This window comes from Acetonema longum DSM 6540 (assembly GCF_000219125.1).
GTDB classification, from domain to species: domain Bacteria; phylum Bacillota; class Negativicutes; order Sporomusales; family Acetonemataceae; genus Acetonema; species Acetonema longum.
Genome location: NZ_AFGF01000040.1, coordinates 1 through 57,671, shown reverse-complemented (window position 1 = coordinate 57,671; position 57,671 = coordinate 1). Strand labels below are relative to the sequence as shown.

Genomic DNA, 57,671 nt, shown 5'->3' with positions numbered 1-57,671 from the left:
GTATGACCCCGACTGCCTGAGCGGCTAGTTCCACCGTGGCGCTGGATTCGGCAAATTCCCGAATCTCTTTTTCTCTGCCGTATTGCCTAAAATATTCTTTCACTGCTTCAATGGCCATTTCTGATCTCCTTGTTTCGTTTAAATTCGAGCCACTTTTATTATAACGCATATTTCCCGGCAATATCTTCTATATTTTTCTATTGATCCCACGCAACTTATTCCGGCAGGCAAGAAAGACAGTTATGTTGAATATTACTAAAACCGGTATCTTAACCTTTGGAAGGAGGATCATAGTTGAATTTCAATCTACCGGAACTCACGGAATACTTTCAGACGCTTTTTAACCATGCCCATCTTGCGCGCCTGTCGGTATCACTCGGCATACTGGGCGCCTTTATCCTGCTGCAGAATCTTTTTGTCCGCTATATTTTCCGCTTTTTCTTCTCTATGCCCAGCATGGGCAACGCTTTCTTATTGCAGGCTTTGCAGAAGCCATTAAAGCATTTCTTTGTCTTTATGGGATTTTACCTGGGTTTGAAACACTATCTGCCCGCTGCATCTTATACTTTTTTAGATAATCTGGCGGCCACGGCTATTGTCGTTTTCACCGCCGACAGCGTCTATACCCTGATCGGTCTTTATGCCGCCGACGAGAAAGAAGTCTTTCGCCTGTTTAACAAAAAAATCGACAGCATTCTCATCCCCTTTTTCTCCAAAATACTCAGACTGCTGGTCATCGCCATGGCGTTTGTGGTCGTAGCCAGCAGATGGGGGTACGACATCAATGGGTTTATCGCCGGCCTGGGGCTGGGCGGTCTGGCCTTCGCCCTGGCTGCCAAGGATTTGCTGGCCAATATTTTCTCGGGCGTTGTGATCATCACCGATAAACCGTTTAGCATCGGCGATTGGGTTAAAACCGGCGATGTGGAAGGGACCGTGGAAGACATCAGCTTTCGCAGCATCAGAATCAGGCAGTTCGATGCATCTGTCGTCACAATTCCCAATGCCGGACTGATTAATTCGCCGATTATCAACTTCAGCCGGAGAACCTTACGCCGGATCTCTTTTAATTTGGAAGTAAGGTATGACACTTCCAGCGACAAACTAAAAAATTGTATAACCCGCATCGAAAAGATGCTTTTAGACCACAAGGGCATTGATAATAAAACGATTTTTGTGAGATTGAATTCTTTCGGGCAACATGGACTGACCATTCTTATCTATTGCTTTACAGCCACCGCCGTATGGGGAGAATACCTGAAGATTAATGAAGAGGTTCATTTCGAGATTATGAAGATATTGGAAGACGAAGGAGTAAAAATTGCTTTGCCCAGTCAAAGCGTCTATCTTGAAACCCGGAATCCCTCCGGCTCCGACCCGAATTGATTGTTAAGCCGGGCAAGAACCGGTCTGGCTCACCGGGCAAAAGTCCCCTTAGCAATCACCCGCCCCTGATCCATCATCTTCCTGCCTTTAGCCAAAACCACCTGCAGCTTGAGATCCCGGTCCATAACCAGCAGGTCCGCGTCGCTGTCCTGACGGATGCAGCCTTTCCGGGGATAGATGCCTAAGACTTTGGCCACATGGGCGGTAAAAAAAGGAATCGCCTGACCGATATCCAATTTTTCCTGTTGCACCAGATTTTTCAACACCATGAGGGATGCATCCAGACTGCCTATGCCTATGCCGATGATGTTTCCCGCTGAGTCGTATTGGGGGACGCTGCCGTTGCCGTCGGAACTGACGGTGATATTTGCCGCCGGAACGCCGTCCTTGATACACTCTGAGATCGCCCGACTGGGCTTAATTTTGTCAGCAGCCGTAAGTTCACCGAAGGATGTGATGTCAATGTGTCCCCCCAGTTTGGCAAATTCTTTGGCCTGCTCAAACAATTCTCTGGTACGGGTAACGTGGGTCGGCATAAATTGGGTAACTGGGATATCGGTTTCAGCTGCGGCCTTCATGATCATATCCAGCCGGCCTTTGCCTTCGCCCATGTGAATATGGACAATACCAGGCTTGCCGCTCAGCATGCCTGCCACCCGGGCGTCAGATGCCAGCCGGACCAGCTCGTCAAAAGTAAAATGTGACGAACGGTGATCCGACAAGGCCATCTTCACGCCGATGATCTTATCGATAAACATGATATCCCGGGCCACGCTGCCGGTAATGGTTACGCTGGGCGTCGTATAAGAGCCGGTATAAATGTAAGTAGTAATTCCTTCGGTTTCAAGCCCCTTGGCCTTGGCCAGAAGCGGCTCCACAGACCGGGCAATGCCATCGGTTCCCAATAAACCGACCGCCGTGGTCACACCGGCTTCAATGATCTTTTCCAGAGAGACTTCCGGCGTGCGGGTAGCAAATCCCATCTCACCGCCGCCGCCAATTAAATGGACATGGGGATCTATCAGCCCGGGCAGAACGACGCTCCCCCGGGCATCCAGGATCTCCATATCCGGCAAGCAGGCCGCCACGCCGCCAGGTTCAATGTTCCGGTCCAGGCGGAGAATTTTTTCGCCGGCAATCAAAATATCCTGCCGGCCAAGGTTTTCCGGAGCGTATACATTAGCGTTTTTAATCAATACCGTCAATCATACAACCTTCTTTCTCTGATTTTCCGGCTAGGCAGGCCGGTCTTTTTTAACCCATAAAGGAGTTTATTGTCGTTTGCCATAACTATTACATAATCTATGATAAAAGTGCGCCGTTTATTTGCGCATTCTTTGCGGAGGCTCCGCACTCACCCTGTTGTGCCGGCAAGCGCCGGGGAAAAACCGTGAAAATGGGAGGGGTTACCTTGTCAGCGCGCAAACCAATCATTGGGATCACCTGCAGCACCATACCTATGGAAGGAGCCGTCACGTCGGGAATAGCCAGGGCTTGTGTCAATATGGATTATATCACCGCCGTGACCCTGGCCGGCGGCGTACCTCTGCTGCTGCCGCCGATAACCGACGAGACTATTGTCCGGGAGCAGATCCTGGCCATAGATGGACTTATTCTGTCCGGCGGTCCTGATGTGGATCCTCTGCTGTTCGGAGAGGAGCCGCTGGAAAAACTGGGTACCGTCAATCATTACCGGGATCGCCATGAATTGCTGGCCATCCAGGCAGCGGAGGATTCGCGCAAACCCATGCTGGGAATCTGCCGGGGGATCCAAATGCTCAATATCGCTTATGGCGGCACGCTGTATCAGGATCTGTCGCAAATAGAAGGCTGCAGCATCAAACACTCTCAGACCACTGCCCAGCGGGACGCCTTGTGGCATACGGCGGATTTGGAACCGGCGTCGGCTCTGGCCGGCATCCTGGGACAGACGCAGCTCCCGGTGAACAGCTATCACCATCAGGCGCTGAAGGCGGTTGCTCCGGGCTTTAACGTGACTGCCCGCTCCAAAGATGGTGTCATCGAAGCCATAGAACGCCCGGGGGAGCTTTTTGTATTGGGAGTCCAGTGGCATCCGGAAATATTAGCGGCAACCAATCCGGCCATGCTGGCACTGTTCCGGGCGTTCATTCATGCCGCAAGCAACTAGGGAACCCTTGAAAAAGGCCCAGCTGCGTCACTTCAGCCTCCTGCGGGCGGACTCATTCATAAAGGGTTTCTTTTCGGCTTCATAGGCAACAGATAGTTTTTCTGTATCATATGAAAAAAGGACCCACGTCAGAGACGCGAGCCCTAGTGTTCTGTCACCTTAAAAGTTCAGAGCACTATTTATATCTCAGCCACTTTATCCGGCAGCACCAGGAATTGTCAAAATATACGGATCATAGCCCAATGCCATAATGTATGTAAACTGATGCTGCCGGACAAATGTACTGCTTTCTTGCCTCTATCATATCGGGTAAGTATGACAAAAATATGACAAATCTACCAAACGTGACTAAAAATAACTATGCAAATTCAGATGGCCAATTCCCTGACTCAGAATACGAAATAGCGGCTCATAAGACCGAAAAACAGCGCCGGGATTACTCCCGGCGCTACGTTTGTGCTATATTGGGTTGCAGATGGGCCTTTTTCAACAGTGCCTACCGCCTGTCCGGCAATCCGGTGAAAAGTCGTACCACCCAGAGAAATAATACCGCCCCAACGGTGCTAGTCACAATAGAACCGAGTGTCCCGTAAGACTGCAGGCCAAGTAAGCCAAACAGGAAATTCCCCACAACCGCTCCTATGATACCCACAACTATATTTCCTAAAACACCAAAGCCTTGCCCTCTTGATACCTGTCCGGCCAACCATCCGGCCACCATTCCAATCAATATCGACCATAGCATGCGCTCTACCTCCCAGGAAACATGTTTGTTTCTAGTTTTTCCTGGCAGATTTATTTTATCCGGAAACTCAGTATGGATATATCTATTATAAATAGGATCGAAAATGGCTCATAGGCCGCTCAACGGATGTTATCCGGTCAGTGGGAATTTTCGCTGAAAAAAGAAGTAATTTTCTCCATGGCCTGCACTTCATCAGCACCGTCGGCACATACGGTAATAATCGCGCCGTTACCGGCTCCCAGGGTCATCAGGCTGAGGATGCTCTTTGCATCAGCCTGCTTTTCCCCGAGCTTTACTGTTACCTTGCATTGAAATGATTTGCACAACTGGACAAAAAGGGCGGCCGGCCTGGCGTGAAGGCCGCCTGCATCGGTTAAGGTAATTTTTTGTTCAATCATTGTTTTATCTCCTCTCAGTTTAAAAGATCGAAGGATGCCGGCATTGTGCCGTCCTTTATTGGGTTAGGCATTGATATGTTCGCTATCAATTATCCAATAGCTTCAAATATGTGTCAAGTTCATGCTTCAATTCTGCTTCTACCAAAACGATAAAGTCCCGGCAGTCGCCAGTAGTATGAGCCTGATCCAAAGAATCATAGTACTCCGTCCGTAATTCCCGATGAATCACAACCGGCGGATAGCCATGCTTCATGAGTTCCAGATTCAAAAGCAGCCGGGAGGTCCTGCCGTTGCCGCCTGCAAAAGGATGTATCCCGACAAACCGGATATGAAGCTGAGCCGCCCGTTCTACAGGGTGCAATACTCTGCCGTCACCTTCATACCATTGTATCAGCCTTTCCATTTCCCCCGGCAGTTCGTAAAAAGGCGGCGGAATGTATTTGGCGCCGGCAATCCGCACATTCTCCCGGCGATATGCCCCTGCGTTTTCATCATCAATTTTGCTTACTATCAGATGGTGGATGTTCTTAATCTGCCACTCGGACAAAGATTCGTCTTTTTTAACAATCTCTTCAATGTAAAGAATCGCTTCCCGATGATTGATGACCTCCAGGTGTTCCCGCAGCGTCTTGCCGCCCACAGTGATCCCTTCCAGGACTACTTGGGTTTCGGCTAAGGTTAAGGTATTGCCCTCAATGGCATTGGAATGATAGGTCCACTCGATTAAAAGATGTTCCTGCAGGCTTTGGACGGTATGAACCGGCAATGGACGCTTGGCGTCAAGCAATTTCTTCCTTGCGTCGATCTCGGTAAACAATCCCACCGCCTCCTTTCAGTTCCATGCACTTCAATTGATGATCGCTGCAATCAGTATCCCCGTTAAAAGCGCAATGCTGATACTGGTAAATGTACCGACTAAAAAATACTCGGCAAAATTCTTTTCTTCCAGCCGCTTGTGCCGCGCCAGGGCTTTTCCCGCCACTACCAGGCCGATAGGCGCATAATGTTGCTGCAATACCAGAGTGAGAATCAACAGCCGCTCTAAATTGCCTATTGCTTCACCGGCGTTCTTTTTCCTCTGGTCCTTATTCATAGTATCTTCATTGATTCCACTCATTTTTAAATGAAGGTATTTGTCGAGCACTTTCTGAATAAGGATCGTTGCCCCTTTAAAATTGAATATGTACCCCGTCAAAACAACAATGAATTGAAATGCATCCTGGTTGGTTGCGTTCAAAAATACCGGGTAGCAGTCTGACAAAAAGCCGCCGAAACTCAGCGCAAATTGATTCAACTGAATATCTTTTATAAAAGAACAGGACAGTCCGATTAAAACCAGATGAAGCGCCTGGTCAGCCATAAACGACTCAAAGCCTTTGTCCTGCTCCCCATTCCGTTCATCATATGCGGTCTTACCTTTGTCTATAGCCCCATGGAGCAGGGCAAGCACTATGATGATCCCCAATAGACGACTGTTAAGATAAGGCAGAAGGAGTATGCCGCTTATCAGCAGATGATGCCCTACGTGTTGAAACATTCTTTGAAAGCCGGTTTTCTTTCCCACCGCGATTCCATCGCCCTGAAAAACAAAATCGGCTATGACGTGGCTCAGCACCAATAAAGCCAGAATCATGTTTATATCCACCACTGCCTCCCCATCCCTCTTATTTTACAGGATTCCCATCCTGTATTTTAAAAAACAGGGCGAGAATCCTGTTTTCACTATACAAGATCTAATGCCTATAATGGTCAATCCATTCTAAATAACTTGCTATTGCTTTTTGCGCACCGGTTATTTCCGGCATATAGGACCAGTTTACAATATTGGATACGCTTTGCTGTTTAATATCGAGATGTTCTGCAATTTCTTCCTGAGTGGAACCTTTTTCCAACAGTTCCAGGACTTGCTTCTGGCGCTTTGTCCTTTTTTTGCTGCAAGATTCAATAAAATATTGTAGGGAATTAATCATATCCGTCCCTGCCCCAACCTCTGGGAGAGCCGTACGATAAATAACGCCGGGTTTCTTCCGTTTGGCTTGCTCCACCGCCTTCCTGGCGGCATGGAACGCCGGTCCGTCCATGCCAATGGCCATTTCCCGATTAATGTCAGTGGAAATATCCCCGATGCCAACCCCGAAAACAAGATCAATGGGCGCCATTTCTCTGATTACAGTCTTAATCACTTCAGGCGCAGTCTGTACTCTTTTTAACAGCACCTGAAACTCATCTCCGATTGTCACTGTAAACGGTGATGCAATATCCGCCTGATATTGCCGGCAGGCTCTTTCTGCCACCGCCTGGAACTTTTTCTGAACTTCGCTTCTATCCGCTAATTTCCGTGAACCGACAATATCACCGATAATAGCGCAGTACAGCATATCGGAATCCCTCCCTCAGCATGATTACGGCAGGGGAAAAGCAAGACAAACCCTTACATTCATTCACTTCTAATTTTATTCGCTTATGGGAAGAAGTTCAATGTTTTAATATAAAAAACGAGAGCAGACTGAACGTCACTGCCCTGCTGTCACCCCAACCGGACAGGACTTCACACAATTAAAGCACATATATTGGTTGCCTATATGGGCGGCCTGGTGCAGCCGACCGTACCGTTCGCTGCGCAGCAATTCTTTCTGTTCTTCGGGGGAAGCAGCGCCGAATTCTGTCCAAAAGGCTATGTCCGTTCCCAGGCTGTAGGGCAGAGCATTTTTCAGGCATTTTGCCACATTGGTTTTGCCTTCCTGCTCTAGGGCTTTGACCGGGCAATTGTTTACGCAGAGATTGCAGTGGATGCAGAGATCTTGTTCAATCTTGGGCGATGGTTCCAATTCCAGGTCGGTTATAATGCTGACAAAGTTAACCCGTGTGCCGAAGCGGGGATGAACCACCAGATTATGACGGCCGAAAGTACCTAGTCCGGCAGCGATCGCCGCGTGCCTCTGGGAAAAATCAGCAATGCCCCTGCGGTCATGGCGGACTTCAAAAGGATAAGACAGAGGTACAGTAGCCACCTTGGCGTTAAACCTATTTTCCAGGAACCGTGCTGTCTTATAAGAAGCTTCCCGGGCATAAGCTCCCAGATCCATATATCCGTTTAAGGCAACGCTCCAACTGGGGCTTTCACAACTGGACAGCACCTTGAATGCCAAGACAATGAAAGATTCGGCCTCCGGCAAAAACTGGCGGATTTCGTAAGATTTGGGGTTCTGATAATCCCCCGCCCGCGCAAAGCCCACATCATCCACACCCAGGTTCAAAACAAACTCCCGGATCGCTTGCTGCATCAATCTTCACTCCTCATTCTTAATAAACGTGTATATGCACATAAATTCAGGCATAAATAATTTTACTGATTACTGCTGACAGCTCTGCGGAAATCATCCGCCCATCAGGGTACAAGAGCCTCCAGTTTGGATGATAATTCGATTAGCTTAATCAGCTCCTCTTGCCCCAGATATTCTTTCAGCGATACCTGCGCCTCTCCCCACAGCTCCCAGGCTGTTGCCATCGTCGCCTGGCCGGCCGCGGTGATCATAACCTGCCGGGTACGCGAGTCTTCGCCCGGCCGGATGACAATCAGCCCGGCATCCGTCAGTGGCTTCATATTGCGGTTCAAGGTCGTCCGGTCAATGCGCATCAGCTTGGCCAGGTTACTGATACTGGCCTGTTGGGCCACTTCAATATGCTGTAGCAGCGACAGTTGAACAACACTAAGCCCGCTGGGTTTTAACACCTCATCATAAAACTGGGTAACAGCCCGTGAGGCCCGTCGGACATTCATGCAGAGGCAAATGCTGGGGTATTTGGGGTAAACCTGAGAGATATGATTCATTGCTATGCCTTTCTATGGTGGTTGCAACCATTAAGTGTATATGCACATTTTATGTTTTATTATAGATCGTTCAGCGTAATACGTCAAGCAACTAAAGCTCCCGGGGCAAAACCCCAAGAGCTTAATTTCTTGCTGGCGAGGGCGTGTAGGAATCGAACCCACCAAGGACAGGAATACTGCCCCACAAACAGTTTTGAAGACTGCAGAAACCACCAGGTTCCATCCACCCCCAAGATTCTGTAAAATTATTGTAACATGCTTTTCAAGAAAGTGCCAGAGGGCAGAAGATTACAGCTTGAACTTGCCTATGGCTGTCTGCAGGTCTGCTGCCATGAGGGAGAGGGCCTGGCTGGAAGAAGAGATTTCTTCCATGGAGGCGGATTGTTCTTCGGCAGCGGCTGAAATGGTCTGGGTGTTGCCAGCCGTATCAGTGGCGATGCTTTTTACGCCATTAACGGATTTGACCACCTCGTCGCTGGAAGCGGAAAGTTGCTGGGCAGCGGCGCTGATCTCCTGAATCTGGCGATTCAATCCCTGGACTAGAATGACGATATGGTTAAATGTATCACCGGTAGCGGTGATGGACTTAGTGCCCTGTTCCACCTCGGCCGCTCCCTCATTCATAACCCTGACAGCTACGCCGGTTTCAGTCTGGATAGACCTGACGATATCAGCGATCTTCTGAGCGGCTTCCTGGGACTGTTCGGCCAGTGTACGCACCTCATCGGCAACTACCGCGAAACCTCTGCCGGCTTCACCGGCCCGGGCCGCTTCAATAGCGGCATTGAGCGCCAATAGATTAGTCTGCCCGGCAATACCGGTAATCACATCGACAATTTCGCCGATTTGCTGTGAACTGGCACCCAGCTTCTGTACTGCCTGAGCTGACTTATTCACCGTCTCGGTGATAGTCCGGATCTGACCGGTGGCCTGAGACACAGTTTCACTGCCGGCAACGGCCGCTTTGGCGGCATCATCCGAATAAATCGACACTTTTCCGGCAGTGGCTGCGATGTGGTGAATCGCTTTATACATATCTCCTACTATTGCTACGGAGCGTTCTGCCGCCGATACCTGATTAGCCGCACCGCCGGCCACCTGGGCTACGTTTCCGGCTACCTGGCTCGCCGCCTGGGCCGACTGTTCGGCAATCGCAGTCAGTTGCTGACTGGATGAAGCCACCTGTTCCACCGATCTGCGCACCTGTGACATCAAGTTTCTAAGGTGCTCTGTCATAGTTTGAAAGGATTTCACCAAATCCCCGATTTCGTCATCACCTTTATAATTCAAAGAGCGATACGTTAGATCCCCGTCCGCAATCCGGTCAGCAACGATGACCACACCCGCCAGAGATCTGGCGATCCGACGGGAAATCCAGAATGAAAAACCAACCACCAAAAGAAAAATAAGAGCATTTAAACCCATCACCGTATTCTCAACAATAATCACCGAAGCATGATTTTCTTCCTTTTTTACGGCAACTTCATTATCAATAAATGCAAGAAACATCCTGGTAATGGCATCAATCCCTTCAGCCCGTTCGGCAATCGTGGCGAAATACTTAACTGTATCTTCTTGTCCTATTTTATCCCGGACCGAAATCCCATTGTCTAAGATCCGGACATAGTCTCGGATAGCCAGCTGCCAGACACTAAACTCACGTTCAGCCTCAGGTGACTGCATCCGTGTCCCCAGCGTTGCCAGCAGAGCCTGCATCCGCTGCTGTGAATCCCAGTATTGCTGCAGGTTACGTTTATCCGCAGACATCACATAGGACCTCACCTGTGTGCTTTGATTCCAAAGCTCGATATTGACTCCTTTAACATCTTTGATCAATGAAATCGAATATGATAGCAATTGTTCATAGCTGCGTTCAATCTGTATGACTTTGTAATAAGCAAAAGCATTAACCGCCGTAAACGCCACTGCCACGGCAATCGAACACGCCAAAATCTGGGCACCTATGCTGAGCCTGATTTTCAATCTCATTTCATCCTCTCCTTGGTTCTGATTTGATTCCCTCCACTCCCGATTGCAGATATCCGGCAGAAAACTTTGACATTATTTTAACACAGTATTCATAAAATTTCGATAAAGATTTCTTTTCATAATAAAACCACGAAAGCAAGTCCAATAGCAGTGGACTTGCTTTCGTGGTTATGTTCAAATTATATTCATGGACTAGAGGAGGGCCGTTACTCTTGCATCACTGGTACGAATCCGCATAGCATTGTCCAATGGATAGATCAAGATCTTGCCGTCACCAATCTGCCCGGTGCGCGCTTCGATAGACACGATTCTCACAACCTGCCCCACCCTGTCATCCGGTGCGACGATTTCGATTTTTACTTTTGGCAATAAATGAATGGCATATTCACTGCCGCGGTATACTTCCACATGGCCCCGCTGCAGGCCACAGCCAACGACCTGGGTTACAGTCATGCCGCTGATTCCCATTTTACCGAGTGCCTCTTTCACATTCTCCAACTTATCCGGTCGGATGATGCACTCTATTTTTTGCATACTCTCACCCTAGCCTTTCTTAGATTCCTGGATCATCCGAAGCCACCCGCCCAGACCGGGTCATCGCATCAAAATGCAAAAAAGCTTACAGACACTCTGTCCCGTAAGCTTCACTGCTTTACCGATCAGTATTTAACTGTTACTAATATACCATATCGTTGCATTGATTGCAATATCAAAATGACGCGCGGAATAGACTATCCATTTATATCCCTGCCCCATGCCGGCTGCTTAGTGACATTCAGCGGTTTTGTTTAACGGGGTATTGATGGACTTTCGCACAGGCCGGATTACATTTGCCGCAATTGCATTCTGTTTTGCCATGGCTGGCATTCCAGGCCAGTTTGCCAACATAACCGACTGCGGCCAAACCCACCCCATAAAGAATGAGTTGTTCCATGATCATATTCCCTCCCGTTCCTGTTTTTATTATTGGGCAGCTATCATCGATAACTGCTAATCAGCTTATATGGAATCAGCGACCTCGACTTCAATAAAATCAGCCTCGGCTTTACGCAAAGACAGATTAAAACCTTTGAGTTTGATTTCCATCGGATCTCCCAGGGGAGCATACCGTTGCACCGCAATCTTGGTCCCAGTCACAACTCCCATATCGACAATCCGCCGCTGAATAGCACCGCCGCCCCGTACCTTTTTTACCTGGCCGATTTGCCCCGGAAGCAATTGACTTAATGCCTTGACCATTTTTTCTTCCCCCTGTCTCTCGAGATATTGAATTTCATTCTCAATCCATCCTCATCATACCCCTTACCCGCTCCTTTGTCAACGGACCGTTCATGAACCCTTTCGGCATCTCTACCGGTAAAACCGGCTGCAATCAAACTCGGCTCGTTTCGTTTATACCTGCTTCATTCGCCATTTATCACCGGGTTTCTTACTCGATGCAGTGACAAAAATCAGGTTTCGGTTCATATCATATAGCAGAGAAAACATCCCGGAGGTACATAATGGATATAAATCCCCAGCCCATTCCACTGTCCAATCTGGCTGTGGGCGCAGCCTGCAAAGTAGCTTCGATCGAAGTAAGCGGATTGCTGCGCCGCCGGGTGCTGGATCTGGGTATTGTCCCGGGCACTGCTATCATCTGCATCCGCACCAGCCCTGCCGGCAATCCGACAGCTTATCTGGTCCGTGAAACCTTAATTGCCCTGCGTAATGAGGACGCGGCGCAAATTTTAGTCTATCCTGCCTAGAGATCCTCGATAAAGGAGGGTCTTTCTGAGATAGCATAAAAAAGATCCCGCCAAAAAGCGGGCGGGATTAAAATGGAGTAATCGTAATTTTGTAAGTTATCGGATGACATCCACTCCCATAAAGGGACGAAGCGCTTCCGGCACGATGACGGAACCGTCCGGCTGCTGGTAATTTTCCAGGATAGCCGACACGGTACGGCCGATGGCCACACCGGACCCGTTCAGGGTATGCACGTATTCCGGCTTGGCTTTAGGCTCCCGGCGGAACTTGATGTCAGCCCGGCGGGCCTGGAAGTCTTCGAAATTCGAGCAGGAAGAAATCTCCCGGTAGGCGTTAAAGCTGGGCAGCCAAACTTCCAGATCATAGGTTTTCGCCGAGGAAAAACCCATGTCGCCGGTGGAAAGCAGCATGACCCGGTAAGGCAGGCCCAAAAGCTGCAGCACCTGCTCGGCGTTATTCGTCAATTTTTCCAGTTCATCATAGGACTGCTCCGGCAAGCTGAACTTCACCAGTTCCACTTTGTTAAACTGGTGCTGGCGGATCAGCCCCCGGGTGTCCCGTCCGGCTGCTCCGGCTTCGGCCCGGAAACAGGCGCTGTAGGCCGTATAGTATAGAGGCAGATCCTTAGCCTCCAAAATCTCCTGACGGTGGTAGTTGGTCACCGGTACTTCGGCGGTCGGAATCAGGTAATAATCCAGTCCTTCCAGCTTAAACATGTCTTCGGCGAATTTAGGCAGCTGGCCGGTGCCGAACATGCTGTCCTTATTGACGATAAACGGCGGGAGGAATTCGATGTAGCCATGCTTGCCGGTATGAAGGTCCAGCATGAAATTAATCAGCGCGCGCTCCAGTTTTGCTCCCAGACCCCGATAGAAGGTAAAGCGGGCCCCGGTAACTTTGCCGCCCCGCTCAAAATCCAGAATTCCCAGGCTTTCACCGATATCCCAGTGAGCTTTGGGTGTAAACTCGAAATTTTGGGGATTGCCCCAGCGGCGTATCTCCTTGTTGCTGTGCTCATTCGGCCCCACCGGCACAGAATCATGGGGCACGTTAGGAATATTCAGCAGGATATTCTCCAAGGCTGCTTCCGTCTCTTTTACTTTATTGTCCAGTTCCCCGATCCGGTCACCCACCTGACGCATTTCTAAAATCTTTGCGTCGGCATTTTCCCCGGCCTTTTTCATCCGACTGATCTCCTGGGAGACAGTGTTGCGGTTATTTTTCAACGTTTCCACTGCCAATAAAAGTTCGCGCCGTTCTTTCTCCAGTGCCTTGAATTGGTCCAGGCTGACGGCTGCACCCCGATTTTTAAGTGCTGTCTCAACTTTGTCGGTATGGTCTCTGACAAATTTCATGTCCAACATTAATGATTCCCCCTGATATATAGTAGATTGGTTGACGTTCAATAAATAAAAAACTCCCGTCCACTATAGGGACGAGAATTGATTCCCGCGTTGCCACCCCGGTTGACCCGACCAGTCCGCTCATCCACGCTGTAACGGGCGCCTTCCCGTACGGCTCACCGCCGTCCGCTCCAAGGTGGATAACCGGTAGTATTACCGGCTTGCACCAGCCGCCGGTTCTCTGAAAAACACTTGCCGATCTTGCCTTTTCACCGCATTTAACCATGATCTATAGCCATAGTATATTTTCTTTTATTTTACCTTATTCACGCTGGGATGTAAATACTGGCAAGCTTTTTGGGCTCTAAAAAAGACTGCTAGCAGCGGTCTCTCTTTCATATAATTTAGGAGTTGTTGCAAACCTAGCCGTAGTCTCGAATCTGGGATCGTTCAAAAAAAGTTCAGATGCCAGGCGCACCCACAGGAGGCTGAAGTGACGCAGATGAGCCTTTTCAACGGTCCACAGCGATTTGGGGGTTCCCGTAGAGAATCGAGGTGATGGAATGAGCCGATCCCAACTGCTGGCGAGCATACAGATCGCCTTTACCTATGTAAGCACCGTCATTGGGGCGGGATTTGCCTCAGGCCAGGAATTACTGCAATTTTTCGCCGCTTACGGATTGTATGGTCTCATTGGACTGGCAATTGCCAGTTACGGATTCTTCCGCTTAGGCCCTTATATTATCGAGTTGGGGCACCGTCTCCAGGCCACAGGGTATCATCAGATCCTGTATTATGTCTGCGGCCCCAAACTGGGGGCTATCCTGGATGCTTGCACCGCTGTCTTTTTGTTCAGCGGACTGAGCATCATGCTGGCTGCGGCAGCCACCATCGGACGGGACTTCTTTAACCTGCCCTATGCCGCCGGCCTGGCCGTCATGACCGTCGCCCTTTTGATCACCATGATGGGCGGCATCCGGGGCATCGCCTCGGTCAATATGCTGCTGATGCCGGTTATGATCTGCTGTTCGGTGGGAATCAGCTTTTATTCTCTGGTGCATCACGGGGTCGAAGCCGTACCTTTGCTCTTCATCGAAGCGGAACCGCTTTCCTGGCGGTTTATTCTGTCCGGGCTGCTTTATCTTTCTTATAATATGGTGCTGGGCGCCAGCATTTTGGCTCCTTTGGGCAAAGCCGCGCCGGAAAAAACAGTCCGCCAACGAGGCGGACAATTGGGCGGTTTAATATTGACTTTGCTGGCGTTTTGGCTGACGGCGGTCATCTTAATCCACTACCCTCAGGTAGTGACCTCGGAAGTGCCTATGTTATCCATCGCCCAGTCTCAGCATTGGGCCAGTTACCTGCTGTATGCGGCGGTACTGCTGATGGCGATTTACACCACTACCATCGTCAACCTGTACGGCGCGGCGGATAAGTTGGCCGGGGTCGGACGCTGGCCCTTAAACCGCTGCGTGCTCATCGTTACTGCCGCCGGTCTGGCTTTCAGCGGTCTTGGCTTCACCGCCCTGCTCCGGACTATTTATCCTTTTTTCGGGCTCCTGTCCCTTTATTTTACCTTCAGGCTCATGTGGCTGTCATATCGAGATAGTTAATGGCGCTCAATACCGCCACCAGCCCTTGGCCGGTGGCCCGGGATATCTGCAAAGGCTTGCCGGTGCAGTCGCCGGCGGCGAAAACGCCGGGAATGCTGGTTGACATGTCGGGATTGACCTTGATGACTTCACCGTTGAGTTCGATGCCGGCGAGAATATTCTCCACCGGATCAGACTGGCGCAGTATGAAGATGCCGGCTACATCCAAGCTCTCTTTGTCGGTAATAAGCTGCCCTACCGTATCCTTGCCGGTAATTTTCTGAGGCCGCTGCTGCCTGACAACAATATTGGACCGCTCCGGCTTAAGTTCCTGCTCCGGTTTATACTGAGGCAGATAGTATACATTGCGGCAGATTTCCCCCAAAAATTCAGCCTCATGCTCGCCTTCCGCCGTATAGGATATCACGGCCACATCCCGGTTCCGGTACAGCATGCCGTCACAGGTAGCGCAGTAGCTGACGCCCCGTCCCAGATATTCCCGTTCCCCGGCAAACAAGGCGGTGCTGACTACCCCGGTAGCCAGGATGACAGTTTTTGCCTGATAGGCATCGGTAGGAGTAAGCAGGTTGAAACCTTCGCCGGCAGGAAAGACGTTTACCACTTTTTGTTTGACCAGATGGGGTTCAAAATGCAGGACATGATCGACAAACTGTTGCATCAGATCTTTCCCGGAGATCTCGGGTATGCCCAAATAATTATGCACTTTATGGGCTTTTTGCAGTTTCAGGCTAAAATCCAGATGTTCGAACAACAGAATATTTTTGTTGCGGATCCGTCCGGTTAAAGCTGCTGAAAGTCCGGCCGGCCCACCGCCGACAACCGCGATATCGTAAATTGTTTCTGACATACAATCCCCCCTTGAAAAGTTTAATGGGAATGAGGTGGCCTCAATGGCTTCTTATCGGATTACCCGTGTGCCGTGCCCGATGATTTTTCGCTTATTTTTTGCCGCCGGCGTCTGTTTCGGCGGTGGGTTGGGAATCTTCATCGGATTGGTGGAAAGAAATGTACTGGGAATCGTCGGCGGGATGTTTCTCGGTTTGTTCTTCGGTTTATGTTCGGCTGCAGCCGCCACGTTTTATGCATTTGTTTTTAACACATTTTCGCCCTATACCGGCGGCCTGGAGCTAGAGATGACGGCCAGCCCCTCCGACTTCCCTTTGGCACCGGCTCCGCTTCAGCCTGAATGCCAGCCTGAAACAGAGCAACCGCCAAAGCTGTGGGAGCAAACGGCCTTATTTGACCCGCCGCAAGAGGAAACGCCCCAACAGCCTGAGGAGGAAAATTAACCGAGATCGGCGGCTACCTTCTTCATCCTCTCCCGAATCGGCAAGTCATAGGGGCAGCGGCTCTCACAAACGCCGCATTCAATGCAGGCCGAGGCTTTGGCCGGCAGGGAGGCGTAACGCTGGGGAATGGCATCGGTCATGCCGTAGCGGACATACTGCAGGTGATAAATAAAAGTGGTGGGTATATCGATATTCACGGCGCAGGGCATACAATAACCGCAGCGGCGGCAGAAATTGGAGCCGATCGTTTTGGCTTCCTCCGCCAGTTCCCGCTGTTCAACCGCAGTGAGCGGGCGAAAATGCTTTGCCGGCGCCAAATTTTCTTCGATATGCTTCACTTCGTCCATGCCGGGGATGGCCACCACATTATGGGCCAGGATAAACCGGAGAGCCAGTTCGGTTTTGGTAATCTGACCGCCGCCCAGCGGTTTCATGGCAATCTTGCCAATATCCAGGGAGTCGGCCAATGGGAACAGTTCTTCCAGCGCCCCTGTTTCAATACAGTTGAACGGCACCTGTACCGTACTGAATTCATTAGTTCTTAAAGCCTGAATCAGCAGCGGAATGCTGTGACCGGTTACGCCGATAAAGCGAATCTTACCGGCGGCCTGGGCCGCTTTCAGGCCTTCCAGCGCTCCATCGGGAGCCAGTACGGCGTCTAAGTCTTTCTGCTCTTTAATATTATGGATCTGATACAGATCAATAGTATCCGTCTTCATATTGCCTAAGCTGATGTCAATATCCTTGAGTATGCCTGCTTTTGTCCGGGCCATGCTCTTATCAGCCAGGTAGTACTCCTTGCGGCGGGATGAAATGTACCGGCCGATTTTGGCCTCACTGTCAGTATAAGCCCGGGCTGTATCAAAAAAATTAATGCCTGCGTCCAGCGCAGCATGGAGCACCGGTCCCGCCTCATCCATGCTGCAGCGCTGTATAGGCAGTGCTCCAAAGCTAATGGCGGTTACCTTCATATCGGTACGCCCCAATCGCCTCATTTCCAACGGTCATTCCTCCTTTTATTTTACCCATCTATTCGCGAACTGCAGCCCAAATCCTGCCGCAGCTATGATATCTTTTCCGTACAAAGAAAAAATATCCGATGACATTCCGCCACCGGATACTAAAACCGTTTCCTTATTATACGATTTTTTCCCCATGATACCGTTCGCCGCCCGCATCCGGCAGGATGCGATAGCGTTCGGTCCAGAGGGTCTTATATTTGACCGCCTGGGCGTGGAGTTTGTCCCATTCCTCAGGAATGGATTTTATGACCTTGGCCGGGAGACCGACAACCAATGAATAGGGCGGGATAACCTGATTTTCCCGGACCACCGCACCGGCGGCGACAATACTGCCTTTGCCAATGACCGCGCCATTCAGAATCACAGCTCCCATGCCGATCAGGCAATGATCCTCGATGGTGCAGCCATGAACGACCACATTATGCCCAACCGTCACAAAATCGCCGATCTTAGTGGCAAGAGAGTCAGCCACATGCACCACACTGTTATCCTGGACGTTGGAGTAGCGTCCGATCTCAATCTTGTTCACATCGCCCCGGACAGTGGTATTAAACCAGACACTGCTGAATTCTTTCATAGTCACGGCGCCGATCACCATGGCTCCGTCAGCAATAAACGTCTTAGGGTCCAAAGTAGGCAAAATGCCTTCAAATTCTTGAATCATATGTTCACCTTCCGTTTCCATATCCGTATCTGATATCGGATGAAGGAGGACCTGGAAGGCCTTTCCTTCATCATATTCTACGATACCACAAATTACGACAAATGTTAACTATGTTGTAATTATGATTATATTAAGTGGATTACCATGGCGTCCCTCAGCTTCGGCTCAAACCAGGTGGATTTGGGAGGCATGATTTCTCCGGCATCGGCAATGGCCATCAGTTCCTGAATCGAGGTGGGATAGAGGGAAAAGGCTACGGCATAGCGGCCGCTGTCCACCAGGCGTTCCAGTTCCTTCATGCCCCGAATGCCGCCTACGAAGTGGATTCGCTTGTCGGTGCGGGGATCTTTGATGGCGAGAAGCGGCGCCAACAGGTTCCTTTGCAGGATGCTTACATCCAGGGCTCCCACCGGATCGTCCGGATCAAAGGAGTTGGGTTTCGCCGTCAGCTTGTACCAGCAGCCCCCCAGATACATGCCGAGAGTATGGGCAGCCGAGGGTTTATATGCGCCACCGCCGGCCTTTAGTTCCACGATAAACTTCCGGGAAATTTCCGTCAAAAAACCTTCCGGGCTCCTTCCGGCCAGATCGGTCACTGCCCGGTTATAGTCCATGATCTGCATCATATCGTGAGGGAAAATAACCGCCAGGAACCGATTATATTCCTCCTGACCGTTATGTCCCGGATTGCTTTTCCGCAGGCTCTCCCGAACCCGGGCGGCGGCAGCCGAGCGGTGATGGCCGTCGGCAATGTACAAAACGTCAACCTGCTGAAAGGCGGCTTCAATGCGGCTGCACAAGGCCCGGTCCGCTACCAGGTAAAGAGTGTGGCTGATGCCGTCTTCCGTCATAAAATCATAAGCCGGCGGTTCGGCCATGGCTTGGTCAATCAACCCGCTGACTGTATCTGTGGCTTTATAGGTCAAAAAAACCGGTCCGGTCTGAGCACCGGTGGCCCGGATATGATCCACCCGGTCCTGCTCCTTGTCTGGCCGGGTCAGTTCATGTTTCCTGATAATATTATGCTCATATTCTTCCGCCGAAACCGCTGCCACCAAACCAATCTGCACATGGTGCCCCATTTTTTGCTTATACACATAAAAACAAGGCTCTGAATCCTGGCGCAGGATTCCTTGGGCGATAAATTCCGCAAGGTTGTCCTTGGCTTTCTCATAAACCCGGGGGGAATGAATATCGATCTCCGGCGGCAGATCCACCTCGGATTTTGTCACCCGCAGGAAACTGTAAGGGTTCGTTTTGACCAAGGCCCGAGCCTCATCCGAGTCCATTACGTCATAGGGCAGGGAAGCCACGCGAGACGCCAGTTCCGGCGCCGGCCGCAAGCCGCAGAAGGGTTTCACAACCGCCATTTTCTTCTCTCCTCCGTCATTTGTCATTTGCCATGTCATATTTATGATTTTTAATATATATGTTCTTTCCGGTCAAGTCAAGTGCGCTGCCGCAAAAGATACAGACCTGCCCAGAAACAGACTGCCTGCCGGATTCCCGGCAGGCAGTCTGTTTGCAAAAGGAAAGGGGAAAAGATTATAAGAAAATCTTGGCGCCAGGGCCCAGCGGCAGGTCCAACACAATAAACAGGATCAACCAAGCTGTCCAGCATACCAGGAAAGCAAGCGCATAGGGCAGTTGGGTGGCCATCAGGGTCCCCATGCCGGCGGTCTTTTCCTCGCTCTTCAGGTAGCGGGACATAATGCCCAGCATAACCGGCACGTAGTAGTTGAGCGGAGTCACAGTGTTGACCGAGCTTTCGCCGATCCGGTAGGCTGCCTGGGTTAAGGCAGGCTCATAACCAATCAGGCCAAACATCGGCACAAAGACCGGCGCCAGAACCAGCCACTTGGCCGAGCCGCTGATTACAAACAAGTCAACAAATGCCGCCAGCAGGACGAAAGAGATAATCAGCGGGATTCCGGTAAAATCCAACGCTTTCAATACCTCGGCGCCTTTAACCGCCATAATCGTGGCGATATTGGATTTGGTAAACCAGGCCACAAACTGGGCGGCGGAAAAGGCAGTGACGATAAAGCTGAGAGACCCGGCCATGCCTTGGGTCATCAATTTGGTAGCGTCGCCTTCTTTCTTGATGATGCCCTTGCCATAGCCAAAGGCAACGGAAATACAGAGGAAAAAGAAGAACAGGATAGGGATGATACCGTTTAACAGAGGCGACGCAGGCAGAATCGAGTGAGTTTTCGGGTCGCGCAGCAGACCGGTTTCGGGAATGAGCATGCCCAGCAGGATGAGGATATACACCACGGCGGTCCAGCCGGCATATTTCAAACCTTTATTTTCTTCAGGCGTCAGTCGGTGCTCGGCAGTGGAGCCAGCTCCAAGGTCCATATAGGGCATGAGTTTATCCAGGCGGGGGGCCACAACTTTTTCGGCCACCAGGGTGCCGACAACCGTCAACATGATCACTGAAGAACTCATCAGGTAATAGTTAATGAGAGGATGAACCGCTACCTTGGCTGTCTGAGGAACGATGCCAGTGGCCGATTGAGTAATACCGGCCAGCAGCGCGTCCGTGCCGGCAGGCAGGAAATTGGCGCTAAAACCGGCTGAAGTGGCGGCGAAAGCAACCGACATTCCCAAAATGGGATTGCGGCCCATGCCGGCATATACCGCAGCGGCTGCGGCCGGCACAAAGACCATGGAAGCATCGGAAGCTAGATTGCCATTGATCCCCAGCAACATGACAGTGGCGGTAACCGCCCATGGCGGCACTCCCATCATGACCTTACGGACAAAGGCGCTGATAAATCCACTGGATTCGGCCAGACCCATGGCCAGCATCATGGTAACCACCAGACCCAACGGCGGGAAATTGATAAAATTCTTAATCATGTCAGTGAGAATATAGCGGAAGCCGTCAGCCGTCAACAAGCTGGAAATCTTGACCACCTGGGTTTTGCCGCCTTGCCCGACAAAGGAAACGCTTGTGCCGTCAAAAACCCAGGAAATGAGTAAAACAAACAATCCTAATAATGCGAAAAGTGTAAAGGGAGTCGGAAACTTGTTACCGATAAATTCGACGACGTTAAGGAAACGCTGAAAAAAGCTCTCTTTTTCTGTTGAATTTTGCACCGAAACAGGATTAGACATAAGCTACCTCCTCTGTTATATGAGATCGAAACTGTTGCGCATCAGACATAGAGCCGCGCCTCATCCCCCCTTTGGCTTGTATGAGTTTGATAATAGGAAAGCGCATTTAACGCTGTCCGGTACATAAGGATAGCACCTGTCAGCAGACAGCTTTCGTCAATATCAAAACGGGAATTGTGCAAGGGATGCTGTTCCCGGCCGGCCGATACGCAGCCCAGCCAGAGGAATGCTCCCGGAATCCGGGTGAGATAGCGAGCAAAGTCCTCGCCGCCCAGCACCGGCGCAAGATCGGTGTGAACACCGCTTTCCCCCAGAAGATCTTGTGCCGCCTGGGCGAAGAACGAAGTTGGTTCTTCCCAGTTTTTCAATCCGGGATAGCCAAAATCATATTTCAGATCAAACCGTCCGCCATGGGCCTGAGCAACGCCTTCCAGCGCACGTTTCATGCGTACGGGAATTTCTTGTCGCACCGATTCTCCCAGCGTGCGCACTGTCCCTTCCAGGACAACTTCTTTGGGAAGCACATTGTAACGCTCGCCGGCGGCAATGGTCCCGATATTCAGGGTTGCGACTTCCAGGGGACTGATCTGACGGTTCATGATATGGTTAAACCCTTGTATGGCGTCACTCATCATGGCAACAGCATCAATGCCCTGATGGGGCATTGCGCCGTGGGCGCCTTTGCCGAAGAGCTTGACCGTAAACCGGTCGGAGGCGGCCATAATCCGTCCCGAACGGATACCCACTTCCCCGGTGGGCAGTTCAGGCCAGACGTGCAGGCCGAAAATCGCATCCACCGCCGGGTTGTCAAGGGCCCCGTCATCCATCATCGCCTGAGCACCGCCTACCGGCGCGGCTTCTTCCGCCGGCTGAAAAATAAGCTTGACTGTACCGGCGAAATCGGCCTTTTGGCGTAGCAGTTTGGCAGCACCCAGCAAGATCGCCATATGGGCGTCATGACCACAGGCATGCATGACGCCGTCATAACGGGAACGATAAGGTGTCTCACTGTCTTCATGAATCGGCAGGGCATCCATATCCGCCCGCAGCGCCACTGCCGGGCCGGGCTGCTTGCCCCGTACAATGCCTACCACTCCCGGATGGTTGGTAAAGGTTTGATATTCGATTCCCATCCTGTCCAAGGCCTTTTGAATCACTGCCGAGGAGCGCCGCTCTTGACCGCTGAGTTCGGGATGAGAGTGAAAGTCCCGGCGCCAGTCTATCAACATCGGCAACATATTCTGTACATCTTTATCGATTTCCACGATAAAACCACCTTTTGATAATGCATTGAATCATTCATGTCAATATGTGCGATACATTTGTTTGATTATTGTACTATCATTTTCGGACTTTTTAAAGTCATTTCCGTAAATATCGCAAAAGGATCACCATGATGCTCTCTGATTCAGAAAATAAAAAGACCTCTGTACATCGTAGTGTACAGAGGCCTCGTTGCCATTAGTTGTAACTTATTTGCTTTGTTATATTATAATCCGGAAGAAGTATAACTGTCAATCCCATTCTTATCCGCCGGAGTATCTGAACTCGCCTTGTTCCGGGTAAAATCCGTCAATTCCCGGGTAAGAAGCGTATATAGTTTACGGGGCCTCCCTTTAGTCACTGCTTCCTCGCCGGTAACAGAGGCCAATCCCTGTTCCACCAGCCCGGCCAAGAGACGACGGGCATTACGGGTTGTCATGGATAGATACAGGGCCAGGTCATCTGCCGCAAAGGAACCCTTGTCCAGCTTGGCTACTGCCGCCAGCAGCCGGTTCAGAGTAGTCACGGAAATTCCCAGCCGCTGAGCCAAATCCCGGCTTTGAGCATCGTCGCTACGAAGATCATAACGGAGATGTGTCGCAGAGTTCAAAGGGCCCACCACACTGCGGTCGTCCAGAACCACCATCCATTTGCCCCGCCCCTGCCGTCGGGCCAATCCCAGGGCAATATGAGCATTTTTTTCGGCGGCGTGGGCGGTAGTGCCAAACCCGATACCGCCGCTGATGCTCACATCCAGCTGTCGGATAAATTCTTCCAGCAAGGGCATAACGGTAAAATTCCGGGTCACTTCATCCACAATGCCCCGGGTGGAATAGATCACATACCGACCGTTGCCGTGCGTCACGGTGGACCCCCTGACCCTTTCGGCATAATCCACCAGAAGGTCATTCACCTTAATCTCCACCCGTTGGACCGCGTAGGCTGACATGGCATCCCGGACAAAGTCGCCATACCCGTCAATTTCGACGATTTGAACGGCAATCTGGCTGAGTTTAAACCGGATGGCTTCCGATGCGCTTACGGCAATGTCCAGCATCATGCGGATATTCTCCCGGGTCGGCCAGATCCGAAATGCCGGCACACCCTTTTCTTTCAGTTCCAGATAAGTGGACAAAAAACAGGTGACTGCGGCCTGAATTTTTCCATTTTGCCATAAATCATAATGAAATTCGGTCATTTCTTTGGCCGAGACAATCCCTTCGTAGTAATTGATATAAGCTGACGGCATCTGCAGTTCAATGTCGGCAAAGGCTTCTTCAATTTCCCGCCGGCTGAAGGTATCGAAACTAATGCTCTCGATGGCCTTTTTTTCGATATAGGTTATTTGCAGCAAGGCCCGGTAAAGGCTGGTCCCGGTATGAGGAATATAAAAAAATGGCTTGCCGGCAGAGCGGGCATTCATGGCGTGGCTATAAGGGACCTTGCCGGAAAACAGCCATACGTCGGCTTCCCGCTCCCGCTCGGCCAAAATGGCGGCTACCTGGCCGGCATCCTGGTAGACCATGGGAACGGCTTCAATCATATCACGCCGTTCTGCCGCGACTTCTTGAATTAATCTGACCGAATCCAGCGGTCCGACAAGGGCCAGGCGAATCATCCCATACGTCCTCTCTTTTTCGATTCCTTGTTCAGATCCATTATATCTCCTGCCGGCGCCTAATACAATGTGTCCTGCTCTGCATTCACCGGAGCCGCAGAGAAATAAGTTAACATTCCGGCGAATTTTGCCGATATTATAACCAGAAGAACAGATGGACAGCTGTATTAGTGTAGGTGATGCAAATGACCTTACGTCCGCTTATGCAGGGAGCCATGAATGATCCCTGGCTGTTGCTGCAGCCCGGTCAGACTTCTCCCATCCCGGCCCAGCCCACATCAGCCAGTGTTGCCCAACGTTACCGCGAATGGAGCGAAGCCGCTCAGGCACAGGACAACCCGCCGCAGGCACAGCCGGCCTCAGCCCCGGAATCAAGCCAGATCCTAAAGTCTCCGAACTTCGCGGCCGTCGCCTCATCTCTGGCTCAACGGGCCCATTCCCGCTTAAAATCCTCTCAGGAGCACGAACGGGAGCTGCATACCAATGTCTGGTACCGGGAAAAAAGCATCCGGGCTTACCGGGAAGTCATCCAAGGCTTTCCCGAACAGACTGAAACAACCAGCCGCATTAACTTTATCGCTTAAGCCAAAGACCACCCGCTCGGTACACGGGTGGTCTTTTCTGTCAGAAGAGACGATTGGGCCGAAGGTTGGGTTCAGCGTTTGCCAAACGGTTTCAGCCCAATGCCTTCTTGTTCTAACAAACTATGGATTTTCTTGATCATTTCGACTGCCCCCGGAGTATCGCCGTGAACGCAAATGGTTTCGGCATTCAGAGAGATTTCCGTGTCGTCGATGGTCCGTACCTTGCCGGTCTTCACCAGGGCCAGTACCCGTTGGGCAACCATATTCACATCATGGATGACTGCTCCCGCCTGGGAACGGGGCGCCAGCCTTCCTTCCCTGGTATAAGCCCGGTCGGCGAATGCTTCTTCCACATAGTTGACGCCGGCATTCTTCGCGGCTGTTACCATGGGTGAGCCGGAGGAACAGACCATATACAAGGCGGGATCCACGCTCTTGATCGCTTCGGCGATAGCAGCGCCGATGGCAATGTCTTTTTCCGCCTGATTATACATCGCTCCATGGACTTTCACATGCTGCAGTTTCAAGCCTTGGGACTGACAGACGCCGGCTAAGGCGCCGATCTGGTACACCACATCGGCAAAGATCTCCTCATGGGAAGCGGCCATGGCCCGTCTGCCGAAACCGACCAAATCGGGAAAGGACGGATGAGCGCCAATGGCCAGGTTGTATTTCTTGGCCAGACAGACTGTCTTCAGCATGTTAGACGGATCAGAGGCATGAAAGCCGCAGGCTACGTTGATGGATGTCACATAAGGCATGGCTGCCTCATCATAGCCCAGTGTATATACACCAAAACTTTCTCCCATGTCACAATTCAGGTCAATATGCATGATACACCTCCTTAATAACCTTTACAGTACTTCTTCGATTTCCACCCGGTAGGCCGCGCCGTTAACAGCGACCCGGAAGACGCGCCCGGCAGAAGGAACCGGCACGGCTGCGACATCCTCCCGGAAGGACGCAGCAATCTCCAGGTAGGTTTGCCGCTCCAGGCGCAGGGCTTCTACCGCCGCTTCTTCCATGACCTGCCGGAAACGTACCGCATCGCCGGGTTTGGCCTGGGCCAGCTTTCTCAGATCCGGGCCGATGACAGTGCCGATCTTAGCGTAACCCCCGGTTGTCTGGCGGTCGGCCATCATGATAATCGGCATGCCGTGAGCCGGGATTTGAATGGCGCCCAGGCACAAGGCATCGGAGATGATGTCCGCTTTGCCGGTATGAGCGATTTTTTCGCCTTCCAGCCTATACCCCATCCGGTCGGCCTCATCGGTGACCGTGTAGGGGCTCCGGAAGAAGGTGGCAATGGCTTCCGGAGCAAACATGGTGTCCTGAGGGCCCAGCAACACCCGAAGGTCAATGTTTGGGTTCTGGGAAGGAATGCAGGTTGGCTGCAGCATCCGGGGCCGGGGGGCCCCTGTTTTGTCCTGACCGGCGGCCAGGGTATCCCCCGCCAACAGCGCTCTTCCCTGGAGGCCTCCCACCTTGGCCCGGGTATAGGTAGAGCGGCTCCCCAGCACATCGGGAACGTTGATGCCGCCATGGACAGCCAGATAAGCCCGGCAGCCTGTCCTGACATAGCCAAACGTAAGCTCGCTGCCGCGTTTCACCCAGAAGCTGGACCAATTAGTCACACTGACCCCGTCAAGGGCAGCCTGCATGTCGGCGCCGCAGACGGCAATCAGAAGATCCGTATCGAACCTAAAGGCGGCTCCCATGAGTGTCATTTCAATGACGGCTGCGCCATCCTTATTGCCGGCCAGCAAATTGGCCACCCGGTAGGCGTAACGGTCCATGGCGCCGGCCACAGGCATACCATAAGCCTGATAGCCCCAGCGGCCTTCATCCTGGATCGTGGTGAGCAAGCCGGGATTGGTTACGGTAAACATCTCAATCCCTCCTCTGAAGAACAGTGGACTCAGGCGTATAAGCACCTGCTTCCACCTCCCGGCGAATGGCGGAAAATTCGTCTAATGTTACTGCTTTAAACTGCAAATAGTCGCCGGCGGCAAAAGCAAATGGCCGTGAACTATGCGCGTCAAAACCGTTAATTGGCGTGCGACCTATGAGCTGCCAGCCGCCGGGGCTTTCCACGGGATAAAAGCCGGTTTGACTGCCGGCGATTCCCACCGAGCCGGCCGGAATTCGCACTCTGGGTTTTTCCAGCCGGGGTGTCGCAATTTTTTCCGACATGCCGCCCAGGTAAGGAAAACCCGGCGTAAAGCCCAGCATATAAACCTGATAAGGCACGGATGTATGGATAGCGATGACTTCATCCGGGGAAAGATCGTTATGCTGAGCGACAAAATCCAGGTCAGGGCCAAATTCGCCGCCATAACATACCGGAATGTGCACCACCCGGCCCATACCTTCAACCTGAGGCGCCTGAACCGTTCCCGCCGCGTCCAGCAGTTCTTTTGCCAGCCGGACCAACGCTGAGCGGCTCAGTTGCAGCGGATCGAAATAGACCAGCAGGGAACGGTAGGTCGGAACCACTTCCAGGATACCAGCCTGGTTTGATGTTGACAGAGAGCGGGCCAGACTGTGGACCCGACGGTTAATCTGCGCATTGATTTCATTGCCGAATTCGACGACCAAGCCTTGATCTCCCGCCTGCAGAAACTGAATTTCACTCATGTTATTCCCTCCGCGTGATTACTTCCAGAGCGCCGCCATGCCTGATAATGAAGTAATGCCCGCATAGGCGGTGATCAGTACGGCCAGGAGACCGAAAATCACAAGCCAGGTGGGATGACGGTACTGCTCGCCAATAATTTTCGGATTGCGGCAGGCAAACAGCATAGTGCCTAAAGTGACCGGCAAAATAAGCCCGTTCAGGGAGCCGGCCAGAACCAGTATTTTTACCGGCTGGCCAATCGTGACAAACACGGCTGTGGAGATGACGATAAACAGCATGATGGTATAGGAGTTGTATCTATCAATGGTTTTGGAGAAAGAACGCAGGAAGGAAACACTGGTATAGGCGGCGCCAACCACCGAAGTGATGGCAGCGGCCCAGAGCACCAGGCCAAAGAAGATATAGCCCATCTGACCGGCAGCAATCTGGAACACGGAGGCCGGCGGATTGGCTGGATTGAGCTTGCTGCCGGCCGCGACCACACCGAGAACGGCCAGAAACAGAATAGTCCGCATGACGCCTGTGACCAGGATGCCGGTGATGGCGCTTTTATTGACCTCTTTCAGATTTTCATAACCGGCAATGCCGGCATCAAGCAAGCGATGACCGCCGGCAAAGGTGATGTAACCGCCCACCGTGCCACCGACCAGGGTGATCATCGGCAGCATCAGAATCCCATAATCAGCCGGGAAAATGGAGCTGACCGCCGCCTGACCTGCCGGCGGATTTGAAACGAACATGACATAGGTAGTCAGAAGGATCATCAAGCCGCCTAAGATCTTGGCCACCCTGTCCATGGCAACACCGGCTTCTTTTGAGGCGAAAATGCCGAGAGCGATGATGCAGGAAATGATTGCTCCCGTTTGATTGGATACGCCGAGCAGGACATTTAAACCCATGCCTGCACCGGCAATATTACCGATGTTGAAGGCCAGGCCGCCCAGGACAATTAACGCAGCCACAAAATGGCCCAATCCCGGCAGAACCGCATTGGCAACATCCTGACCGCGCATGCGGCTCATAGTGATGACGCGCCAGACATTCAGTTGCGCTCCGATATCAATAATAATGGAGGCTAAAATAGCAAAGGCGAAATTAGCGGCAAACCTTTCGGTAAAAACCGTTGTCTGGGTCAAAAAACCAGGACCAATCGCCGAGGTAGCCATAATGAACGCTGCTCCCAGGAGTACCGACCAATTTGTTTTTCCCCGGGCAGGTTTGGTAAGAATCGGATCTGCCATCATCTATTCCTCCTGTTTATATTAATTTACAACGCCGCCAACTCTTCGTCGCGGATGTCGCAGATGAACATATGGCCGGGAGAATGAGTAATCATGATTTCCGGCTTCACTGTCATCGCCACTGCCTGGGGTGTAACGCCGCAGGCCCAAAATACCGGTGTTTCTCCGGGATGAATTGTGACCGAATCACCAAAATCAGGCTTCATGATATCCCTGATACCAATCACCGCCGGATCGCCGATATGAACCGGCGCGCCATGGACAGCCGGAAAGCGGGATGTGATCTGCACCGCCCGTACAACCTGGCTGGCCGGCATGGGCCGCATACTGACCACCATCCGCCCATGAAATGCGCCGGCCGGTACACAATCGATGTCGGTAAGGTACATCGGCACATTGCAGTTTTGCTCAATATGCCGCACCGGCAGACCGGCATTCAGCAGAGCGCTCTCGAAGGTAAAGCTGCATCCCAGCAGAAAAGCTACCAGATCATCCCGCCAGTAGGCGGCAATATCCGTCACTTCGGCCGTTAGAACTCCATTTTGGTAGACGCGGTATTTCGGAATCTCAAACCGGAGATCGGCGCCTGGGGCCACCCGTTTCGGCTCCGGCGAACCCACGTCAGTTACGTCGAGAATGGGACAGGGCTTTGGATTGCGCTGGGCAAACAGTAAAAAATCGTAAGCCAGCGCTTTCGGGACAATGGCCAGGTTGCCCTGCACATACCCTTTGGCCATGCCGGCGGTTGGGAGAATGAATTCATTATTATGAATCATCTCTCTAAGTTCCCTCGGCTGGCGTTCTGCTAATGAACTCATATGCATCCCACCTTCTTATAATTTGGCCGCTGCCGGCAAATCGCCGGCTGGAAGATCACTGCGGCTTGCGTGAGGCCATCATAGCACCTCCGCCGCTGATTCGCATAATTCATTTCTTCAATAGGCAGGTTCAATTTTGTTGAAGGCAGCTGCATGGGCTAAAAGGCCGACCTTTTACGGCATGTCCTTGCAAAAAGTATTTTTGTTTGTTTGGCTGAAGAGTTCACTGTACCTGAATATCAGGATGATAGTTTCCTTTCTCAACCTGACGGCGGATGGCAAAAAATTCGTCCACCGATACAGATGTGAACCGCAGATAATCCCCGGCGGTAAACGCAAAGGGATTAGAGGCTTCCGGATTGAAGGCCTTTAAGGGCGTGCGGCCGATAATCCGCCATTCACCGGCACTCTCCAGTGTGTAGAAACCGGTCAGTCTGGCGGCGATGCCAACCGATCCCTCCGGGATACGGGGACGGGTTTTGCTGACCCGAGGCACAATCAGCTTCTCGGATAAGCCCCCCAAATAAGGAAAAGCCGGTATAAAACCCAGCATGTAGATCAAATAGGATGTTGCCGTATGAATAGCGATGACTTCCGGGACCGACAGTCCGGTATGGCGGGCTACAAAATCCATATCCGGCCCGAAAACACCCCCATAGCAGACCGGCACAGAAATCGTCCTGCGGGGCGGCGGCGTGCCGATCCCGGCAATGATTTGCCCCAGCAGATCGCAGATGATTGCGGTTAAAGCAGAACGCTTGATTAATATTGGGTCAAAATAAACCATTACGGAACGGTAGGTCGGGACAACTTCAGTGATTCCCGCCGTCTGGCTCCGGTTAAGCCGCGCGGCTAATTGCTGCACCACATTATTTACGTTTTCGGATATAATGTTGCCGAAATCGGCAACCAGACCTTGTTCTCCCGCCATGAGCATCTTAACTTCCGGCATTAAGTCTTCTTCCCTGATTTGCAGCAACTCCTTTCTCTGTGATACACTAATATTATTAATAGTTTGGACATATTTGGGGCGCGGCTATGGACCGGGAGGTACGGCATTGGAAATTCGGCAGTTAAAAACCTTTATTAGTATCGTTAAACTCGGCAATTTTTCACAAGCCGCTCAATTTTTAAGCTATACACAGTCTACAGTCACAACCCATATTCAGTTACTGGAGAAGGAACTAAATACTCTATTGTTCGAACGATTCGGCCAACAAACCGTGCTGACCGAAGACGGCCAACGCCTATACGACTATGCGGAGCAAATCGTCAGGCTGGAAGAAGACGCGAAAAATGTGCTGAACCGCTCCAGCGTTCCCCGGGGCCCGCTCATCATCGGCATGCCCGAGTCCCTGTGCGTCTATCGCATGCCGGCTTTGCTCAAGGAGTACAGCTCTTTGTATCCGGATGTGGATTTAAACTTAAAATTCGGCACTGCCAGTGACTTTCGCTCTTTACTCAGAAAAAATGTGATGGATATTGCTTTTTTGCTGGAACGGTCTTTGAGTGACTCCGAACTGGACAGTACGTTTTTATGGATGGAACCCATTGTGCTGATCGCTTCGCCCCAACATGAACTTGTCAAAGCAAATTCAATCCATCCCATCGATCTCACGAATCAGACCTTTATCCTGGGGGAAGCCAGCAGCTGCTACCGGTTGGCGTTTGAAGACATCCTGGGAAAAGCGAATATTCACGTTAAAACAATTCTCGAAGTTGGACAGATTCAGGCAATTAAGCAGCTGGTACTGCAGAATCTGGGATTAACGGTGCTGCCACTGGTAGCCGTACACAAAGAACTCGTAAACCAGGAATTAGTGGCGTTACCCTGGCAGGGACCGGAAATCAAGATCAGCGCTTTTTTGGTTAAACATAAAGGGAAATGGGTTAACCACCCAATGCGGGCTTTTATAAAACTGGTTAGAGAGAAATTGATCATTTAAGCAGATTCTTGGATAGTTTCCTGCAAAGACATCCAAATCCTACCATCCGATAAGTTACGGGTATGTTTCTCTTTAAAGACTATTAATTCCTGCCAAGTGTATTTATATACAATATAATATTTTACATTGGACCGCATCAGACTAAGATGAATGATTAATTCTCCGCAGCATATAAAAAAGATGTCACAAAGCATTTACAATGCAGTGCGACATCTTTTATTTTGTTAAATATCCAGGACCGCTTTTTCCAGCACTTTCAATCTTTCTTTAGCCCGTTCAATGCCGGGATGACCAGGGGGGGCGTATTTCAGGAAGTTCTTATAGGAGCCAATGATCAGGGCCATGCGTTTGTTCTGGTCAGCAATCTCGGCTCTGAGAATGGCATCCTTGACAAATGCGCTGGTCTTCGGGTCTTTCGGGTCCGGTGCTGTCTTGCCTGTCTCGGCCTTCTTTTTAGATTCCGCCACTTCCTTAGCTTCCAAGGCTATGGCTAGGTTGAAGTAGGCCGACGCATTCTGGGGATGCAGAGCGACCGCCTTGTCCAGGTCCACCAGAGCCAAATCCAGCATGTCCTTTTTTAAATAGGCCACGCCGCGCAATTCATAGGCCCGGTGGTCGGCAGAGTCTTGTTGGAGCGCTTTGGTTAAATCGGCAATGGCTTCATCATACCGGCCAGCCATCAGATAGCAGCCGCCGCGCCCGGTCAGGCCGCCGGCAATCCCATGGTCCAAAGCCAGGGCGACGTTATAGTCCGACATGGCCTGCTGGTTCCGCCCCATCGCCTGAAGCGCCTGAGCCCGGCCTACGTAAGCAACCGCATCTTTGCCATCCAGTTTAATCAGTTCCGTATAGTCGGCTGCGGCTTCTTTGTACCTGCCGGTCAAATAATAGGCGTTTGCCCGCTGGGATCTGCCGGCTGCCAGGTCCGGCTGAATTTCCAGGGCCCTGGTATAATCCGGGACGGCCTGTTCCAATTGGTTTCGCTCCCGGTAAACGTTGGCACGGTTGAGATAGGCGTAGGCATCCTGAGGGTCCAACTCCAGAGCGCGGCTATACTCGTTGATCGCCGTATCATATTGTCCCTTCATATAGTAGCAGTTGCCCCGATAATAGTAGGCCAAAGCAAAATCAGGCGCCAGAGCGACCGCCTTGTTGAAGTCCGCCAGAGCTTGATCATCGCTGCCTTGCTGGTAACGGACCAGGCCACGGTAGTAATAGGCGTACATATACTGAGGATTGATTTTTATCGCCTGGTTCAGTTCACGCACTGCCTGATCGTAAGCTTCTTTCAGATAATAGATGCTGCCTTTATTGACAAGGGCCTCTACACGGCGGGATTCCAAGGCAAGGACCTGGTTATACAGGTTCAGCGCCTGGTTGTAATCCTTCGCCACATACAGCCGGTTGGCCTCTTCCAGCAGGGTATTGGCCCGCAGTTGCCGTTCCAGCGCCGCCGCAGTCGCCTGGACCGCCGTCTGGCGCAGCAGACTTTCATTCTCAGCGCTAAGAGCAACATTTTGCTGCAAAATATGTGGCTCCGCCCCAATAGAGGCAATCTGGGCCGGATTCACAGTTACTCTGATTTTAATATAGGCGCCGGGACTGCCGGCCTGGTTGACAGCCTGGCGTTCTAAAACCCGGACCTGTCCGATGCTCATAGCCGCAGGCCGTAACTGTGATTGAGAAAAACTATATTTCTTCCATTCCGTATAATTCTGGAAAGCATTCACGACTTGATCAGCAGCGGCCTGCCGGGCATAAAGAAAGGCTTTGTCCTCCATCCCGGAAGCTGTCTCGAACTCGCTGCCCATATGGGTGTAGGAAACCACAAAATCTTTATCTCCCGGCGCTGCGCTCACGGTAAGGGTTACCGCCCAGAGAACCGCAGCCACCGCCATCAGGTAAGCTGTCCTGATTTTATTCCCATATATAGAAAACATTATGTACCTCCTTTATAGCCCACTGAAAACTCACTCACCTGCCCGGACGGTCCGTCGGCCTTTGGGTCGGACGCTGGGTCGGTTTTGTAAGCGGTTTTTCCTTGGGTTTATCTTTCGACTCGTCCCCGTCGGCGTCATGATCATCCGCCTCCGGCTCTTCCGGTTTGGGGGGCTGAACCGGCGGTGTAAAAGGACTGATGATCACTTCGTTCTTAGGATCTTTCAAGAGAGGGGTTTCGGAAAAGGCTTCCCGAATGGAGGTAGTCTTATAGGCTAATTTGGCCGCAGGCGGGAATTGCTCCACCGGCAGTTTGGATGCCTCTCCCTCCATGTATTCCCGCCACATCAGGGCAGGCAGCCAGCCGCCGGTAACATCCTGCAGGCTTTCGTTGTTATCGCAGCCGATCCATACCCCAGTCACCAGATTGGGGGTAAAGCCGATAAACCAGGCATCCCGGTAATCATTGGTGGTGCCGGTCTTGCCGGCCGCCGGGCGGGGAATGGCCGCTACCTGGCCGGTTCCCCGCAGAAGGACGCCGCGCAGCATATCCACCAGGACCGATGTCACCTTAGGATCTACCACTTCGGCCAATCTGGGTTTTTCGTAGGTTTCCAGAATATTGCCGTCCTGGTCTACCACTTTCAATATGCTCACCGGCTCGGCCCGGACGCCTTTATTGGCCAGGACGCCATAAGCCGAGGTCATCTCAAGGACGGTAACGCCGCGGATTAATCCGCCCAGGCCCAGACCTAAGGTCCGGTCATTCTCCTTGCCTTTGCGCACCAAAGTTGTGATCCCCATTTTTTCAGCATAATCCAGCGGCTTATCCGGTCCGACAAAATCAACCAGTCTGACCGCGATTACGTTCAGGGAACGTTCCAGGGCCGACCGCAGGGTTACCATGCCGTGCCATTTTTTATCGTAATTTTTCGGCTCATAGTTTTTGAATTTTACTTCTTTATCTTCTATTACCGTATCCGGCGACACCCCTTCGGCAACAGCCGCCAGATAGACAAAGGACTTGAAGGAAGAACCGGGCTGACGCTCCGCCAGTACGGCCCGGTTAAATTTGTCGGTTCCCCGGCCGCCGACCATGGCCTTAATATGACCGGTCTTGGGATCAATGGATACCAAGGCGGCCTGGGGCTGATCATTATTTTTCTTGTCGACAAACTGTTTGGGCAGATTTTTGAGAATAGTCTGCTCCGCATCCCGCTGCATATTCATGTCCAGAGTGGTGTAAATCTTGAGGCCGCCCTTATAGACCATATTGGCGCCATATTTGGCAATCATCTGCTGCAGGACATAGTCAACAAAGTAAGGGGCAGTGGCCCGTTTCAGCTGTTCCCGCTCCCGATCCGCTTTCTCTTTCTCCCTGGCGGCTTTTTCCCTTTCAGTTTCTTTCTTGCCGCCGATATGTATTTCTTCCTGTTTAGCCGCGGCAAACTCTTCCTGGGTGATAAAACCGGCTTCGAGCATTTGGCCCAGGACCATGATCTGGCGTCCCTTGGCGGCATTGAAGTCCTGATATGGCGAATAGTCGCTGGGGCGCTTGGGAATTCCCGCCAGCAAAGCTGCTTCGGCTACCGTGATTTCCTCCACGTTTTTGCCGAAATAGACTCTGGCCGCAGTCTGAGCGCCATAGGCGCCTTCGCCGAAATAAATCTGGTTTAAGTACATCTCCAAGATTTCATCTTTTGTATACTGGCTCTCCAGTTCCCAGGACAGAAAAGCTTCCTGCAGTTTACGCGTGATCGTCCGGTCCTGAGTCAGAATGGCGTTCTTAGCCAGCTGCTGGGTAATGGTGCTGCCGCCCTCCAGGACGCTCCCCCGGCTGAGATTAATCCACATAGCCCGGAAAATCGCCCGAAAATCAATGCCGCCATGACTGTAGAAGCGGACATCTTCCGTAGCGATAAAGGACTGCTGCAGATGCTTGGGAATTCTATTCAGCGGAACAGGTAAACGGTTCTCTTCGGCATGCAGCGTAGCAATGACCTGCCCGTCGCTGGAGATGATCTGGGAAGACACCGCCGGACGTATGTTGCGGGTCAGAGCAGGCGCCGCATCAATAATCGGTTTTAAATATATATAAAGTGCGATGAACAAGACCGCCAGCGTTCCCCCGGCGATCATCCCGGCCCATTTACAGCGGTGGCGAAATTTTTTTCCTTCTTCGCTGGCCAGAAATACCTTAGCCCGTTCTATGTGGGTCCGAGGGTCCTGTCGCAGAAGCGACAAAAATTTCACGGCGGATGCAGCAGCATATTCCTTCGATCTGACGAGGCATTCTCTCATTGTAGCAGCGTATCCTTTAGATTTGGCAGCCTTAAGCGTAACAGCAGCCTTCGCAGCACATTCTTTAGACTTCGCAATAAATCCGGCCACTCGTTCCTTAACCGGTTTTATATATTTTTTTGTCATTTCATCAACCCTCCGGCAGGTATTTGACGCTGTGGAATCCCTGCAGCACAGGAGTCCGGACGACAAGGGTCAACAAATTAGGCCCTTTAGTCTACGGTTATTTTACCACAGAGTAGGGGAAAATGGGAAAGGCTTTTCGGTAAATGGCCCCTGCAAAACTTTTCCATCATCCGCTCTATAAAGAAAATCACTCCCGGCTGTTCACAGAACAAATGGGAGTGATCACATAAAATTTGTATAGACTACTGCATATGAAACCGAAAAGAAATGTTTTCTGAATGATCCCGCCCGCAGGAGGCTGAAGTGACGCAGATGGACCTTTCAACAGTCCCCCTCGCCGCAGGACTTGCGAATGACCAGTTCCGGCATATACGTCACCACTGCCGGCTTACGGCCGGGATTTTTGCCCTGAAGCCGGCCGATCAATAAAGCAGCCGCTTTTTTCCCCATGTCATAGGCAGGCTGGGCTACAACCGTAACCGGCGGCTCAATCTGAGAAGCCCATTCCCAGTCATCGAAGCCGATCACCGCCACATCCTGGGGAACCTTAATCTTTAAGCGTTTTAGCACTTTCACGATGGCCATGGTCATCAGGTTGTTTACGCCAAAGAGGGCGCTTGGTCTGTCCGGTCGGGTAAACAAGGCGGCAAGGGTCTTTTCCACGGCAGTCTCCGTAGCGTCGGTCTCCAGCAGCCAGTCCTCCCGGTAGGGGATGCCATTGGCGACAAGAGCCTCCCGATAGCCATGCACCCGTTCCAGCCGCGGACTAACTGCCTGGTAGGGCAAGGTCAGCATGGCAATTTTATTGTGTCCCTGGCGGATCAGATGGTCGATGACCGCTTTCACCCCGGCAGCGCAGTCCACTGTCACTGTGTCGCACTGCAGTTCAGGAACCTTACGGTCAATCAGCACCACCGGCATCTGTTGGCTGATGGATGCCAGCAGCGAATTGTTTTTGCCGGTGGTATTGATAATCAGGCCGTCAATCTGCTTAGCGGCCAGAATATCCACATACTGTCTTTCCTTGGCGGGGCGGTCATCGGCATTGCACAGGATCAGGTTGAATCCAGCCTGTTGGCAATAGTCCTCAATCCCCCGGATCACACTGGTCGAAAACGGATTTAAAATATTGGCCACAATCGCCGCAAGTGTATGAGTTCTTTTCTGCTTGAGACCGCGGGCCAGAGCATTGGGCCGGTAACCGGTGGCGTCGATGACCGCAGTGATCCGGTCACGGGTTTCCAGACTCATGCACTCATAGCGTTCATTCAGGTAACGGGAGACCGTGCTTTTCGAGACCCCTGCCTGAGCGGCAACATCACTGATAGTAATCGGCATTGCCGCCTGACCGGGTCGGTCACGGTCCCCAGTCATGCCAGATTCCCCCATTGTTAGCGCTGTACCCGTCCGGAGCCGTCGCCGGCCATCAGAGTTTTGACTTCGCCGACTGTCACGTGATTGTGGTCGCCTTCGATGGAGTGCTTCAGGCAGGATGCCGCTACGGCAAACTCCAGGGAGTCCTTGGCGGAATAATCCGACAGCATGGCGTAAATCAGGCCGCCGGCAAAAGAATCGCCGCCACCCACCCGGTCCACGATATGGATGGGATAGCTGCGGGAGAAATGATACTGGTCATCCTGATACAGCATGGCCGCCCAGTTGTTATCCGAAGCTGAAATGCTGCCCCGCAGGGTAATGGCCACAGTTTTGAAGCCAAACCGGTCCTTTAACTGTTTGGCCACATCTTTATAGCCTTCATGGCTCAAGGAGCCGCCGGTTACATCAGTGTTTTGGGCCTTAATGCCGAAGACTTTTTCCGCATCTTCTTCATTGGCGATGGCCACATCCACATAAGGCATATAGGCAGCCATGACTTTGCCGGCCTTTTCGCTGGTCCAAAGATTTTTGCGGAAGTTCAGGTCGCAGCTTACGGTCAGGCCGTGTTCCTTGGCTTTTTTGCAGGATTCCAGAACGGCTTCGGCAGCGCTGTCCGACAGAGCCGGGGTTATGCCGGTAAAATGGAACCACTGAGCGCCCTTGAAGATTTTGTCCCAGTCGAAATCCTCTTTTCTAGCCGTGGAGATCGAAGAATATTTGCGGTCGTAGACTACTTTGGAAGGACGCTGGGAAGCCCCTTTTTCACAAAAGTAAATACCCAGGCGCTCGCCGCCTCTGGCCATATGAGTGGTATCGACGCCATATCGGCGCATTTCATTCACAGCCGCCTGGCCGATGGGATTGTCAGGAACTTTGGTGACAAAGGCTGCATCCAGACCATAATTGGCCGCCGATACGCACACATTTGCCTCGCCGCCGCCATACACCACTTCAAAGGCATTCGCCTGCTCAAAGCGAAGATATCCGGGAGGGGCCAATCTCAACATGATTTCACCGAAACATACTACTTTCGCCACTTATGTATACCCCCTTCAATTATTAAGTATATATACACAGGAACTACTGCGACCTCGAACCTAGGCGCGACGAGGACGGGCGTGAGACTGTACGTTCGCAGGGTACGCCGATACTAGAAAGATGCGGAGCATCGTGAGATCAGGAGGAAAGCAGGTCGCTTTTCGACATAATCACAACAAAACCATCTGTTGCCTATGACCCGAAAAGAGACGCTTTCTGAATGAGCCCGCCCGCAGGAGGCTGAAGTGACGCAGATGGGCCTTTTTCAACGGGCCCCTGCGCGGGCGGCGCGGATTTTTTCGATAAACTGCTTACCGATGTCCGTAATAGACTGATAGTCCCCTTTCTTGGCGCCGGCGGTCAGGTTACCGCCTGCACCCACAGCTACGCAGCCAGCTTTGATCCAGTCAGCCACGTTGTCTAAGCCGACGCCGCCGGTAGGCATCAAGGGAGCCTGGGGCAGAGGGCCTTTTACCGCCTTGACGAAGGTAGCGCCCAATGCTTCGCCGGGGAAAACCTTGATAATATCCGCACCGGCTTCCATGGCTTCGACGATTTCCCGGATGGTGGCGCAGCCGGGCATCACGGGGATCTGATAGCGGTTACACAGCTTAATAGTATCAAAATTCAGGGACGGACTGACAATATACTGAGCGCCGGCCAAAATCGCAATGCGGGCAGTTTCCGGGTCCATTACAGTACCGGCGCCGATAATGATCTCGCCGGATTGATATACTTTGGCCAGATCTTCAATGACCTTGGCCGCGCCCGGCACGGTAAAGGTGATCTCGATGCCGGCAATGCCGGCTTTGGCGCAGGCATCGGCAATTTTAACCGCCTGCTCGGAGTTTTCCGCTCTGACTACTGCAACCAGGCCGCAGTCGGTAATTTTGCTCAGAATTTTCAGTTTTTGCATCATGACAATATACGCCTCCATCCATTAGTAAACCGGTTTAGTAAACCGGTTTACTAATGGTATTCGCGCCCCAAATGAATATTCCTGCTTTTCCAGCAGGAATCCATGCAATTATTCGAATTTTACAAAACTATTTTCCACTTATCGCAACGGGAGGAAAATTTGACCAATCAATAGAAATGCATAGTTAGTAAATACTAACCATATCCGGCTTGCTGCACACAGGCCTTTCGCGGCAGACCGGTAAAAACTGAGGAGGATGAGATTGTGAAGCAAGTAGCCTATCATGAATATGCCAGCCAAGCACTGCCTATTCTGAGCAAAGGGGCATTTCTTACCACTGCCCATGGTGACAAACGCAATACTATGACCATTGGCTGGGGCAATATAGGCTTTATCTGGGGCAAGCCGGTATTCACAGCCATGATCCGGCATTCCCGTTTTACCCATGAATTGATCGAAACAAGCGGCGAATTTACCGTCTCCTTCCCCTTCGGGGACCAGGGGAAGGCCTTGAGTCTCTGCGGCACCAAGTCCGGCCGCGACCTGGATAAGTTTGCCGCAGCCAATCTGCAAACTGTTCCCGGCCAGAAGATCGCAACGCCGGTGATCAACCTGGCCGGATTACATTATGAATGCCAAACCGTGTATAGGCAGGACATGTCTCCCTCTGATCTCGTCCCTGCATTCCAGAGCAAATGGTATGGCGACACCGACTATCATACTTTATATTATGGCGAAATCGTCGCCTGCTATGTAACGGAATAGAGGAACCAGGAAAGGGGGCCACATTCACAAAAACGGCGCGCCATCATTTATGATCCAGAGCATAAAGTGAATTTGCCACCATGCGGATTCGCGCCGAATAAGATTCTCATCTGACAAAGGGGGCTGTCTTGGACAGCCCCCTTTTTAAGCTTCCTGCGAATAGAACACCACCCGGTCTCTTCCCTGGCGTTTGCCGGTATACAAGGCGCTGTCGGCCCGGCTGATCAGTCCGTCAAGCGTTTCGTCTTCATCCGATGTCGCCACGCCGATACTGATCGTTATCGATATTTTGATGGGAAAAACCGATATGGCAGTATCGCCAATGAGTTTCCTGATATTCTCACAGACTGCAATTACGGTTTGCTCATCTGCCTGGGGAAAAATGATCAGAAATTCTTCACCGCCGACTCTGCCGACAAAGCTCTCCCGCGACAAGGCGTACTGTATTCGCCTGGCCGTCTCGCCGAGAACGCAGTCCCCTGCCAGATGTCCGTAAGTATCATTAACCGACTTAAAATGATCAATGTCCAGCATAGCCACTGCGATTTTCAGCTTTTTCTTTTTCATCTTGGCCAGTTCATGGCCCAAGCAGCCTAAAATTGCTTGCCGGTTGTACAGTCCTGTCAGTGTGTCGCGAGTGGCCAGGATTTTTAATTTATTATTCATTTCGATGATGCGTTGTCCGGCCTTCAACCGCATTTTCAAATCATTATACCCAAACGGTTTAACCACATAGTCGTCAGCTCCGGCTTCAAAGCCTTCGGTTAAGTCGTCTTCCCTGTTCTTGCCCGTCAGCATTAAAATATATTTGTAGTCATACTCCTCTTGCCATTGATGGCGGATAACCCGGCAGACATCCAATCCCGACATGCCCGGCATAACCCAATCTAATATGATGAGCTGAAGAGATTCGTCCTGCTGCAAGACCTGCATAGCCTCATTCCCATCACGGGCCAGAACGGGTTCATAGCCCATCTCGGTAAGCATATCCTGCAACACTTTCCTGTTAACTGCAGCATCTTCGGCAATTAGCACTCTCATCGAGAATCCCCCATTTTTTGCGTTTATTCGCGGCCATATGGCGCAATTCTCTAATCCGGTCCTTTTTCCCTGCGGCCCGGGACAAGCATAACAGGATTTTAAATAAAACTTAAAAACTCCGGCGCTTTATAAACAATCTGAGGCAGTGTCAACAGACACTGCCTCAACATTTGTCAGCCTATATTAAAAATGATGCCAGGTGCTAGCGGCCCAGCCAGCCGCCGTCAACCGCCAGGATCTGACCCTGCAGGTAGTCGGAAGCATCCGAAGCCAGGTACACAACCGCCCCTTTCATGTCCTCCGGCGTGCCCCAGCGTCCCTGGGGAATCCGCGACAGGATAGCCGGCGCTCTTTCGGCACTGTTTTGCAGGGCCTCGGTCATTTCAGTGGCCATATAGCCGGGGGCAATGGCGTTCACATTGATGCCATGAGCGGCCCACTCATTGGCCAGGGCCTTGGTAAGGCCGGCTACAGCGGACTTGGAAGCGGTATAGGAAGGAACAATAATGCCTCCCTGGAAGCTCAACAGAGACGCGATATTGATGATCTTGCCTTTTTTTTGTTTCAGCATTTCTTTGGCGGCGGCCTGACACATGAAAAACACAGTCTTTTGGTTGACATCAATCACGTCATCCCAATCCTGTTCACTGAATTCAATGGCCGGGGCCCGGCGGATGATTCCGGCGCAGTTGACCAGGATATCGATTTTGCCGTATTGATCGAGAGAAGTCCGGATGATTTCCGAGATGGGCTTAATGCTGCCGAGATCGGCCTGAACGACTGCGCATCGGCGGCCCAGCTTCCTTACTTTCTCGGCTGTCCCATGGATGCGGTCGGAACTGGCCACCACCACCAGATCGGCGCCGGCTTCCGCCAGTCCCAGGGCCATGCCTTCACCCAGCCCGCGGCTGGCGCCGGTTACAATCGCAACCCGGCCGGCTAAGGAAAACTTGTCTAAAATCATAAGAATCCCCTTTCTTCTATAAAGCTCGTCCTCCGGACAACCGGCTCTCCTGCATCAGCCCGAGAAAACGGGAGATTTGCCGGGAATCCTCAAGCAATTCGGGCGCCGCTTCGTTTGCGATCAGCGTCAGGGAAAAGCGGGTGGCCGGTCCGGAAATGCTGATAGCGGCAACCGCCTGGCCCCGGTGATTATAGATCGGGGCGCCTACGCAACGGCATTCCGGCGCACTTTCCATATTATCCAGGGCATACCCCAGCTGTCTGGTTTGGGCCATGGCCGCAAAAAAAGCATCTTCAGCCGTAATCGTATAATCCGTGCGTTTTTGCATGCCATCCGCCGTCAGAATCTGCCGGATGGCTTCATCGGAATGCCGGATCAGCAAAGCCTTGCCCAGAGAGGTGCAATAGGCTGCATTGGTAGATCCCGTCTCAGCCACCAACCGAATCGGCTGGGGACTCTCCACCGAATCCACATAGAGGACCCGGTTCTGCTCCAAGACTCCCAAATGCACGGTTTCTTTGAATCTTTCATTTAACTCCAGCAAAAAAGGCCGCACCAGATGTTTGAGTTCAAAAGCCTGCTCCACCCGCTGACTCATCATCAAGAGTTTCAGTCCCAGCTGATAGCTGCCGTCGCCGCTACAGCGAACATACCCCCGATGCTCCAGATTACCCAGTAAACGATAGGCTGTGGATTTGGGCAGGGCGGTATGATAGGCCAATTCCTTCAACGAAACCGGTTGTACACTGTTGCCCACCACTTCTAAGATATCCAGCGCCCGCTGTACGGCCTGGACTTCTAAACATTGACGCTGCATGACTGCTCCTTTCGGCTGTAGTTTCATTATATGACACGGTATGCCATTTCTACGGCATATAATACTCGTTAAATTGTAAATATTCCTTCTTTTTTTTCGTATTATGAGAAACTATTCCACGATATGAAACGCCATAAAAAACAGAACCGGCTGCAAGCTAAACTCGCAGCCGGTTTAAATCAAGACAGCTTACAGGAAGAACAGCAGCGTGTCGATAATAAACAGCGGGATCAAAATGCCGATAGACCATACCATATATTTAAAAAAGCTGGGCATGGGAATCTCATTCTCCTCGGCAATGGAACGGACCATGAAGTTGGGCGCATTGCCGATATAGGTGTTAGCCCCCATGAATACCGATCCTGCGGATATGGCCATCAGCACATGCGGGGCGACGGTACCCAGGTCGGTCCAGACGCCTGTCGTATGGCCCATGCCGCCGGCCAGGCTCAGGAATGTCAGATAGGTGGGCGCATTATCGAGGAAGCTGGATAACGCCCCGGCGACCCAGAAAAACTGTGCCGGCGTAGTGACGCCCAGTTCGCCGCCTCTGGCCTGCAAAATAGCGAGAGCCGGAATAATCGTGGCAAATATGCCGGCAAACAGCACAGCTACCTCTTTGATCGGTCCCCAGCCGAAATGATTGTCATGACGCAGGGACATGGGAGTCAGCAGCCAGGACAAGACAGCCATCAGGATGATAAAACCGTCCCGGGCCAGATTGATCCAGGGAAGCATTAACGTATGTCCGTTATTGGTCATGAGAGGAATACCGGTGACATGACCGGCTGCTTCATCATAAAAAAGCGGTGTTTTGGCCAGTACGCCGCTTAAGATAACAGCAACGATAATCCCTAAAAGGAAAACCAGGTTGATGAGCCCGCCCAGGCGGACCGGGTCATTGCATCGGTTTTCATCGGCAGTCAGGCTGACATTCAGTCCGGCCGCTTCTCTTTTATAGAGATAAGAGTCCAGCACCCAGTATACGGCCAGCAATAAACCGATATTCAAAAGGAACATCGGCAGCAGCTGCATGGTCCAGAAAAAAGGCACCCCGTGCAAGAATCCTAAAAACAAAGGCGGATCACCGATCGGAGTCAGAGATCCCCCGATGTTGCTGACCATGAAAATGAAAAAGATAATGGTGTGTACTTTATTCTTCCGGGTGCTATTGGCCCGGATCAAGGGACGGATCAACAGCATGGAAGCGCCGGTAGTACCGATCAGGCTGGCCAGCACTGAGCCAATCACCAGTATGGCGGAGTTCAGCCCGGGAGTACCCGTCAGCGCGCCGCGCACAATAATGCCGCCGGAAACGGTAAACAAACCGCCCAGCAAGATGATGAACGGAATATAGTCCACCACATAGACATGAAGGATGTTATAAGCGGCCTCACCCACGCCATAGCCATACAGGAACGGAAAGAAAAATAGCAAAGACCACATCAGACTGATCTTTCCCATGTTATGCTCCCACCAGTGAGCATTCACCAACGGAAAAATGGCAATAGACAAGAGAATCCCTGCAAACGGTATAACACTCCACATCGGCAGCGTGTGCCCCAGACTTTGTCCTTCCGGGCCCGCTGCCCAGGAAAGTGCCGGCAGGGCTATAAAAGCCAGTAAGAAGCTGGCGGAGAGCATTGAGATCTTAAATCTCCTTGTTTCCCCTGAGAATAACATTTTCATTAGGTTGCCCCTTTCCCTTAACATAAACATATAGCTGCGGCATGCAGCCGTTAATTTTTCTGGTCGTTCTCCACAGCGGCAGCCACCGCTTCATCCATCCGCTTCTTGTCCTCCTTGGCCAGATGCCAGGCATCGCGGGCCATTTCCAGCAGACGTTTTTCTCCCTTGGCCAGAGGATCGGAAACTACTTTGCCAAGATAGCTGAGAGCATCATCCAGCCTGCCGGTGCGGCGGTATAGTTCTCCCATAAGATACTGCAGAGTTATTTCCGTCATATTGCCAATAGGGAACTGTTCCTTAATCGCTGCTTTCTCGTAGTATTCCAGGGATTTTCTCAAAACCGCCTGTTCTTCCTTCTCCTGCTTACCTTCCCGGTACAACCAGGCTAATTTCAAGTAGAGACTGGCTAGCCGGCTCGCCAGGGTCAGACTCATTTCGGCGTAAAAAATCGCCAGTTTATAGGTGGCCACCGCCTGCTCCCGTGTCCGGACGCCGCTGAAATCCGCCTTGACCTGCTTGCCCTTTAAAAAATCACGGATTCTTTGTTCCCCAACCGGCATCAGCGTTTCGGTGATATAGGTATCCTGCACGGCATAGCCGCAATTAGGGCAGACCCAGATAGCATAATAATAAGGGTTTACTTCCTTGTAATACGTACAAAAATCCGTGTCCTGCTTCAACATCGCCAGGTTGTTGCGCACCTTGGTGGTTTTAAATTCCTTGGTGCATAACGGGCAGTTTTTTTCCACCGTGTACATTAATTCAGACATATATGGATTCCTCCTGTGCCGATCGAGACGCGAAAGTTTCCGTAAATAAAAGGCTCATAGACGAGTGTGTCCCGAACTTTTTTAATTTTAGAAACAATTCTCCTATTGCTTCCCAGATTCCTGCCCGAATGAATCAAAATATAAAATAGGCCATTCCTACCGTCTCTTGGCAGTAAGAAGTGGCCCCATTCCGACTTTTCCTTTATGTAAGCTGGACTGGTTTCTGTTTTTTATCCGCCATCCCCTCTCGCACCGAAGCAGCAGGCAGTGCTCTTCGACCTGTATTCCCGGCGCTGCCCCGGTGCGAGAAGGAAAAAGATTAGGGCAATAAGGTTTTTTGTACTTTACCGATGAGGGCAACCCGGCTTTCGGCCAAAATATCGGCGGCTTTATAGGTGGGAATGCCGTCTCGCTTAGAAATAGCGATAACCTGTTCCATGATATCGTAAATGCCGTCTACCTGTTTAAGGGCTCTCTCCCGGTTATAGCCGCCTTCCCGCAGTTCGTCGGACACGTTGATCACGCCGCCGGCGTTGATAATAAAATCGGGAGCATAGAGAATCTTTTTATCCCGGAGAAGCTCGCCGTGACGGGCTTCTTTCAGCTGGTTATTGGCGGCGCCGGCGACGATGCGGCACTTTAACCGGGGAAGGGTAGCATCATTGATAATGGCCCCCAAAGCGCAAGGAGCAAAGATGTCGCATTCCACCCCGTAGATTTCATCGGGAGCTGCCGACCGGGCGCCGAATTCAGCCACCACGCGGCGTACATTTTCCTCATTGATATCGGTCACAATGAGGTTTGCTCCTTCCTCATAAAGATGCCGGCATAAGCCATAACCCACATGACCCAGCCCTTGCACTGCCACCGTTTTCGCCCGCAGCGAATCAGTCCCCCATACCTCTGCAGCGCAGGCCTTCATGCCTTTCCAGACTCCGTAGGCAGTGACCGGCGAGGGATCGCCGCTGGAACGCGCCATGCCGCCCAGTCCGACCACATGGGAGGTTTCCATGCGAATGTGTTCCATATCCTCCACGGTTGTTCCCACGTCTTCCGCCGTGATATACCGGCCGTTCAAGCTCTGGACGAACCGGCCGAAGGCCCGGAAAAGCGCTTCGCTTTTATCGGTCCGGGAATTGCCGATGATGACAGCCTTACCGCCACCCAGATTAAGGCCGGCAGCGGCATTTTTATAGGTCATTCCCCGGGCCAGGCGCACCACATCGGTGATAGCGTCCTCCTCGCATTCATAGGGCCACATCCGGGTGCCGCCCAAAGCCGGGCCCAGGGTGGTATCATGGATACAGATAATCGCCTTCAGGCCGGAAGCCGGATCATGACAGAACACCAGTTGCTCATATCCATGCTGTTCCATCTTTTCAAAAATTCCCACGAGAATCCCTCCTAAAAATTTTCTGCCTAGGCTGAACATTATTTATAGCAAAAAATATGCCAGCAGATAAACGTGGCCGGGGATGGCATGACCGGCCCGAAAAAAACAAAAGCACTGCAACAAATTGCAGCCATTGCAATTCGTTGCAGTGCTAATTTCTGCATTACACCTTAGACGCTATCATCGGCTATTGCATACTTGTCTATTTTATAATACAGAGTGCGTAAGGAGATGCCGAGTTTTCGGGCGGCTTCGGCCCGGTTGCCGCCGCAGCCGTCAAGGGCCGCGGCGATAGCCCGCCGTTCCGCCGCCGCTACCGTTTCCGTCAGTGGACTGAGGGGCAAATCGTCAGCCGCCGGACTATACCTGCCGGCTAGCCCGGCGGCGGGTGCCAGAGGCGGCAAATGAGCCGTCAGGATGGTATCTTCGTCAAAATTCATAACAATCAAGGCCCGACTGAGGACATTCTCCAATTCCCGCACATTCCCCGGCCAGTTGTGCCTTGCCAGCATGTCAGCCGCCGCTTCACTGATTCCCTGCACACTGCGCCCATATTCCCAGTTAAGCTTGGCCAGTAAATGCCCGATTAACTGGGTTAAATCTCCGCGGCGGCATCGCAGAGGCGGAATGAATACGGGAAAAACATGAATCCGGTAATAAAGATCCTTGCGGAAACCGCCGTTTTTCACCGCTTCCTCCAGATTCTGATTGGTAGCTGCAATCACTCTGACATCCAATTGAATCGCCCGGACGCCGCCGACCCTGATAAATTCTTTTTCCTGAAGGACTCGCAGCAATTTTACCTGCATCGCCGGTGAGATTTCGCCGATTTCATCCAGGAACAGCGTCCCGCCGTCCGCCTCTTCCAAAAGTCCTTTCTTGCCGCTTTTCAGAGCGCCGCTGAAGGCGCCGGCCTCATAGCCAAACAGCTGGCTCTCCAACAGAGTTTCCGGTATGGCGGCGCAGTTCACACGGACAAAGGGCCGGTTGCTGCGCTGGCTGGCGCTATGGATGGCATGAGCAAACCGTTCTTTTCCCGTCCCGCTCTCTCCCAAGAGCAGCACCGTGGCGGGAGTGGCCGCAGCCCGGCGGGCATTTTCCAGCGCCATCCGCATGGCTGATCCCACGGCCACAATATCGTCAAAAGTATAACAAGCCTGTTCCTGCAAAGGCGCCCTCCCGGTCCGGCTCGCGATCAACCCTTTGAATTCCGAAATGTCATGAGCCATAGCCACACTGCCGCACAAGCGGCCATCTACCAGCAGCGGCGCCGCGTTGATGATGACCTCACGGTTAGCGGGGCCGACCCGAAGCGGTACGCCCCGCACCGCTTCCCGGGATTGCATAACCCGCAGATGCACGCTTTCTCCCTGCCGGATGTCCACAGTGGGAGGCTTGCCCATTACGTCTTCCCGGCGCATACCAATCAGCCGTGTATAGGCGGGATTGACCAGAATAATCTTCCCCTGGCCGTCCACTACCGAAATCACGTCCTGACTGGCGTTGATGATCGCCTCCAACAACTTTTTCATTTCCCTGACACTGCTTATTTCTTCGGCCAGCTGGCGCACTTCGGTTATATCCCTGAACACAGCCGCCGCGCCGACGATTTGGTTATTTTCATCACGCACCGGAACCCGGTTGGTAAGAATACAGGCATTGCCGGTATCCTGCCGCTGATTGAGTTCGGGCAGTCCGGTCTCCAGCACACAATGCAGGCGGGAATTCGGGATGATGTCCCGGGCATACCTGCCGCGTTGTCATTGCCAGAAGCCGCTCAGCGGCGGCATTGAACAGCACAATAATGCCTTCCTTGTTTACCGCGATAATAGCATCATGGGTAGAATTCAATATATCCTGCATTTCCCTGCTGCTGACAATCCAATCATGGCGAGTGTCCGGTTCATGCACCTTCGTCACATACATCTCTCCTTAGAATCAGCCGAGTCAGAATTCAGAATATAGAAGCAGCCTTTCTTACATTATATCAGCCCGGTGAAAAATTTCCTTAAATTATAAAAAGTATTATTTAATTACAGTCCGGTAAAAAATAAGCAATTTATGCAATGCGTCTCTGTTCACTTTATCTTTTATATATTGAAATCTGCGAAATAAAGAGGAAACGTCCTGTCATCAGCGACAGAACCTGGCTATCCGCCTTTATGAAGCATAGTCATGCTTGATTAATTATTCCGGTCGTATGTATAATTATTAAAATTGACTATATGGTCTAATCAAAGAAATATCAGGAGGCTGCGCATTGTGTCAAAAAAATGGATAGTAAGCATCGTAACAGGGATTTTAATGGCCGCTCTGGTTTTAGCCGGCTGCGGCGGACAAAAAAGTACGGAGAATCAGGCGAAAAAGCCGGTCCTCAAGGTTGGTACCGAACCATCCTTTGCTCCCTTTGAATTCCAAGATGAAACCAGTAAAGACTACACCGGATTCGACATGGATTTAATCCGGGCCATCGGCAAAGAACTGGGCAGCGAGGTTCAAATCCAGAGCATGGGATTTGATGCGCTGATTCCGGCTCTGGCCTCCGGAAATATTGATATCATTATTTCCGGTATGACGATCAATCCGGAAAGAGCGCAAAAAGTCAGCTTTACCAAGCCCTATTATCAATCCGGTCTTACCATCATCGTCCGGGCAGACAATACCGCCATTAAAGGCTTTGAAGACCTGCCGGGCAAACGGCTGGCCGCGCAGATCGGCACCACCGGCGCCGAGGAAGGCAAAAAAATCACAGATACCACTGTACGCGAATTCAACAGCCCCGCCGAAGCGTTTATGGAACTGAAAGCCGGCGGCGTGGACGCAGTAATCAACGATCGTCCGGTTAACGATTATTATCTGAAAACCAGCGGCACCAAAGACGTCAAACAGGTGGGCAACCCGCTGACAGCCGAAGAGTATGGCATCGCCACAGCGAAAAACAACACCGAACTGGCCGCCAAAATCGATAAGGCATTGGAAGCGCTCAAGAAAAACGGTGAGTATGACAAGATCTATGAAAAGTGGTTTGGCAAAAGAGTGCAGTAAAAGATATATTAAAAAGGAGAGAACCGGGGCGTTCCCTGGCTCTCTCCTTTTTGTTGCATCTGCGGGAAATCGTCGTATGCTCTCGATGGCTCCTATCATCTTTTCCGGGTTACCGGGACACTCTAGCAGCCGTCAGGAAGAAACAAATTTCCCGGGAAATAGCGCAGCTATTCCTTTTAACCGGACTCTTTGACATTTTGCCGAATGAAAAGTCAGCAAAATACAAAGAACCGTCCATTTCAGCGGCCATTTCCTTGTTTCTCAATACGGAACACGCGGTTTATTCCCTCAATAAACCAATTGACAGAAGTCTGCCTTTCAATGATAATAAGTACATACCGTCCGGTAGGTATGTAGGTTCTGTTTAATGGAAGGTGGCGTTTGCAATGACCAAAGAAAAAATCATTCTTGCTGCGCTGCGTTTGTTTTTGCTTCGCGGCTACAAGTCGGTTTCTCTCATGGATGTTGCCCATGAAGCGGGCATTACCAAGGGAGGGATCTATCACTATTTTTCCAGCAAAGACGAATTGCTGCATATAGCGCTGCAGTTCCTCTTCGACCGGTTCGAAGCAAGATACGCCGACATGCTGAACGGAAAAAAACCGTTAAAAGCCATCCTGTATTCCCTGTTCGTCGACCATACACCGGAAAATTATATCAAGGAATTGCTGGGGGCTGAAGGCGAATGCAAGCTGGACTATGCGGACTTCGCCATTACGGCGATGCGCAAATTTCCTGATATGCAGCAACGCATCGAACATAGTTATCTGACCATTTGCTCCGATCTGGCAAAACAAATTGACACCGCTATGGGAAACGGCGAAGTCAAAGGCGGCTTTGACAGCTTTGCGCTGGCGGCCAATATTCTCGCGCTATCCAATGGCCAGAATTCTCTGGGCAGCCATTTCCGTTCCCCGGCTGTACGCCAGAAAATGCTTGAATCATTGCTGATGATGATAACGCCTTAGAGTTAGCCAAAGACTTCCCCTTTGCTCCCGTTGCGTTATCCGTCACATACCGACCGGTAGGTATGTTTTGCCAGTTTTACTTTTAACAATACAGGAGGACCTTACACGATGATAAATTGGAAATCCAAAAAATTGATTATACCTGTGATCCTGTTGGCAGGAATAACCTTGATACTGGGAACCGGAATTATGGCCGGCCATAAACGCCAACCGGACATTCCGGAAAGCACGGTCAGCGTGAAGGTCGCTGAAGCGCAATATGTGGATGTCGTACCCAACCTGAATTTCAACGGAACGCTGGAAGGAAAGACCTCGGCAGCGGTCAGCGCGAAAATTTCCGGACGGATTAAAGAAGTCCTGGTACAGGAAGGCCAGCAGGTCTCAGCCGGTGATTCCCTGGTGAAACTTGAGACAGTGGAACTGGCCAATGGAGTCCGCCAGGCCGGCGACAGTGTTCGCAAGGCCCAGGCAAGCTATGACCTGGCCTTGAACGACTTTACGCGCTACCAGACTCTCTATGAAAAGGGAGCTGTCTCGGAACAGCAATTGGATAACGCCAAAGTAAAACTGAGGACCGCCGAGGCCGACCTGTCAAGTGCCAAGGCAAATCTGAGCAGCGTCCAGGAACAATACAGTTACGGCGTGATCGTGGCGCCTGTCGACGGAGTGGTTGCCAATAAAGCAGCCACCATCGGTCAGGTGGTCTCTCCCGGCGCCGCGCTGATGGTTGTACAGGATATCAATCAGGTATACGCGGTTATCAATGTGGAACAGAAATATTTAGGGCAGGTAAAAACCGGCCAGCCGGCCAGCATTCACATCGATGCCTATCCGGATAAAACATTTTCGGGAACAGTCGACGTGATGAATCCGGAAGCGGGAACAGCCAGCCGGATGTTCCGCACCAAAATTATCATTGACAATCCGGCCCATGAACTCAAACCCGGTATGTTTGCCAACGTGTCGCTGACTACAGGCAAAAGCGCACAAGCCCTTAGCATCCCGCAGTCGGCCATTGTGCAAAAACAGGGAGTTTATCATGTTTTCGTTCTGGAGGACAGCAAGGCGGTCCGCCGCCCCGTGGAAATCGGCGACGTAAGCGGCAATACCGTCATCGTCAGCTCCGGGCTGCAAGCCGGCGAAAAGGTCGTTACGACCGGCGTAAACCGGCTGAAAGACGGCGAAAACGTGCGGGCCATTCAATAGTACGATAAGGAGACAGCCATGAAAATTACAGAGATTAGCATCAAACGCCCTGTATTCGCTACGGTAATGATTATGGCGCTGGTTGTGCTGGGACTGGCCAGCTACCTGTCACTCAACGTAGATGAATATCCCAGCGTGGAAATCCCCGTCGTCGCGGTAACAGTGATTTACCCCGGCGCTTCACCCGAACAGGTTGAATCCAAGGTTACCCTCGAGGTGGAAGAAGCGGTCAGTGTCATTTCCGGCGTCGAGCACGTCACCTCCACAGCCAGTGAGGGAGTATCGACGACGGTTATCCAATTTACGGCTGAAACCAATGCAGATGCCGCCGCTCAGGACGTACGCGACAAGTTGGGCAGCCTGCAGGCCGAACTGCCGGAAGATGCCAAGACTCCGGTTATATCCCGGTTCGACCCTTCCGATACTCCAATCCTGTCTATCGCCCTGTCAGGCGATATGAGTCAGCGGGAGCTGACCGTACTGGCCGAAGACGTGATCTCCAAACGGCTTAAAACCGTGAATGGCGTCGCCTCTGTTGATGTACAGGGCGGCCTTGACCGGGAAATTCAGATTCAACTGGACGGCAATCAGTTAACGGCCTATGGGCTCACCATACCGGAAGTCATCAACAGCCTGCGTAATGAAAATATTGACGCCCCCGGCGGCAAAGTGACTGACGGACAGCACGAAACCAGCCTGCGGGCAGCGGGCAATGTAACTTCCGTGCAGCAGTTTCTCGATCTGCCGGTCGGTCTGAAAGACGGCGCCCAAATATATATCAGAAATATCGCTTCCGTCAAAGATACGACGGAAGATGTCGCCGCCATTACCAAGCTGAACGGCAAACCGGCTCTGGGTCTTGACATCATGAAACAGTCAGGCGGCAACACGGTGCAGATTGCTGAGGATGTCAAAACCCTGCTGGCATCACTGCAGCAGGAACTGCCGGCCGGTGTCAATCTGGAAATCGTCCGGGACAACTCCAAAAATATCAACGAATCGGTGGATGACGTCCTGTTCAATCTGATCGTCGGCGGCGTGCTGGCCGTCATCATTGTTTTCCTGTTTCTTGGCGACTGGCGCAGTACGATTATTAGCGCGATCACCATCCCTGTATCGGTCATTGCCTCCTTCCTGGCCATGAAAGCCCTGGGCTTTACCCTGAATACCATGTCGCTTCTGGCTCTGTCGCTGGCTGTCGGCCTGTTGATCGACGACGCGATTGTTGTTATCGAGAATATCGTCCGCCATCTCCAAATGGGCAAAGACAAAGTAACGGCTGCTATGGAGGGGACCTCGGAAATTGGTCTTGCCGTTATGGCAACAACCTTTACTTTAGTTGCGGTTTTCTTGCCGGTCGGCATGATGAGCGGTATCGTCGGACAATTCTTTAAAGAATTCGGCGTCACCGTAGCAGCCAGCGTTCTGGTCTCACTGTTTGTCGCCTTCACCCTGACCCCCATGCTGTCGTCAAAATACCTCCATCACAGCGGGATCAAAGACGACAGCCGTCTGGGACGCGTCTGGCACAAATACAATCGCAAATTCGACGCGCTCACCGCAAAGTACGGTGAATTTCTGGGCAGGGCCCTGGGCCACCGCCGCAAGGTCATGGTGCTGGCGCTGGCTCTGTTCATCGGCAGCCTGGCTCTCACCCCATTTTTAGGTTCTACCTTTATTCCTGACGCAGACAATGGAGAAATCAGCGTCACGGCAATTGCCGATCCCGGCATGAGCGTACAGGCGGTTGGTTCTATCGCCGACGAAATGATCAAGATGATTCAGGAACATCCGGAAGTCCAGCTGACCTACAGTGTGTCCGATTCCCGCGACATCTCCATTTTTACCAAGCTTTCCGGCAAAAGCGAACGGAAGGTCAGCGACACCATGATTATTGAAGGGCTCCGTCAACAATTCAGCAGCATTCCCGGCGTAGAGATCAGCGTTTCCAAGCAGTCCGGCCTATCAGGCGGCAAACCGGTGTCACTGATTATCCAGGGACAGGAACTGGAAACCCTGGCTGAAATCGCCGAACAGGTTGAAGCCATTGTCGCCTCTGTTCCCGGCGCTGTCGAGGTGTCTTCCAGCTACGAATCCGGCAATCCTGACGTCCAATTTGTCGTGAACCGTGACCGGGCTGCCGACTTTGGCATTTCGGCCGCAAGCATTGCCGATACTCTGCAGACCATGTTCAACGGCAAAGTTGCCACTGAATACAAGGAAGGCGACGATTCCCACGATGTCCGGGTTATCCTCAATCCGGATGCCCGCCGCAGCTTAACCGATATCAACAATGTCTACCTGACCGGCTCAGCCCGCAGTCAGAACGGCCAGCCGGTCATGGTAGCTTTGTCCCAGGTAACCGACACCGTCTATGCCACAAGTCCGGCCCAGATTAAACGCTACGACAATCAACAGCAGATTACGATCTCGGCTAACTTAAACGGCATATCCCTGGGCGAATTCAATAAAGAGTTCGATAAGAGAATTGGCACGGTAAGCATGCCGGAAGGCTACGGCTTTGTCGCCACCGGCCAGGCCCAATCGATGAACGAGGCCTTCAGCAGCATGATCCTGGCGCTGGTGATCGCAGTGCTGTTTATTTTCTTCGTGCTCGCCGCCCAGTTTGAAAGCTATATCGATCCCTTTTCCATCATGCTTGCTTTGCCTCTGTCGATTATCGGCGCCATCGTCGGCCTCCTGCTGACAGGCAGCGAGCTCAGCATCATGTCCCTGATCGGGATCATTATGCTGATGGGTCTGGTTACCAAAAACGCGATCCTGCTGGTCGACTTTGCCAAACAGCGCCGTGCCCAAGGCGTTGAGCGCAATCAGGCATTGGTTGACGCGGCGGTGCACCGCATGCGCCCAATCATCATGACAACCGCCGCGATGATCTTCGGCATGCTCCCGCTGGCTCTGGGCATCGGCCCCGGCGCCGAAGCCCGCGCCCCCATGGCCCATGCCATTATCGGCGGCCTGATCACCTCTACTATTCTGACCCTGATTGTGGTACCGGTTGTGTATACCATATTGGACGATGTGCAAACCGGTAAATACCGTCTGCCGTTCCTGGGGAGAAAACCCAAACAAGATCAGGCAGCAACCGAATCGCTATAAAGTTCAGATTGGCAAAGAAACGCCGGGCAAATCCGGATGACTCCGAATGTAAACAAAAAGCCTGCAGCAGACCGTTAAGGCCTGCTGCAGGCTTTTGCCCGTAATAAAATGTCTACAAAAAGCTTAAGATTTACGTCTGTTATCCGATATATGAAGTAGAAAGTTAAATGGAGGGTGCCATGGAAGAAACGATGCCCAGTGAAAACGAATGGCTGATCATGGAACTGTTTTGGGCAAATAACAGCCCTATGACTTCAGCTGAAGTCATAGAAGCATTACAGCAGAAAAAAGGCATCAGCGCAAAAACGGTTAGGGTCATGATCAACCGGTTATGCCAAAAAAAGATATTAGATTATACGATTGATCTGAAAGATTCCCGCATTTATCATTATTTTCCCGCCAAAACAAAAACAGACTGTTTAAAAGGAAAAAGTGAACACTTTATAAAAAGCTATTTTGCCGGTAACAGCGTCAATGCTGCAACAGCACTTATACAAACTTTGCCGTTAACCGATAAGCAGAGGCAGGAAATATCAGACATTCTAGAGCAAAGTACGGAACAAAAGAATGACGATTGAAGAATCCTTGCTTTATAACATACCGGAACTACTTAACTTTTCAGCCGCCTATTTTACCTTGAAGGCCGGAAGGTGCACCTTGCTTTCCGTGTTCCTGCTACTCGTTATCATGACCCTGCGCATTACGGCGTTTCGCGGGAAAACGTTCTTAAGGGGAGCTTTATGGAGTCTTATGCCCTTGACATTGTTTGGCGGCACACTGAAAGTCTTTGATGAAGATTCGTTTGCTTTGCAATGGTTCGGCTGGTGGAAGGCTGTGTGCGCTTCCTTCTCTCCGGTAAATTATGTGTACATAATTGGCGTTGTTATAGCGGCAGTATTGATTGTAAAGCAACGCGATGAATTCGGGAAGGCGATTCAGTGCATGAAACAACGCCGTATTATGGGAAAACGTCTCTATGTCTGTGAATCCAGTGTTACCCCCTTTTCCGCCGGACTATTAAAACCCAAAATCGTCATCCCGGATATAATCTGCAAAACCTATTCCCGCCAGGAATTAGCTATCATCCTGAAACATGAAGAAATACATATCCGGCTGGGACATCTGTGGTTTTACGGTTTTTGGGATCTATTAAAAATAGTGTTCTGGTTCAATCCACTGATATATGTTTGTTTGCCGTATTTCCAGCAGGACATGGAAGATATCTGCGACACTGTATCCATTCAGCATAGCGGGTGTGCCCCTTATGATTATGGGAAATTGCTCTTCAAGAGTATGCAGGTACTTACAGAAAAAAATATGAATGGATTGCCGGCCTTACTGGGAAAAAGCGATTATGATTTCTTCAAAGAAAGAATGCTAAAAATCACCCGGTATAAGCCCTATAAAAAAGAAACGGCTGTCATTTTGATCAGCTGTTGTTTATTAACGGCTATATCAGGAGGCTATTTTTTGCATACAGCATCCTATCCGCGTTATACCATGATTGAAATGATAACCGTTTTTGATATCCGCGGGACCAACATATTGATTGATGACATGAGCGGGCTGAATGCAGTTTACTATGACAAAGAAAATCTTTATATCAATAATAAACAATTTTTGAATGTACTGAATGCGAGAGAAGTGGAAAACCGTGAACTTTACATAGGAATTAACGGTTATGAAAAAACGCCCCATTGGGGCAGCGGCATGGATTGCATTTATGTGGATTGCAGTAAGTTTGTCGGAAGTACCACACAGATACCTTACGGAAAATATGACGCAGTAACCGGAATCGTTCAGTGGATTATTAAAGAAGTTTTATGATGGTTTGCTTTGTTTCAGGCAAACCATCATAAACAAGAAACGGATAACATTTGTAAACAATATATGTTGGGAGGATTTCGCCATGAGAATTACAAACAGTACCGGAACTGAGTCTGCCGCTTATAGTCAGATGCAGAATACCGCCGGCGCAAACCAGGACAGCCGCCTGAAATCAATTCAGAATCAAATTGAAAATGTTCAGCAACAGATGCAAAGCCTTGCCAATTATCCGGAAATGTCTGCGGAAGAAAAAATGAACCGACGCAAGGAATTGCAGCAGAAGCTTCAGGACTTGAACCGACAGATGGCCCAGCGAAAAATGGAAATTCAGCAGGAACAACGGGAAAAGGCATCCGCTAAAGATAGAAGTCAGAAACCAGTCCAAGGCAATAACGACCAGCAAGACCCTCGTGTGATGAGAACACCTGCTCTACAGGAAATGATCAGCGCTGATGCTTCCATGAAGCGGGCGAAAACAGTCCAGTCGGTGAAAATCGGCATGGAAGGCAAGGCTGGCGTATTAGAGAGCGAAATAAAGATGGATAGAAGCAGAGGAGGCGCCACCGAGAAAAAAGAGGCGGAACTTGCCGAATTGAAGGACCGTATTCATATCGCCTCCGGGAATATGATGGCGCAAATGTCTGACGTTAACACGGCATTAGAAAAATCCGGAACGGATCAGCAAGGTCAGCCTTCCCGCGGCAGCGCCGGCGTATTAGTGGAAATTTCAGAGGAAGCACGCAAGAAACTGGCCTTCAATAAGGTTACAGATCCGGATGCGGATTGGAGAAAAAAACTGGCGGAAGAACAGGAAGTCAAACAAGCCGTATTGGAAGAAGATCAATGAGCAAACCATAGTTCAACAGGCAAAAAAGCCCGCTGCCAGGCCATTAAGGCCAACAGAGGGCTTTTTGTTTGCATTGGAGGTCTAACACAGGTCCGAATAACTGCTGGTTC

At 51.4% G+C, this 57,671-nt stretch carries 55 protein-coding genes and 1 tRNA gene (1 of these 56 running past the window's edge); 15 read left to right on the top strand and 41 right to left on the bottom strand.

Going from position 1 to position 57,671, the window contains the following annotated elements; all coding sequences use genetic code 11:
- A protein-coding gene (locus tag ALO_RS04965) for a YbaK/EbsC family protein (protein WP_004093493.1) crosses the window boundary here: on the bottom strand, positions 1–118 show its 5' portion. 359 nt of this gene lie to the left of the window's left edge; only the first 118 of its 477 coding nucleotides appear in the window; its start codon is at positions 116–118; its stop codon lies off the left edge, out of view.
- Between the two features lie 176 nt (positions 119–294).
- On the opposite strand from ALO_RS04965, the gene ALO_RS04960 reads away from it, so the two are divergent.
- Positions 295–1,386 (top strand): mechanosensitive ion channel family protein, encoded by a 1,092-nt coding sequence (locus tag ALO_RS04960; RefSeq protein WP_004093492.1) that lies wholly within the window; start codon positions 295–297, stop codon positions 1,384–1,386.
- A gap of 29 nt (positions 1,387–1,415) precedes the next feature.
- Here the strand turns inward: ALO_RS04960 and iadA are convergent, their stop codons facing one another.
- Positions 1,416–2,591, bottom strand: a complete 1,176-nt coding sequence (gene iadA, locus ALO_RS04955) for a beta-aspartyl-peptidase (RefSeq protein WP_004093491.1) — start codon at positions 2,589–2,591, stop codon at positions 1,416–1,418.
- 206 nt (positions 2,592–2,797) lie between these two features.
- On the opposite strand from iadA, the gene ALO_RS04950 reads away from it, so the two are divergent.
- Positions 2,798–3,535 carry a gamma-glutamyl-gamma-aminobutyrate hydrolase family protein gene (locus tag ALO_RS04950; RefSeq protein WP_004093490.1) on the top strand — a complete coding sequence of 246 codons (738 nt, stop codon included), beginning with the start codon at positions 2,798–2,800 and terminating at the stop codon, positions 3,533–3,535.
- A 496-nt stretch (positions 3,536–4,031) separates the two neighbouring features.
- On the opposite strand, the gene ALO_RS04945 is transcribed toward ALO_RS04950, so the two are convergent.
- The 12 genes from ALO_RS04945 to ALO_RS04900 form a co-directional block, all read right to left on the bottom strand.
- On the bottom strand, positions 4,032–4,280 hold the full coding sequence (locus tag ALO_RS04945) for a GlsB/YeaQ/YmgE family stress response membrane protein (RefSeq protein WP_004093489.1): 249 nt from the start codon (positions 4,278–4,280) through the stop codon (positions 4,032–4,034).
- Positions 4,281–4,417: 137 nt separating this feature from the next.
- Positions 4,418–4,678 carry an HPr family phosphocarrier protein gene (locus ALO_RS04940; RefSeq protein WP_004093488.1) on the bottom strand — a complete coding sequence of 87 codons (261 nt, stop codon included), beginning with the start codon at positions 4,676–4,678 and terminating at the stop codon, positions 4,418–4,420.
- Between the two features lie 85 nt (positions 4,679–4,763).
- The gene (locus ALO_RS04935) at positions 4,764–5,495 is read right to left on the bottom strand and encodes a Fic family protein (RefSeq protein ID WP_004093487.1); all 732 of its coding nucleotides are present in this window, start codon (positions 5,493–5,495) and stop codon (positions 4,764–4,766) included.
- Between the two features lie 30 nt (positions 5,496–5,525).
- Complete coding sequence (locus ALO_RS04930) at positions 5,526–6,323, bottom strand: DUF3307 domain-containing protein (RefSeq protein WP_040292762.1); 798 nt, start codon at positions 6,321–6,323, stop codon at positions 5,526–5,528.
- 88 nt (positions 6,324–6,411) lie between these two features.
- Positions 6,412–7,056, bottom strand: a complete 645-nt coding sequence (locus tag ALO_RS04925) for a SatD family protein (RefSeq protein ID WP_004093483.1) — start codon at positions 7,054–7,056, stop codon at positions 6,412–6,414.
- A 135-nt stretch (positions 7,057–7,191) separates the two neighbouring features.
- The gene (locus ALO_RS04920; protein ID WP_004093481.1) at positions 7,192–7,962 is read right to left on the bottom strand and encodes a 4Fe-4S binding protein; all 771 of its coding nucleotides are present in this window, start codon (positions 7,960–7,962) and stop codon (positions 7,192–7,194) included.
- A 104-nt stretch (positions 7,963–8,066) separates the two neighbouring features.
- A complete protein-coding gene (locus tag ALO_RS04915) occupies positions 8,067–8,510 on the bottom strand; it encodes a MarR family winged helix-turn-helix transcriptional regulator (RefSeq protein WP_004093480.1) in 444 nt (147 codons plus the stop codon).
- A gap of 133 nt (positions 8,511–8,643) precedes the next feature.
- A tRNA-Sec gene (locus ALO_RS22350) sits at positions 8,644–8,741 on the bottom strand.
- Between the two features lie 57 nt (positions 8,742–8,798).
- The gene (locus ALO_RS04910) at positions 8,799–10,499 is read right to left on the bottom strand and encodes a methyl-accepting chemotaxis protein (protein ID WP_004093478.1); all 1,701 of its coding nucleotides are present in this window, start codon (positions 10,497–10,499) and stop codon (positions 8,799–8,801) included.
- Positions 10,500–10,691: 192 nt separating this feature from the next.
- Complete coding sequence (locus ALO_RS04905) at positions 10,692–11,033, bottom strand: P-II family nitrogen regulator (protein WP_004093473.1); 342 nt, start codon at positions 11,031–11,033, stop codon at positions 10,692–10,694.
- A 241-nt stretch (positions 11,034–11,274) separates the two neighbouring features.
- Complete coding sequence (locus ALO_RS22345; protein WP_169313127.1) at positions 11,275–11,433, bottom strand: hypothetical protein; 159 nt, start codon at positions 11,431–11,433, stop codon at positions 11,275–11,277.
- 65 nt (positions 11,434–11,498) lie between these two features.
- Positions 11,499–11,738 (bottom strand): FeoA family protein, encoded by a 240-nt coding sequence (locus ALO_RS04900; RefSeq protein WP_004093470.1) that lies wholly within the window; start codon positions 11,736–11,738, stop codon positions 11,499–11,501.
- A 263-nt stretch (positions 11,739–12,001) separates the two neighbouring features.
- Between ALO_RS04900 and ALO_RS04895 the strand changes: the two genes are divergently transcribed.
- Positions 12,002–12,247 carry a FeoA family protein gene (locus tag ALO_RS04895; RefSeq protein ID WP_004093468.1) on the top strand — a complete coding sequence of 82 codons (246 nt, stop codon included), beginning with the start codon at positions 12,002–12,004 and terminating at the stop codon, positions 12,245–12,247.
- A gap of 96 nt (positions 12,248–12,343) precedes the next feature.
- On the opposite strand, the gene serS is transcribed toward ALO_RS04895, so the two are convergent.
- Complete coding sequence (gene serS / locus ALO_RS04890) at positions 12,344–13,612, bottom strand: serine--tRNA ligase (RefSeq protein ID WP_004093466.1); 1,269 nt, start codon at positions 13,610–13,612, stop codon at positions 12,344–12,346.
- A gap of 542 nt (positions 13,613–14,154) precedes the next feature.
- On the opposite strand from serS, the gene ALO_RS04885 reads away from it, so the two are divergent.
- The gene (locus ALO_RS04885) at positions 14,155–15,204 is read left to right on the top strand and encodes a YkvI family membrane protein (RefSeq protein ID WP_004093464.1); all 1,050 of its coding nucleotides are present in this window, start codon (positions 14,155–14,157) and stop codon (positions 15,202–15,204) included.
- Here ALO_RS04885 and ALO_RS04880 read toward each other — a convergent pair.
- The gene (locus ALO_RS04880; RefSeq protein WP_004093462.1) at positions 15,176–16,051 is read right to left on the bottom strand and encodes an NAD(P)/FAD-dependent oxidoreductase; all 876 of its coding nucleotides are present in this window, start codon (positions 16,049–16,051) and stop codon (positions 15,176–15,178) included. The genes ALO_RS04885 and ALO_RS04880 overlap by 29 nt on opposite strands.
- Positions 16,052–16,094: 43 nt before the next feature.
- Between ALO_RS04880 and ALO_RS04875 the strand changes: the two genes are divergently transcribed.
- Positions 16,095–16,493 (top strand): hypothetical protein, encoded by a 399-nt coding sequence (locus ALO_RS04875; RefSeq protein WP_004093461.1) that lies wholly within the window; start codon positions 16,095–16,097, stop codon positions 16,491–16,493.
- Here ALO_RS04875 and ALO_RS04870 read toward each other — a convergent pair.
- From ALO_RS04870 to ALO_RS04845, 6 genes are all read right to left on the bottom strand, one after another.
- The gene (locus ALO_RS04870) at positions 16,490–17,488 is read right to left on the bottom strand and encodes an aldo/keto reductase (protein ID WP_050806975.1); all 999 of its coding nucleotides are present in this window, start codon (positions 17,486–17,488) and stop codon (positions 16,490–16,492) included. The two genes, ALO_RS04875 and ALO_RS04870, sit on opposite strands and share 4 nt — an antisense overlap.
- Before the next feature lie 142 nt (positions 17,489–17,630).
- Entirely contained in the window at positions 17,631–18,179 is a 549-nt protein-coding gene (locus tag ALO_RS04865; RefSeq protein WP_004093455.1) for a gamma carbonic anhydrase family protein, read from the bottom strand.
- A 125-nt stretch (positions 18,180–18,304) separates the two neighbouring features.
- The gene (locus ALO_RS04860) at positions 18,305–19,549 is read right to left on the bottom strand and encodes a DUF1015 domain-containing protein (protein WP_004093453.1); all 1,245 of its coding nucleotides are present in this window, start codon (positions 19,547–19,549) and stop codon (positions 18,305–18,307) included.
- Between the two features lie 175 nt (positions 19,550–19,724).
- Positions 19,725–21,302 (bottom strand): AbgT family transporter, encoded by a 1,578-nt coding sequence (locus tag ALO_RS04855; protein ID WP_004093451.1) that lies wholly within the window; start codon positions 21,300–21,302, stop codon positions 19,725–19,727.
- Positions 21,303–21,343: 41 nt separating this feature from the next.
- Entirely contained in the window at positions 21,344–22,567 is a 1,224-nt protein-coding gene (locus ALO_RS04850) for a M20 metallopeptidase family protein (protein ID WP_004093449.1), read from the bottom strand.
- Between the two features lie 224 nt (positions 22,568–22,791).
- Positions 22,792–24,183 (bottom strand): helix-turn-helix domain-containing protein, encoded by a 1,392-nt coding sequence (locus ALO_RS04845; protein ID WP_004093446.1) that lies wholly within the window; start codon positions 24,181–24,183, stop codon positions 22,792–22,794.
- 185 nt (positions 24,184–24,368) lie between these two features.
- On the opposite strand from ALO_RS04845, the gene ALO_RS04840 reads away from it, so the two are divergent.
- Positions 24,369–24,767, top strand: coding sequence for a hypothetical protein (locus ALO_RS04840; RefSeq protein WP_004093445.1), 399 nt, complete (start codon positions 24,369–24,371; stop codon positions 24,765–24,767).
- A 71-nt stretch (positions 24,768–24,838) separates the two neighbouring features.
- Here ALO_RS04840 and ALO_RS04835 read toward each other — a convergent pair whose 3' ends face one another.
- The 6 genes from ALO_RS04835 to pxpB (ALO_RS04810) form a co-directional block, all read right to left on the bottom strand.
- Positions 24,839–25,600 carry a LamB/YcsF family protein gene (locus ALO_RS04835; RefSeq protein ID WP_004093442.1) on the bottom strand — a complete coding sequence of 254 codons (762 nt, stop codon included), beginning with the start codon at positions 25,598–25,600 and terminating at the stop codon, positions 24,839–24,841.
- Positions 25,601–25,621: 21 nt separating this feature from the next.
- Positions 25,622–26,656: a 5-oxoprolinase subunit C family protein gene (locus tag ALO_RS04830; protein WP_004093440.1), complete on the bottom strand. Its 1,035-nt coding sequence runs from the start codon at positions 26,654–26,656 to the stop codon at positions 25,622–25,624.
- A gap of 1 nt (position 26,657) precedes the next feature.
- The gene (pxpB, locus tag ALO_RS04825; RefSeq protein WP_004093438.1) at positions 26,658–27,404 is read right to left on the bottom strand and encodes a 5-oxoprolinase subunit PxpB; all 747 of its coding nucleotides are present in this window, start codon (positions 27,402–27,404) and stop codon (positions 26,658–26,660) included.
- A gap of 18 nt (positions 27,405–27,422) precedes the next feature.
- Entirely contained in the window at positions 27,423–28,646 is a 1,224-nt protein-coding gene (locus ALO_RS04820) for an NRAMP family divalent metal transporter (protein ID WP_004093436.1), read from the bottom strand.
- A 26-nt stretch (positions 28,647–28,672) separates the two neighbouring features.
- Positions 28,673–29,464: a putative hydro-lyase gene (locus ALO_RS04815; RefSeq protein WP_004093427.1), complete on the bottom strand. Its 792-nt coding sequence runs from the start codon at positions 29,462–29,464 to the stop codon at positions 28,673–28,675.
- Between the two features lie 223 nt (positions 29,465–29,687).
- Complete coding sequence (gene pxpB / locus ALO_RS04810) at positions 29,688–30,416, bottom strand: 5-oxoprolinase subunit PxpB (protein WP_004093423.1); 729 nt, start codon at positions 30,414–30,416, stop codon at positions 29,688–29,690.
- A gap of 106 nt (positions 30,417–30,522) precedes the next feature.
- Here pxpB (ALO_RS04810) and ALO_RS04805 point away from each other — a divergent pair, with 106 nt between their 5' ends.
- Positions 30,523–31,410 carry a LysR family transcriptional regulator gene (locus ALO_RS04805; protein WP_004093421.1) on the top strand — a complete coding sequence of 296 codons (888 nt, stop codon included), beginning with the start codon at positions 30,523–30,525 and terminating at the stop codon, positions 31,408–31,410.
- 224 nt (positions 31,411–31,634) lie between these two features.
- Here the strand turns inward: ALO_RS04805 and ALO_RS20715 are convergent, their stop codons facing one another.
- The 5 genes from ALO_RS20715 to ALO_RS04780 all read right to left on the bottom strand — a co-directional run bounded on the left by ALO_RS20715 (position 31,635) and on the right by ALO_RS04780 (position 39,106).
- On the bottom strand, positions 31,635–33,350 hold the full coding sequence (locus ALO_RS20715; RefSeq protein ID WP_004093419.1) for a tetratricopeptide repeat protein: 1,716 nt from the start codon (positions 33,348–33,350) through the stop codon (positions 31,635–31,637).
- 34 nt (positions 33,351–33,384) lie between these two features.
- Positions 33,385–35,775, bottom strand: a complete 2,391-nt coding sequence (locus ALO_RS04795) for a transglycosylase domain-containing protein (RefSeq protein ID WP_004093417.1) — start codon at positions 35,773–35,775, stop codon at positions 33,385–33,387.
- A gap of 321 nt (positions 35,776–36,096) precedes the next feature.
- Entirely contained in the window at positions 36,097–37,149 is a 1,053-nt protein-coding gene (locus ALO_RS04790; RefSeq protein WP_004093416.1) for a LacI family DNA-binding transcriptional regulator, read from the bottom strand.
- A gap of 17 nt (positions 37,150–37,166) precedes the next feature.
- Positions 37,167–38,189 carry a sugar kinase gene (locus ALO_RS04785; RefSeq protein WP_004093415.1) on the bottom strand — a complete coding sequence of 341 codons (1,023 nt, stop codon included), beginning with the start codon at positions 38,187–38,189 and terminating at the stop codon, positions 37,167–37,169.
- Positions 38,190–38,455: 266 nt separating this feature from the next.
- The gene (locus ALO_RS04780) at positions 38,456–39,106 is read right to left on the bottom strand and encodes a bifunctional 2-keto-4-hydroxyglutarate aldolase/2-keto-3-deoxy-6-phosphogluconate aldolase (RefSeq protein WP_004093413.1); all 651 of its coding nucleotides are present in this window, start codon (positions 39,104–39,106) and stop codon (positions 38,456–38,458) included.
- 267 nt (positions 39,107–39,373) lie between these two features.
- On the opposite strand from ALO_RS04780, the gene ALO_RS04775 reads away from it, so the two are divergent.
- Entirely contained in the window at positions 39,374–39,874 is a 501-nt protein-coding gene (locus tag ALO_RS04775; RefSeq protein WP_004093407.1) for a flavin reductase family protein, read from the top strand.
- Between the two features lie 144 nt (positions 39,875–40,018).
- On the opposite strand, the gene ALO_RS04770 is transcribed toward ALO_RS04775, so the two are convergent.
- From ALO_RS04770 to ALO_RS23045, 8 genes are all read right to left on the bottom strand, one after another.
- Entirely contained in the window at positions 40,019–40,915 is an 897-nt protein-coding gene (locus ALO_RS04770; protein ID WP_004093404.1) for a GGDEF domain-containing protein, read from the bottom strand.
- 202 nt (positions 40,916–41,117) lie between these two features.
- Positions 41,118–41,879, bottom strand: a complete 762-nt coding sequence (kduD, locus tag ALO_RS04765) for a 2-dehydro-3-deoxy-D-gluconate 5-dehydrogenase KduD (protein ID WP_004093403.1) — start codon at positions 41,877–41,879, stop codon at positions 41,118–41,120.
- A gap of 16 nt (positions 41,880–41,895) precedes the next feature.
- Positions 41,896–42,696 carry an IclR family transcriptional regulator gene (locus ALO_RS04760; RefSeq protein WP_004093402.1) on the bottom strand — a complete coding sequence of 267 codons (801 nt, stop codon included), beginning with the start codon at positions 42,694–42,696 and terminating at the stop codon, positions 41,896–41,898.
- A gap of 189 nt (positions 42,697–42,885) precedes the next feature.
- The gene (locus ALO_RS04755; RefSeq protein ID WP_004093401.1) at positions 42,886–44,340 is read right to left on the bottom strand and encodes a sodium:proton antiporter; all 1,455 of its coding nucleotides are present in this window, start codon (positions 44,338–44,340) and stop codon (positions 42,886–42,888) included.
- Between the two features lie 95 nt (positions 44,341–44,435).
- Positions 44,436–45,155, bottom strand: a complete 720-nt coding sequence (locus ALO_RS04750; protein ID WP_004093400.1) for a DUF2225 domain-containing protein — start codon at positions 45,153–45,155, stop codon at positions 44,436–44,438.
- Between the two features lie 319 nt (positions 45,156–45,474).
- Entirely contained in the window at positions 45,475–46,548 is a 1,074-nt protein-coding gene (locus ALO_RS04745) for a Glu/Leu/Phe/Val dehydrogenase dimerization domain-containing protein (protein ID WP_004093399.1), read from the bottom strand.
- 170 nt (positions 46,549–46,718) lie between these two features.
- Positions 46,719–48,257: a sigma-54 interaction domain-containing protein gene (locus ALO_RS04740; RefSeq protein WP_238528210.1), complete on the bottom strand. Its 1,539-nt coding sequence runs from the start codon at positions 48,255–48,257 to the stop codon at positions 46,719–46,721.
- A complete protein-coding gene (locus ALO_RS23045) occupies positions 48,172–48,468 on the bottom strand; it encodes a PAS domain-containing protein (RefSeq protein WP_050806973.1) in 297 nt (98 codons plus the stop codon). The genes ALO_RS04740 and ALO_RS23045 overlap by 86 nt, the downstream gene beginning before the upstream one ends.
- A 342-nt stretch (positions 48,469–48,810) precedes the next feature.
- Here ALO_RS23045 and ALO_RS04735 point away from each other — a divergent pair, with 342 nt between their 5' ends.
- From ALO_RS04735 to ALO_RS04705, 7 genes are all read left to right on the top strand, one after another.
- Positions 48,811–49,593: a basic amino acid ABC transporter substrate-binding protein gene (locus tag ALO_RS04735; RefSeq protein WP_004093396.1), complete on the top strand. Its 783-nt coding sequence runs from the start codon at positions 48,811–48,813 to the stop codon at positions 49,591–49,593.
- A gap of 386 nt (positions 49,594–49,979) precedes the next feature.
- Positions 49,980–50,561, top strand: a complete 582-nt coding sequence (locus ALO_RS04730; RefSeq protein ID WP_004093395.1) for a TetR/AcrR family transcriptional regulator — start codon at positions 49,980–49,982, stop codon at positions 50,559–50,561.
- Positions 50,562–50,669: 108 nt separating this feature from the next.
- Positions 50,670–51,767: an efflux RND transporter periplasmic adaptor subunit gene (locus tag ALO_RS04725; RefSeq protein ID WP_004093394.1), complete on the top strand. Its 1,098-nt coding sequence runs from the start codon at positions 50,670–50,672 to the stop codon at positions 51,765–51,767.
- A gap of 18 nt (positions 51,768–51,785) precedes the next feature.
- Complete coding sequence (locus ALO_RS04720; RefSeq protein ID WP_004093393.1) at positions 51,786–54,887, top strand: efflux RND transporter permease subunit; 3,102 nt, start codon at positions 51,786–51,788, stop codon at positions 54,885–54,887.
- A 179-nt stretch (positions 54,888–55,066) separates the two neighbouring features.
- On the top strand, positions 55,067–55,465 hold the full coding sequence (locus tag ALO_RS04715; RefSeq protein ID WP_004093391.1) for a BlaI/MecI/CopY family transcriptional regulator: 399 nt from the start codon (positions 55,067–55,069) through the stop codon (positions 55,463–55,465).
- Between the two features lie 172 nt (positions 55,466–55,637).
- Positions 55,638–56,714 carry a M56 family metallopeptidase gene (locus tag ALO_RS04710; protein WP_169313126.1) on the top strand — a complete coding sequence of 359 codons (1,077 nt, stop codon included), beginning with the start codon at positions 55,638–55,640 and terminating at the stop codon, positions 56,712–56,714.
- Between the two features lie 82 nt (positions 56,715–56,796).
- Positions 56,797–57,561, top strand: coding sequence for a FlxA-like family protein (locus ALO_RS04705; protein ID WP_004093378.1), 765 nt, complete (start codon positions 56,797–56,799; stop codon positions 57,559–57,561).
- Positions 57,562–57,671: the final 110 nt, after the last annotated feature.

Coding starts and splice junctions, on each gene's coding strand:
- ALO_RS04945 (WP_004093489.1), bottom strand. CDS start 4,280: ATGCTATGGTCGATATTGATTGGAATGGTGGCCGGATGGTTGGCCGGA.
- ALO_RS04940 (WP_004093488.1), bottom strand. CDS start 4,678: ATGATTGAACAAAAAATTACCTTAACCGATGCAGGCGGCCTTCACGCC.
- ALO_RS04925 (WP_004093483.1), bottom strand. CDS start 7,056: ATGCTGTACTGCGCTATTATCGGTGATATTGTCGGTTCACGGAAATTA.
- ALO_RS04920 (WP_004093481.1), bottom strand. CDS start 7,962: ATGCAGCAAGCGATCCGGGAGTTTGTTTTGAACCTGGGTGTGGATGAT.
- ALO_RS04915 (WP_004093480.1), bottom strand. CDS start 8,510: ATGAATCATATCTCTCAGGTTTACCCCAAATACCCCAGCATTTGCCTC.
- ALO_RS04910 (WP_004093478.1), bottom strand. CDS start 10,499: ATGAGATTGAAAATCAGGCTCAGCATAGGTGCCCAGATTTTGGCGTGT.
- ALO_RS04905 (WP_004093473.1), bottom strand. CDS start 11,033: ATGCAAAAAATAGAGTGCATCATCCGACCGGATAAGTTGGAGAATGTG.
- ALO_RS22345 (WP_169313127.1), bottom strand. CDS start 11,433: ATGGAACAACTCATTCTTTATGGGGTGGGTTTGGCCGCAGTCGGTTAT.
- ALO_RS04900 (WP_004093470.1), bottom strand. CDS start 11,738: ATGGTCAAGGCATTAAGTCAATTGCTTCCGGGGCAAATCGGCCAGGTA.
- ALO_RS04895 (WP_004093468.1), top strand. CDS start 12,002: ATGGATATAAATCCCCAGCCCATTCCACTGTCCAATCTGGCTGTGGGC.
- serS (WP_004093466.1), bottom strand. CDS start 13,612: ATGTTGGACATGAAATTTGTCAGAGACCATACCGACAAAGTTGAGACA.
- ALO_RS04885 (WP_004093464.1), top strand. CDS start 14,155: ATGAGCCGATCCCAACTGCTGGCGAGCATACAGATCGCCTTTACCTAT.
- ALO_RS04880 (WP_004093462.1), bottom strand. CDS start 16,051: ATGTCAGAAACAATTTACGATATCGCGGTTGTCGGCGGTGGGCCGGCC.
- ALO_RS04875 (WP_004093461.1), top strand. CDS start 16,095: ATGGCTTCTTATCGGATTACCCGTGTGCCGTGCCCGATGATTTTTCGC.
- ALO_RS04870 (WP_050806975.1), bottom strand. CDS start 17,488: ATGAGGCGATTGGGGCGTACCGATATGAAGGTAACCGCCATTAGCTTT.
- ALO_RS04865 (WP_004093455.1), bottom strand. CDS start 18,179: ATGATTCAAGAATTTGAAGGCATTTTGCCTACTTTGGACCCTAAGACG.
- ALO_RS04860 (WP_004093453.1), bottom strand. CDS start 19,549: ATGGCGGTTGTGAAACCCTTCTGCGGCTTGCGGCCGGCGCCGGAACTG.
- ALO_RS04855 (WP_004093451.1), bottom strand. CDS start 21,302: ATGTCTAATCCTGTTTCGGTGCAAAATTCAACAGAAAAAGAGAGCTTT.
- ALO_RS04845 (WP_004093446.1), bottom strand. CDS start 24,183: ATGATTCGCCTGGCCCTTGTCGGACCGCTGGATTCGGTCAGATTAATT.
- ALO_RS04840 (WP_004093445.1), top strand. CDS start 24,369: ATGACCTTACGTCCGCTTATGCAGGGAGCCATGAATGATCCCTGGCTG.
- ALO_RS04835 (WP_004093442.1), bottom strand. CDS start 25,600: ATGCATATTGACCTGAATTGTGACATGGGAGAAAGTTTTGGTGTATAT.
- ALO_RS04830 (WP_004093440.1), bottom strand. CDS start 26,656: ATGTTTACCGTAACCAATCCCGGCTTGCTCACCACGATCCAGGATGAA.
- pxpB (WP_004093438.1), bottom strand. CDS start 27,404: ATGAGTGAAATTCAGTTTCTGCAGGCGGGAGATCAAGGCTTGGTCGTC.
- ALO_RS04820 (WP_004093436.1), bottom strand. CDS start 28,646: ATGGCAGATCCGATTCTTACCAAACCTGCCCGGGGAAAAACAAATTGG.
- ALO_RS04815 (WP_004093427.1), bottom strand. CDS start 29,464: ATGAGTTCATTAGCAGAACGCCAGCCGAGGGAACTTAGAGAGATGATT.
- pxpB (WP_004093423.1), bottom strand. CDS start 30,416: ATGCCGGAAGTTAAGATGCTCATGGCGGGAGAACAAGGTCTGGTTGCC.
- ALO_RS20715 (WP_004093419.1), bottom strand. CDS start 33,350: ATGTTTTCTATATATGGGAATAAAATCAGGACAGCTTACCTGATGGCG.
- ALO_RS04795 (WP_004093417.1), bottom strand. CDS start 35,775: ATGACAAAAAAATATATAAAACCGGTTAAGGAACGAGTGGCCGGATTT.
- ALO_RS04790 (WP_004093416.1), bottom strand. CDS start 37,149: ATGACTGGGGACCGTGACCGACCCGGTCAGGCGGCAATGCCGATTACT.
- ALO_RS04780 (WP_004093413.1), bottom strand. CDS start 39,106: ATGCAAAAACTGAAAATTCTGAGCAAAATTACCGACTGCGGCCTGGTT.
- ALO_RS04770 (WP_004093404.1), bottom strand. CDS start 40,915: ATGAGAGTGCTAATTGCCGAAGATGCTGCAGTTAACAGGAAAGTGTTG.
- kduD (WP_004093403.1), bottom strand. CDS start 41,879: ATGATTTTAGACAAGTTTTCCTTAGCCGGCCGGGTTGCGATTGTAACC.
- ALO_RS04760 (WP_004093402.1), bottom strand. CDS start 42,696: ATGCAGCGTCAATGTTTAGAAGTCCAGGCCGTACAGCGGGCGCTGGAT.
- ALO_RS04755 (WP_004093401.1), bottom strand. CDS start 44,340: ATGCTCTCCGCCAGCTTCTTACTGGCTTTTATAGCCCTGCCGGCACTT.
- ALO_RS04750 (WP_004093400.1), bottom strand. CDS start 45,155: ATGTCTGAATTAATGTACACGGTGGAAAAAAACTGCCCGTTATGCACC.
- ALO_RS04730 (WP_004093395.1), top strand. CDS start 49,980: ATGACCAAAGAAAAAATCATTCTTGCTGCGCTGCGTTTGTTTTTGCTT.
- ALO_RS04725 (WP_004093394.1), top strand. CDS start 50,670: ATGATAAATTGGAAATCCAAAAAATTGATTATACCTGTGATCCTGTTG.
- ALO_RS04720 (WP_004093393.1), top strand. CDS start 51,786: ATGAAAATTACAGAGATTAGCATCAAACGCCCTGTATTCGCTACGGTA.
- ALO_RS04715 (WP_004093391.1), top strand. CDS start 55,067: ATGGAAGAAACGATGCCCAGTGAAAACGAATGGCTGATCATGGAACTG.
- ALO_RS04710 (WP_169313126.1), top strand. CDS start 55,638: ATGCCCTTGACATTGTTTGGCGGCACACTGAAAGTCTTTGATGAAGAT.
- ALO_RS04705 (WP_004093378.1), top strand. CDS start 56,797: ATGAGAATTACAAACAGTACCGGAACTGAGTCTGCCGCTTATAGTCAG.